At 68.6% G+C, this 54,698-nt stretch carries 55 protein-coding genes and 2 tRNA genes (2 of these 57 only partly in view); 35 read left to right on the top strand and 22 right to left on the bottom strand.

What is annotated here, in order from left to right:
• A protein-coding gene (speB, locus tag MWU52_RS02845) for an agmatinase (RefSeq protein WP_246949215.1) crosses the window boundary here: on the top strand, positions 1-21 show its 3' end. The gene continues 960 nt to the left of window position 1, outside the view; only the last 21 of its 981 coding nucleotides appear in the window; its start codon lies off the left edge, out of view; its stop codon occupies positions 19-21.
• On the opposite strand, the gene MWU52_RS02850 is transcribed toward speB, so the two are convergent.
• Together MWU52_RS02850 and MWU52_RS02855 are read right to left on the bottom strand one after the other, a co-directional pair.
• A complete protein-coding gene (locus tag MWU52_RS02850; RefSeq protein WP_246949217.1) occupies positions 18-425 on the bottom strand; it encodes a response regulator in 408 nt (135 codons plus the stop codon). The genes speB and MWU52_RS02850 overlap by 4 nt on opposite strands.
• A gap of 3 nt (positions 426-428) precedes the next feature.
• Entirely contained in the window at positions 429-1,844 is a 1,416-nt protein-coding gene (locus MWU52_RS02855) for a histidine kinase dimerization/phosphoacceptor domain -containing protein (protein WP_246949218.1), read from the bottom strand.
• 189 nt (positions 1,845-2,033) lie between these two features.
• On the opposite strand from MWU52_RS02855, the gene MWU52_RS02860 reads away from it, so the two are divergent.
• The 4 genes from MWU52_RS02860 to MWU52_RS02875 all read left to right on the top strand — a co-directional run bounded on the left by MWU52_RS02860 (position 2,034) and on the right by MWU52_RS02875 (position 6,568).
• Positions 2,034-3,020: a PAS domain-containing sensor histidine kinase gene (locus MWU52_RS02860; RefSeq protein WP_246949220.1), complete on the top strand. Its 987-nt coding sequence runs from the start codon at positions 2,034-2,036 to the stop codon at positions 3,018-3,020.
• A 150-nt stretch (positions 3,021-3,170) separates the two neighbouring features.
• Entirely contained in the window at positions 3,171-4,166 is a 996-nt protein-coding gene (locus tag MWU52_RS02865) for an HWE histidine kinase domain-containing protein (RefSeq protein WP_246949222.1), read from the top strand.
• 64 nt (positions 4,167-4,230) lie between these two features.
• Entirely contained in the window at positions 4,231-5,187 is a 957-nt protein-coding gene (gene lipA, locus MWU52_RS02870; protein WP_246949225.1) for a lipoyl synthase, read from the top strand.
• A 292-nt stretch (positions 5,188-5,479) separates the two neighbouring features.
• Positions 5,480-6,568, top strand: coding sequence for a trypsin-like peptidase domain-containing protein (locus MWU52_RS02875; RefSeq protein ID WP_246949228.1), 1,089 nt, complete (start codon positions 5,480-5,482; stop codon positions 6,566-6,568).
• Here MWU52_RS02875 and MWU52_RS02880 read toward each other — a convergent pair.
• Positions 6,565-7,140, bottom strand: coding sequence for a nucleotidyltransferase family protein (locus MWU52_RS02880; RefSeq protein ID WP_246949230.1), 576 nt, complete (start codon positions 7,138-7,140; stop codon positions 6,565-6,567). The genes MWU52_RS02875 and MWU52_RS02880 overlap by 4 nt on opposite strands.
• Before the next feature lie 154 nt (positions 7,141-7,294).
• Here MWU52_RS02880 and MWU52_RS02885 point away from each other — a divergent pair, with 154 nt between their 5' ends.
• Both MWU52_RS02885 and MWU52_RS02890 read left to right on the top strand, forming a co-directional pair.
• Positions 7,295-7,591 (top strand): c-type cytochrome, encoded by a 297-nt coding sequence (locus MWU52_RS02885; RefSeq protein WP_246949232.1) that lies wholly within the window; start codon positions 7,295-7,297, stop codon positions 7,589-7,591.
• Positions 7,592-7,776: 185 nt separating this feature from the next.
• Entirely contained in the window at positions 7,777-9,069 is a 1,293-nt protein-coding gene (locus MWU52_RS02890) for a PQQ-dependent sugar dehydrogenase (RefSeq protein ID WP_246949235.1), read from the top strand.
• Between the two features lie 35 nt (positions 9,070-9,104).
• Here MWU52_RS02890 and MWU52_RS02895 read toward each other — a convergent pair whose 3' ends face one another.
• Both MWU52_RS02895 and MWU52_RS02900 read right to left on the bottom strand, forming a co-directional pair.
• Entirely contained in the window at positions 9,105-9,551 is a 447-nt protein-coding gene (locus tag MWU52_RS02895; RefSeq protein WP_246949238.1) for a hypothetical protein, read from the bottom strand.
• A gap of 40 nt (positions 9,552-9,591) precedes the next feature.
• Positions 9,592-9,681, bottom strand: a tRNA-Ser gene (locus MWU52_RS02900).
• A 94-nt stretch (positions 9,682-9,775) separates the two neighbouring features.
• Here MWU52_RS02900 and MWU52_RS02905 point away from each other — a divergent pair.
• The 6 genes from MWU52_RS02905 to MWU52_RS02930 all read left to right on the top strand — a co-directional run bounded on the left by MWU52_RS02905 (position 9,776) and on the right by MWU52_RS02930 (position 16,162).
• The gene (locus MWU52_RS02905; protein ID WP_246949241.1) at positions 9,776-10,774 is read left to right on the top strand and encodes an ArsJ-associated glyceraldehyde-3-phosphate dehydrogenase; all 999 of its coding nucleotides are present in this window, start codon (positions 9,776-9,778) and stop codon (positions 10,772-10,774) included.
• Positions 10,771-11,970 (top strand): organoarsenical effux MFS transporter ArsJ, encoded by a 1,200-nt coding sequence (gene arsJ, locus MWU52_RS02910; RefSeq protein ID WP_246949242.1) that lies wholly within the window; start codon positions 10,771-10,773, stop codon positions 11,968-11,970. The genes MWU52_RS02905 and arsJ overlap by 4 nt, the downstream gene beginning before the upstream one ends.
• Positions 11,971-12,080: 110 nt before the next feature.
• Positions 12,081-12,683 (top strand): CDP-alcohol phosphatidyltransferase family protein, encoded by a 603-nt coding sequence (locus MWU52_RS02915; RefSeq protein ID WP_246949245.1) that lies wholly within the window; start codon positions 12,081-12,083, stop codon positions 12,681-12,683.
• Positions 12,684-12,690: 7 nt separating this feature from the next.
• On the top strand, positions 12,691-13,881 hold the full coding sequence (locus tag MWU52_RS02920; RefSeq protein ID WP_246949246.1) for an ABC transporter substrate-binding protein: 1,191 nt from the start codon (positions 12,691-12,693) through the stop codon (positions 13,879-13,881).
• Positions 13,882-15,540, top strand: coding sequence for an ABC transporter permease subunit (locus tag MWU52_RS02925; protein WP_246949250.1), 1,659 nt, complete (start codon positions 13,882-13,884; stop codon positions 15,538-15,540).
• Positions 15,533-16,162 (top strand): ATP-binding cassette domain-containing protein, encoded by a 630-nt coding sequence (locus tag MWU52_RS02930; RefSeq protein ID WP_246949253.1) that lies wholly within the window; start codon positions 15,533-15,535, stop codon positions 16,160-16,162. Before MWU52_RS02925 ends, MWU52_RS02930 begins: the two co-directional genes overlap by 8 nt.
• Here MWU52_RS02930 and MWU52_RS02935 read toward each other — a convergent pair.
• From MWU52_RS02935 to MWU52_RS02950, 4 genes are read right to left on the bottom strand one after another with little or no spacing between them, the layout of a single operon-like run.
• Entirely contained in the window at positions 16,159-18,171 is a 2,013-nt protein-coding gene (locus MWU52_RS02935) for an ASKHA domain-containing protein (protein WP_246949256.1), read from the bottom strand. The two genes, MWU52_RS02930 and MWU52_RS02935, sit on opposite strands and share 4 nt — an antisense overlap.
• Before the next feature lie 59 nt (positions 18,172-18,230).
• Positions 18,231-19,217 (bottom strand): methyltetrahydrofolate cobalamin methyltransferase, encoded by a 987-nt coding sequence (locus MWU52_RS02940; protein WP_246949260.1) that lies wholly within the window; start codon positions 19,215-19,217, stop codon positions 18,231-18,233.
• On the bottom strand, positions 19,214-20,119 hold the full coding sequence (locus tag MWU52_RS02945; protein ID WP_246949262.1) for a methylenetetrahydrofolate reductase: 906 nt from the start codon (positions 20,117-20,119) through the stop codon (positions 19,214-19,216). Before MWU52_RS02945 ends, MWU52_RS02940 begins: the two co-directional genes overlap by 4 nt.
• Positions 20,119-20,424: a virulence factor gene (locus MWU52_RS02950; protein WP_246949263.1), complete on the bottom strand. Its 306-nt coding sequence runs from the start codon at positions 20,422-20,424 to the stop codon at positions 20,119-20,121. The genes MWU52_RS02945 and MWU52_RS02950 overlap by 1 nt, the downstream gene beginning before the upstream one ends.
• A gap of 270 nt (positions 20,425-20,694) precedes the next feature.
• Here MWU52_RS02950 and MWU52_RS02955 point away from each other — a divergent pair, with 270 nt between their 5' ends.
• Together MWU52_RS02955 and MWU52_RS02960 are read left to right on the top strand one after the other, a co-directional pair.
• Positions 20,695-21,810, top strand: coding sequence for a Ppx/GppA phosphatase family protein (locus tag MWU52_RS02955; RefSeq protein WP_246952738.1), 1,116 nt, complete (start codon positions 20,695-20,697; stop codon positions 21,808-21,810).
• A 33-nt stretch (positions 21,811-21,843) separates the two neighbouring features.
• Positions 21,844-22,608, top strand: a complete 765-nt coding sequence (locus tag MWU52_RS02960) for an RlmE family RNA methyltransferase (protein ID WP_246949265.1) — start codon at positions 21,844-21,846, stop codon at positions 22,606-22,608.
• On the opposite strand, the gene MWU52_RS02965 is transcribed toward MWU52_RS02960, so the two are convergent.
• Genes MWU52_RS02965 through MWU52_RS02975 form a run of 3 tightly spaced genes read right to left on the bottom strand, consistent with a single transcriptional unit; the run spans position 22,558 to position 23,980 of the window.
• A complete protein-coding gene (locus MWU52_RS02965; protein WP_246949267.1) occupies positions 22,558-22,971 on the bottom strand; it encodes an MAPEG family protein in 414 nt (137 codons plus the stop codon). The genes MWU52_RS02960 and MWU52_RS02965 overlap by 51 nt on opposite strands.
• A complete protein-coding gene (locus MWU52_RS02970) occupies positions 22,968-23,708 on the bottom strand; it encodes a metalloregulator ArsR/SmtB family transcription factor (RefSeq protein WP_246949270.1) in 741 nt (246 codons plus the stop codon). The genes MWU52_RS02965 and MWU52_RS02970 overlap by 4 nt, the downstream gene beginning before the upstream one ends.
• A 59-nt stretch (positions 23,709-23,767) precedes the next feature.
• Entirely contained in the window at positions 23,768-23,980 is a 213-nt protein-coding gene (locus MWU52_RS02975) for a hypothetical protein (protein WP_246949273.1), read from the bottom strand.
• Positions 23,981-24,099: 119 nt separating this feature from the next.
• Between MWU52_RS02975 and MWU52_RS02980 the strand changes: the two genes are divergently transcribed.
• From MWU52_RS02980 to MWU52_RS02995, 4 genes are all read left to right on the top strand, one after another.
• Positions 24,100-24,846: an alpha/beta hydrolase gene (locus tag MWU52_RS02980; RefSeq protein ID WP_246949276.1), complete on the top strand. Its 747-nt coding sequence runs from the start codon at positions 24,100-24,102 to the stop codon at positions 24,844-24,846.
• Positions 24,847-24,893: 47 nt separating this feature from the next.
• Entirely contained in the window at positions 24,894-25,883 is a 990-nt protein-coding gene (locus MWU52_RS02985) for an alpha/beta hydrolase (protein ID WP_246949279.1), read from the top strand.
• A gap of 95 nt (positions 25,884-25,978) precedes the next feature.
• Positions 25,979-27,304, top strand: coding sequence for a histidinol dehydrogenase (gene hisD / locus MWU52_RS02990; RefSeq protein WP_246949282.1), 1,326 nt, complete (start codon positions 25,979-25,981; stop codon positions 27,302-27,304).
• Entirely contained in the window at positions 27,276-28,262 is a 987-nt protein-coding gene (locus MWU52_RS02995) for an ester cyclase (RefSeq protein ID WP_246949284.1), read from the top strand. Before hisD ends, MWU52_RS02995 begins: the two co-directional genes overlap by 29 nt.
• Here the strand turns inward: MWU52_RS02995 and MWU52_RS03000 are convergent.
• A complete protein-coding gene (locus MWU52_RS03000; RefSeq protein WP_246949285.1) occupies positions 28,259-28,861 on the bottom strand; it encodes an exopolysaccharide biosynthesis protein in 603 nt (200 codons plus the stop codon). The two genes, MWU52_RS02995 and MWU52_RS03000, sit on opposite strands and share 4 nt — an antisense overlap.
• Positions 28,862-28,990: 129 nt before the next feature.
• On the opposite strand from MWU52_RS03000, the gene MWU52_RS03005 reads away from it, so the two are divergent.
• The 6 genes from MWU52_RS03005 (at position 28,991) to MWU52_RS03030 (ending at position 34,767) form a co-directional block, all read left to right on the top strand.
• Positions 28,991-29,746, top strand: a complete 756-nt coding sequence (locus MWU52_RS03005) for an SDR family oxidoreductase (RefSeq protein WP_246949287.1) — start codon at positions 28,991-28,993, stop codon at positions 29,744-29,746.
• Positions 29,743-30,762 carry a LacI family DNA-binding transcriptional regulator gene (locus MWU52_RS03010; RefSeq protein WP_246949289.1) on the top strand — a complete coding sequence of 340 codons (1,020 nt, stop codon included), beginning with the start codon at positions 29,743-29,745 and terminating at the stop codon, positions 30,760-30,762. Before MWU52_RS03005 ends, MWU52_RS03010 begins: the two co-directional genes overlap by 4 nt.
• Complete coding sequence (locus MWU52_RS03015) at positions 30,759-31,748, top strand: ester cyclase (protein WP_246949291.1); 990 nt, start codon at positions 30,759-30,761, stop codon at positions 31,746-31,748. Before MWU52_RS03010 ends, MWU52_RS03015 begins: the two co-directional genes overlap by 4 nt.
• Positions 31,748-32,269 carry a DUF6653 family protein gene (locus MWU52_RS03020; RefSeq protein ID WP_246949292.1) on the top strand — a complete coding sequence of 174 codons (522 nt, stop codon included), beginning with the start codon at positions 31,748-31,750 and terminating at the stop codon, positions 32,267-32,269. The genes MWU52_RS03015 and MWU52_RS03020 overlap by 1 nt, the downstream gene beginning before the upstream one ends.
• Positions 32,266-33,228: a cupin domain-containing protein gene (locus MWU52_RS03025; RefSeq protein ID WP_246949293.1), complete on the top strand. Its 963-nt coding sequence runs from the start codon at positions 32,266-32,268 to the stop codon at positions 33,226-33,228. The genes MWU52_RS03020 and MWU52_RS03025 overlap by 4 nt, the downstream gene beginning before the upstream one ends.
• A gap of 408 nt (positions 33,229-33,636) precedes the next feature.
• The gene (locus MWU52_RS03030; RefSeq protein WP_246949296.1) at positions 33,637-34,767 is read left to right on the top strand and encodes a cobalamin-independent methionine synthase II family protein; all 1,131 of its coding nucleotides are present in this window, start codon (positions 33,637-33,639) and stop codon (positions 34,765-34,767) included.
• On the opposite strand, the gene MWU52_RS03035 is transcribed toward MWU52_RS03030, so the two are convergent.
• Entirely contained in the window at positions 34,764-35,216 is a 453-nt protein-coding gene (locus tag MWU52_RS03035; RefSeq protein ID WP_246949298.1) for a hypothetical protein, read from the bottom strand. The two genes, MWU52_RS03030 and MWU52_RS03035, sit on opposite strands and share 4 nt — an antisense overlap.
• 142 nt (positions 35,217-35,358) lie before the next feature.
• Between MWU52_RS03035 and MWU52_RS03040 the strand changes: the two genes are divergently transcribed.
• On the top strand, positions 35,359-35,772 hold the full coding sequence (locus tag MWU52_RS03040) for a SufE family protein (RefSeq protein ID WP_246949301.1): 414 nt from the start codon (positions 35,359-35,361) through the stop codon (positions 35,770-35,772).
• A gap of 155 nt (positions 35,773-35,927) precedes the next feature.
• On the opposite strand, the gene MWU52_RS03045 is transcribed toward MWU52_RS03040, so the two are convergent.
• Complete coding sequence (locus MWU52_RS03045; RefSeq protein ID WP_246949304.1) at positions 35,928-36,833, bottom strand: LysR family transcriptional regulator; 906 nt, start codon at positions 36,831-36,833, stop codon at positions 35,928-35,930.
• A gap of 128 nt (positions 36,834-36,961) precedes the next feature.
• Here MWU52_RS03045 and MWU52_RS03050 point away from each other — a divergent pair, with 128 nt between their 5' ends.
• Positions 36,962-40,363, top strand: a complete 3,402-nt coding sequence (locus MWU52_RS03050; protein ID WP_246949307.1) for an indolepyruvate ferredoxin oxidoreductase family protein — start codon at positions 36,962-36,964, stop codon at positions 40,361-40,363.
• A gap of 57 nt (positions 40,364-40,420) precedes the next feature.
• Here MWU52_RS03050 and MWU52_RS03055 read toward each other — a convergent pair whose 3' ends face one another.
• Positions 40,421-40,633, bottom strand: a complete 213-nt coding sequence (locus tag MWU52_RS03055) for a sulfurtransferase TusA family protein (protein WP_246949309.1) — start codon at positions 40,631-40,633, stop codon at positions 40,421-40,423.
• A 59-nt stretch (positions 40,634-40,692) separates the two neighbouring features.
• On the opposite strand from MWU52_RS03055, the gene MWU52_RS03060 reads away from it, so the two are divergent.
• Complete coding sequence (locus tag MWU52_RS03060) at positions 40,693-41,919, top strand: hypothetical protein (protein WP_246949312.1); 1,227 nt, start codon at positions 40,693-40,695, stop codon at positions 41,917-41,919.
• On the top strand, positions 41,916-43,280 hold the full coding sequence (locus tag MWU52_RS03065) for a cytochrome P450 (protein WP_246949314.1): 1,365 nt from the start codon (positions 41,916-41,918) through the stop codon (positions 43,278-43,280). The genes MWU52_RS03060 and MWU52_RS03065 overlap by 4 nt, the downstream gene beginning before the upstream one ends.
• Here MWU52_RS03065 and gpt read toward each other — a convergent pair.
• The 4 genes from gpt to fabI are packed head-to-tail and all read right to left on the bottom strand — an operon-like array spanning position 43,262 to position 45,812.
• Complete coding sequence (gene gpt / locus MWU52_RS03070) at positions 43,262-43,765, bottom strand: xanthine phosphoribosyltransferase (RefSeq protein ID WP_246949315.1); 504 nt, start codon at positions 43,763-43,765, stop codon at positions 43,262-43,264. The two genes, MWU52_RS03065 and gpt, sit on opposite strands and share 19 nt — an antisense overlap.
• A gap of 11 nt (positions 43,766-43,776) precedes the next feature.
• Positions 43,777-44,373 carry a LysE family transporter gene (locus tag MWU52_RS03075; RefSeq protein ID WP_246949317.1) on the bottom strand — a complete coding sequence of 199 codons (597 nt, stop codon included), beginning with the start codon at positions 44,371-44,373 and terminating at the stop codon, positions 43,777-43,779.
• 8 nt (positions 44,374-44,381) lie between these two features.
• Complete coding sequence (locus MWU52_RS03080; protein ID WP_246949319.1) at positions 44,382-44,990, bottom strand: LysE family translocator; 609 nt, start codon at positions 44,988-44,990, stop codon at positions 44,382-44,384.
• 3 nt (positions 44,991-44,993) lie between these two features.
• Positions 44,994-45,812 (bottom strand): enoyl-ACP reductase FabI, encoded by an 819-nt coding sequence (gene fabI / locus MWU52_RS03085; RefSeq protein WP_348645515.1) that lies wholly within the window; start codon positions 45,810-45,812, stop codon positions 44,994-44,996.
• Between the two features lie 75 nt (positions 45,813-45,887).
• On the opposite strand from fabI, the gene pdxH reads away from it, so the two are divergent.
• The 5 genes from pdxH to MWU52_RS03110 all read left to right on the top strand — a co-directional run bounded on the left by pdxH (position 45,888) and on the right by MWU52_RS03110 (position 51,937).
• A complete protein-coding gene (pdxH, locus tag MWU52_RS03090; RefSeq protein ID WP_246949322.1) occupies positions 45,888-46,505 on the top strand; it encodes a pyridoxamine 5'-phosphate oxidase in 618 nt (205 codons plus the stop codon).
• A 179-nt stretch (positions 46,506-46,684) separates the two neighbouring features.
• Entirely contained in the window at positions 46,685-47,197 is a 513-nt protein-coding gene (locus tag MWU52_RS03095) for a cold shock domain-containing protein (protein WP_246949324.1), read from the top strand.
• Positions 47,176-47,664 carry a DUF192 domain-containing protein gene (locus tag MWU52_RS03100; RefSeq protein ID WP_246949325.1) on the top strand — a complete coding sequence of 163 codons (489 nt, stop codon included), beginning with the start codon at positions 47,176-47,178 and terminating at the stop codon, positions 47,662-47,664. The genes MWU52_RS03095 and MWU52_RS03100 overlap by 22 nt, the downstream gene beginning before the upstream one ends.
• 40 nt (positions 47,665-47,704) lie before the next feature.
• Positions 47,705-47,781 (top strand) — tRNA-Pro (locus MWU52_RS03105).
• 478 nt (positions 47,782-48,259) lie between these two features.
• On the top strand, positions 48,260-51,937 hold the full coding sequence (locus MWU52_RS03110; protein WP_246949326.1) for a vitamin B12-dependent ribonucleotide reductase: 3,678 nt from the start codon (positions 48,260-48,262) through the stop codon (positions 51,935-51,937).
• A 286-nt stretch (positions 51,938-52,223) separates the two neighbouring features.
• Here the strand turns inward: MWU52_RS03110 and MWU52_RS03115 are convergent, their stop codons facing one another.
• Entirely contained in the window at positions 52,224-53,060 is an 837-nt protein-coding gene (locus MWU52_RS03115) for a DUF1206 domain-containing protein (RefSeq protein ID WP_246949328.1), read from the bottom strand.
• Between the two features lie 85 nt (positions 53,061-53,145).
• Positions 53,146-54,027: a tRNA (adenosine(37)-N6)-dimethylallyltransferase MiaA gene (gene miaA, locus MWU52_RS03120; RefSeq protein WP_246949330.1), complete on the bottom strand. Its 882-nt coding sequence runs from the start codon at positions 54,025-54,027 to the stop codon at positions 53,146-53,148.
• Between the two features lie 106 nt (positions 54,028-54,133).
• On the opposite strand from miaA, the gene pyrH reads away from it, so the two are divergent.
• Positions 54,134-54,698, top strand: the 5' portion of a protein-coding gene (gene pyrH, locus MWU52_RS03125) for a UMP kinase (RefSeq protein ID WP_246949332.1). It continues 188 nt past the right edge of the window; 565 of the gene's 753 nt are visible here — the first part of the coding sequence; its start codon is at positions 54,134-54,136; its stop codon lies off the right edge, out of view.

Here is a 54,698-nt window from a genome sequence, read left to right on the forward strand (position 1 = left end):
GGGCAGGGGGATCGGACCTAGTCGCCGCCCCGCAGGCGCAGCGCGGCGCAGCCCAACGCGTCGCGGATCTCCGACGGCAGGACCGGCTTGCCGACGAAGGCCACTGGGTCCAGCGCCGTCAGCACGTTGCGCGTCACCGTATCCAGGTTGCCGCTGACGAAGATGCAGGGCACGTCGAACTCCCGGCGCAGCATAAGACCGGCGTCGGCGCCCGTGTCGCCGTTGCGCAACCGGAAATCCATCAACGCGACGTCGGGCCGAAGGGCCATCGCCTGCGCGCGGCATTCGGCGATGTCGACGGCGATGCCCACGACCCGATGGCCTGCCCCCTCGACCTGCATTTCCAGATCCAGGGCGATCAGCCCCTCGTCCTCGACCACGAGCACGCGCAGCGGCCGGTCGTCCTCAAGTTTGCGTTCGCCCATTGATCACATTGCCAGCGGAACCGTCAGCCGGACCGAGTGACCGGGGCCGGAACCGCTTTCCTTCGTCGCGTCGAGTTGCCGGACCATCCCCGCGATGATGCGGGTGCCCATTCCCGCCTCAACGCCCGAGAGCGGCATTCCGATCCCGTCATCGCTGACCGCCAGCAGCAGCGCCCCGTCATCCTGCACGGCCGAGACGTCGACATGCCCGGTGTCCCGCCCACGGAACGCATGGATCAAGGCATTCGTGACGAGTTCGTAGATCAGGAGCGTCAAGCTGATCGCGCGATCGATATCGATGCATACCGGATCGGCCCTACATGTCAGGCGGATTCCGTCGGGGCCCTGCGCGGCCATCGTATCGCAGAGCTTGGGAATGAAGTCGCCGATCTCGACCGTCGAGACCTGGCCTGCCCGATAGATCAGTTCATGAACGGAGGCGACGGCCTGCACCCGGCCAGCCGCGCGCGCCAGACGATCGCGGGCCACGTCGGACCGGGCCGTGCGGGCGTCGATATTGAGGATCGAGGATACGACCTGAAGCGAGTTCTTGATGCGGTGGTTCACCTCCGCCAGCAGTATGTTCTGCTTTCCAAGCAGGGCGTCGCGGTCGGACACCGCCTTCGTCAGCGCCTCCTCGCGGTGGTGGGCCGGGGTGTTGTCGATCGTCGCGCCGACGAGCCAGCCGTGGTCCTGATCGTCCTGACGGGTGACCTCGCCGAGGTTGAGGACCCATCGGACTTCCCCGTCGCTACCGATGATCCGATGTTCGATTTCGAAGGTCGTGCCCGATGGGGCGCTGGCCAGTCTGTCCAGCTCGGCCACGACGCGATCCCGGTCGTCGGGGTGGTAGCGGTCGAAATAGACCCGGCTGTCCACTTCGCCATTATGCCGGTCCAACTCGAACAGACGAGCCAGTTCGGACGACGTGATCCCGCGTCCCGTCTTCGGCGAGAATTCCCACGTGGCGAAGGAATTCACCCTGTGGCTGGCCTTCTGCCGTATCCGGCGGTCGCGCTGCTTCAGGACCTGGTCTGTCGCGTTCCAGCCGTTGTGAACGATGCCGACGACCTTGCCGCCCTGCAGGATCGGAACGTTGGTGGCGCGCCACCACTGGTTCGTGAACGTTACTTCGGAACCACGCCGGATCGGTATGGGATGGCGGAAGACTGGCATCGTCTCGCGCACGCCGCTGCACACCACCCGGTCCAGCGATGCGCGCAACCTCTCGGGTGCGTCCGACGGATCGTCGGGGTCCACGGGGAAGGCGTCGAAGATGGAATGCCCGATCACATCCTCCGCCTTCGCCCCCGTCATTTCCAGGTAGTCGTCGCTGGCGGTCTGGATGATGAAATCGAGATCCAGCCTGACGAAGGCCAGCGGCACCGCGGACAGAAGGTCCTGTTCTTCGAACGTCATCACCGGATGCTCCACGAAGCCCTTGCGCACATACCTAGCTTTGTGCCGGCGGACGGCAAAGATGCGTTTGGGGGTGGAAGGATGGTTGATCCGCCACAGGGCGCGCCGCGCGCCTTTCACAAGTGACACAAAACAGGCGAAATGTTATGTGTCCTCAGGGGGTCGCCTCGGGGGGCGTGGGGTCTGGCAATGAAGGATGTCGATTTTCGTGCGGCTTTTCTCAGGAGCCCCGCGCCGCTTCTTATTGTCGATGGCGAATTGCGAATCGTCGAGGCGAGCGATGTCTTTCGCCGCGAGGTCGGCCTTTCGACCGACGATGCGATCCTTGGCCGCAGTCTCTTCGATGTCGTGACGGTGCCGTTCGATGCCCAGGGCGAGATCGCGGCGTTGGTCTACGAGGCCATCGCCGGGCAGCGCGCCACGCGCGAGCCGGTCGTTCTGCCGCCCGGCGACGATGGGCCGTTTTCCGACAGGACCTGGCGCATGATCGCGCATGCCGTCGACGGCGCGCATCGCCCGCATCGCCGCATCCTCATCCGGATGGAGGACATCACGGACCGTATGCGCGCCGAGAGCCTGCGCGAGACGATGCTGGGCGAGATGACGCACCGCGTGAACAACCTGTTCGGCCTGCTGTCGGTCCTTGCCCGACGTTCCGCTGCCGACGAGACCGACGTGCAGGTGTTCCTCGAGAAGTTCCAGGGCCGGCTGATGGCGCTCGCCTCCGCCACCAAGCAGCTGCTCGAGAACGAACGCGGCGGCGTCCTGCTGGGCGATCTGGTCGAACGCGGCCTCGCGCCGTTCGCGCCGCGGGACGCCGGCCGGCTTCGCATCGCGGGCCCGGCACTGCACCTGAGGGCCGGGGCGGCACAGGCCATTGCGATGGGTCTGCACGAGCTTGCGACGAATGCCACCAAGCATGGGGCGTTGCGTGGACCCGACGGCCATGTCGAGGTCGTGTGGGAGAGGGACACGAAGGCGGGCGCGATCCTGCAGTGGCGCGAAGGCGGCGTCATGCCCGCATCCATTCAAGGGGCGAGGCCCGGCTTCGGCTCCACCGTCCTTCAGAAGATCGTGCCGGCCCAGGTCGGTGGCGAGATGCGGCGGGAGCCCACGTCCGACGGCCTGGTCTATCGGTTGTCGCTCGGCCACGACGCCCTGATCGCCGAGGCGTGAGCCGGCCGGCGCCGTCATGCGACGCCCCAAGCGCCGTCCGCCGTCGACGGCCCCCCGAATGGCGCGGCACCTGGTGCATCGCCGTATCGAACCCTGATACCCTCCGCCGTGGATTGCGCCGGGCCGCGGCATTCGCCAAGTTCGCGCGATATGAATGATACTCACGATACCGGCAGGTCCGCGCCGGAGGACGTCTTCGAGGCGGTCGCCATCCCCCTTGTGATTCTCGATCGCGAACACCGCATTGTGGACATGAACACCCGGTTCCGGACCATGCTCTCAGTACCCCCCGAAGTCATCGGCCGGCGCATGCTGGACGTGTTCGCCGAGACGGACGAAAGGCGTGCGCGGTTCGAGCGGGCCTACGATCGCGCGCTCCGGGGTGAGACGGTGGTGCTGGATCGGGAATACTACCGTGTGCAGCCCGGCGATGGAGACGACGAGGGGTGGGAGGATCGGTGGTGGACGGTTGGCGTCTCGCCCCTGGATCGCCGGGACGGCCGGCATATCGTCCTCGTGATCGAGGATCGCACGTCGGAAGTGCTGGCGGAGCGCATGAACGAGACGATCGCGTCCGAGCTGCAACATCGGATGGCGAACCTCGCCAGCCTGATCGGCGTCATCGCGCAACAATCGGCCCGCGGCGCCACCGATGTCGACGCCTTCGGCGAAGCCCTGATCGCCCGGATCGAGGCGCTGACGCATGCAACCCGCATCCTCAGTGGGGAACAATGGACGGGGGCGCCCGTTGCGGAACTGGTCAGCGGCGCGCTGAAGCCGTTCGAGTCCGTCCTGGGCAATCGCGTCTCGATCGGCGGGGCCGCGGTCGCGCTAACGGCGCCGGCCGCGCAGGCGCTGACGATGGGCCTGCACGAACTGGCGACGAACGCCGTCAAGCACGGGGCGCTGTCCCGCTCGGCCGGACGGCTGGCCATCGCATGGGCCCCGGCCGAAAATGGCGGTCTGGACTTGGAGTGGCGGGAGACCGGGACCGGCCCGACAGCCAATCCCGAACATGCCGGGTTCGGCACGACGATGCTGACGCGGCTGTTGCCGACGCAGCTGCAGGGTGAGGCGGAGCGGACCTTCACGCGGGACGGGATGGAGTACCGGCTGCGCATCGGGCCGGCGATGCGCGCGACCTGAGGGGCGGGTCTCGACAGGCCCGGCGCGGCGCCCTATCTAGCCTTGACCGGAGAGGAGACGCCGAATGCCGCGCGACCTGAAGATTCCCGCCGAGCGTCACCCCGAAAAGGCACGTCGCCCCGACAACCCGCAGCCCCGAAAGCCGGACTGGATCCGCGTCAAGGCGCCGGTGGGCGAGGGCTACAAGGCGACGGCCCGGATCATGCGGGAGCACAAGCTGGTCACCGTCTGCGAGGAGGCCGGTTGCCCCAACGTGGGCGAGTGCTGGTCGCAGGGTCACGCCACGATGATGATCATGGGCGAGGTCTGCACGCGGGCCTGCACGTTCTGCAACATCGCCACCGGCAAGCCGCCCGAGGCGCTGGACGTGTTCGAGCCGGGCCGCGTGGCCGACGCCGTCCAGAAGCTGGGCCTGAACCACGTGGTCGTCACGTCCGTCGATCGCGACGATGTCGAGGATGGCGGCGCCGCGCATTTCGCCCAGACGATCCGCGCGATCCGCAAGCGGTCGCCGGGCACCACGATCGAGATCCTGACCCCCGATTTCATTCGCTGCGGCCCCGAGGCGCTGGAGGAGGTGGTGGCCGCGAAGCCGGACGTCTTCAACCACAACCTGGAAACGGTCCCCGGCCTTTACCCCGAGGTTCGGCCGGGCGCGCGCTACTTTCATTCGCTGCGTCTGTTGCAGCGCGTGAAGGAACTGGACCCATCGATGTTCACGAAGTCGGGGATCATGGTGGGGCTCGGCGAGGATCGGCAGGCCGTGCTGCAGGTCATGGACGACATGCGCGCCGCGGACATCGATTTCCTGACCATCGGCCAGTACCTGCAGCCGACGCCGAAGCACCACCGCGTCGACCGCTTCGTCACCCCCGAGGAGTTCGCGGGCTACGAGAAGGCCGCCTGGGGCAAGGGCTTCCTGATGGTCTCGGCCACGCCGCTGACGCGGTCGTCCTATCACGCGGGCGATGACTTCGCCCGGTTGCGCGCCGAGCGGGAGCGGCGGCTGGCCGACGCCTGACGCGTCCGGTCCCGATGCGCCGACGGTCGTGGCCGGGTTTCGTCCCCGATTTCGGCCGCCGACCGAACGGAATGGACCGCTCGAACGCGGCTATGGATTCCGGTCCCGTTCAGATCGGACGAATTTTGCGCGTGCCCGCTCAGGGTGTCGGGACAACGTCTAGAAAACCATGGGTCGTCCGCGAGCATCCTGCCGGCCCGGAAGCGGCCCTCGTTCTCCCTGATGGATGCGCGCTCACGGATGCCGCGACCCAGCCGTTTCCAAGCTGCCTTCGACACCCTAGATCGGCCCCATGACCCGTTCGTTTCCGATCCTGCTGGTCTTGCTTCTCGGCGTCCTGCTCGGCGCGTTCGCCACGCCGCGCCTGCAATCGCTGCTGGCCCCGCCGGTGACCGTGACGCCACGTGGCGATCTGGCCGCCGACGAGGCCGCGACAATCGCGCTGTTCGAGGCGGCGCAAGGCTCCGTCGTCTCGATCGCTACCACGGCGCGGGCCCGCGACATGTTCCGGCGCGGGGTCGAGGTGCCGCGGGGGTCCGGCTCCGGTTTCGTTTGGGGCGATGGTGGTCATGTCGTCACCAACGCCCACGTGATCGAGGGCGCGACCGGCGCGACGGTGCGCCTGCCCGGCGGGCGGGCGTTGCAGGCACGGCTCGTCGGCGTGGCGCCGCGGCACGACTTGGCCGTGCTGAGGGTGAACGGCATGCGCGGCATGCGCGCGCTTCCGTTGGGAACCAGCGGCGACTTGCAGGTGGGGCAAAAGGTCTTCGCCATCGGCAACCCGTTCGGGCTCGACTTTTCGCTGACGACCGGCATCGTCAGCGCACTGGACCGGGAGCTGCCGGGCGCGAGGGGCGTGACCATCCGTGGCTTGATCCAGACCGACGCAGCGATCAATCCGGGCAATTCGGGCGGCCCGCTCCTGGACAGCGCGGGGCGTCTGATCGGGGTCAACACGGCGATCTATTCGCCGTCGGGCGCCAGCGCGGGCGTGGGTTTCGCAGTCCCGGCGGATACGGTGGCGCGTGTCGTGCCGCAGCTGATCGCGCGGGGCCGCTACCGGCCGCCCAGCCTGGGCATTCAGGGCGATCCCCGCGCCGACGCCTTGCTGCGCGCGAATGGGGCGGACCCGGGCGTGTTGGTCCTGGACGTGATCGCCGGCGGTCCGGCCGAGGCCGCCGGCATCGCGCCCGCGCGGTTGACCCCGGCGGGCCTGATCCCCGGCGACGTGATCGAGGCGATCGACGGTGCCGAGGTAGCCAGCCTGGACGACCTGCTAGCCGAACTCGACCGCAAGGCGGTGGGCGACACGGTCCGCCTGCGCCTGCGCAATGGCGACGACCGGCGCGAGGTGGAGGTGGCTCTGGGCCCCGGCGACTAGCGCCGGGCCCGCCAGGCGGCCCAGTCCTCCGGCGTGTCGAGGTCGGTCGTTGCGGCCCGGCCGGGCAGGGCCAGCGTCGCGACCCGGTGGCGTGCCAGGATCGGTTTCGCGCCGGTATCGCCCGACAGGTCGGAAAGTGCGCCGAAATGCGTGCGGTCGAATACGACCGGCTGCCCCGGTCGGCCATCCGCGTCCGTCGCACGCAGGATCGTGGCATCGCTGTTCCGCCAGGCCGTAGCCAAGGCGTCGAACGCGGCCGCGTCGATCTCTGGCATGTCGGCCAGATGGATCAGGACGGCTTCCGCCCGGCAGGCCGCGACCCCGGCGCGGATCGAGGCCGACATCGCGCCGGCGTCCAACTCGACCAGGCGCGCCGGCGTATCGCCCAGCCAGGCGCGGCGGGGCGAGTTCCGGGGCAGCGTCACGATCACCTCGTCCGAGACGGCGCAGGCGGCCCGAACGGCGCGCAGCAGAAGCGGCGTGCCGTCCACCTCCTGCAGAAGCTTGTCGTCGCCGCGCATCCGCGACGAGGCGCCGGCGGCGAGGATCAGAATGGCGGGTGTGGGGCGCATTCGTGGTTCCGTATCGTGCAGCCCCTTGTCGCGGACGGCGCGCCCAAGGTGGGCGAACGCGGCTCGGCGGGCAAGCATCCGCCTTGAACGGCGCGCCGAAATGCCCGAGGGTCGTCGGGACGGATGGGGGAATATGACAGTGCCGATCGACAGGATGACCGCGATCATCGTTCTGGGTCTGGGCGCGCCGGCGCTGGCCGCCGATGGCGTGGCGGGCGAGGCGCTCTATCAGGATGTCTGCCGCAACTGCCACGGCCCCAAGGCGCAGGGCATGGCCAGCTTCCCCAAGCTGTCCGACAAGGATGCCGACTATGTCGCGATGCGGCTGGAGCAGTACCGCGCCGGCGAGACCGTGGGCCCGAACACCGCCCTGATGGCCCCCCATGCACAGGATCTGACCGACGTGGAGATCGCCGATCTGGCGTCCTACGTCACGACCGCATTCGACTGAACCCGCGAGGACGGCGACGCCGCGACCATTCGCCCAAAGGCGGGCACCGTCCGCCGGATGGGGGCGAAACCTGTTGTCGGATCAAAGAATCTTGACCTAAGGTAAAGGACCCCGGGCCGCGGTTCGGGGCAGCGGGCGCGCCGGTCTCACGCGCCGGTCCCCGCATCGATTCCAGGGAGGATACCATGCCGAACCGAAACCGTATCAGAGCCACGGACTGGCTCATCCCCGTGATGGCCGGAAGCCTTGCCTTCGCGCTGCCTGCGCATGCGCAATCGGGGCCGAACACCACCAGCCTGCAACACACCGTCGTGCTGTCCGATCTGGAAAGCCCCTGGGACATGGCGTTCCTAGACGACGGGACGATGTTCTTCACCGAGAAGTGCAAGGGCCTGTCGGTCCTGATGCCGTCGGGCGATCTGAACGCGCTGCTGGGGATGAGTGAGAGCGAAGGCTATGCCTCGACCGCCGACGACCTGTTCTGCGAGGGCCAGGCCGGCATGATGGGCGTGGCCGTCGACCCCGACTTCGCCGAGAACCGCCGCATCTACGTCTATTCGACCTCCAACATGTCGGATCCGCATACCAACCGGCTGATGCGGCTGGTCGTGAACGATGATTTCTCCGACGTGTCGGATCGCACCGACATCGTCGACGACGTCCCCTACAAGATGGAGGCGAGCGACCATCCCTTCGGCGGCCCCGGTGCGCATAACGGTGGCCGCGTGCGGTTCGATGCCGACGGCGCGCTGTGGCTGACCACTGGCGACAACCACAACGAGGAGGTGCCGCAAAGCCCCACGATGATGGGCTCCAAGGTGCTGCGGATGGACACGGATGGAAACGCCCATGCCGAAAACACACCGCCCGAAGGGTTCGACCCCCGGACCTATACCTACGGGCATCGGAACGTGCAGGGCATCGCCTTCCACCCCGAAACCGGAACGCCGATCACGGCCGAACACGGGCCCTGGCACTCCGACGAGATCACCGTCCTGCAGAACGGCGGCAACGCCGGTTGGGACCCGCGCGACAACATGGCCGGCCGGGGCGACTGCCCGGACGGCTATTGCGGCTACATGCCCAACCAGGCCGAGGGGATGAACCGGTTCGAGCGGGCGTCCTTCATGCCGATGACGGATTTCGAGACCTATCCCGACGCGATGCCGCCCATCTGGGACAACAACGGCTGGTCGCAGGGCACGTCCTCGGCCGCGTTCCTGGAAGGCGAGCAATGGGGCGACTGGGACGGCACGATGGCCGTCGGCATCATGGGCATCGGCTTCGGTGGCACGCCCATCGGACAGCGCATCGACGTGATCGAGCTGTCGGATGACGGGATGGAGGTCGTCGACGTGACCGAGATGACCCTGCCGATGGAGGCCGGACGCTTCCGTTCGCTGGTCCTGGGGCCGGATGGCAGCCTCTATGCCGCGGTGGACGAGGGGACGATCCACAAGCTCACCCCCGGCGGCTGAGCCGAGCTGGGCCGTGCCGCGCGACGGCGCGGCCCTCACTCGCCCCGGATCAGGGCCTCGGGCAGCGCATAGCGTTGGTCGTCGACCCGGATCAGGTGCATGCCGTCCACGACCTTCCAATCCGTATCGGTCCCGTTGCCGGACATCGTCGCATCCGCCCGCAGGAACTCACTCCGCGCGAATTGCAGAAACCGCGCGAACCCGTTCGGGAACGTGACCCGCGCGGTGGCCGATCCGTCCGAACCCCGGGCGACGGCCACGTCGCATTCCATCATCGCCTCGCCGGCTTCCTGCGCGCATGGGATGCGGGCGTGGATATCGAAATCGCCGCGGCGGGCCCGGCGGAAACTGTCACCGGCCTCGTCCTGAACCGGGATCGGCCGTGCCAGGGGCAGTGTCGCCAGATCGCGTGCCGGCACCATCGCAGGGGCCGCGGCCGGCAGGGCGAGAAGAAAGGTGACGAAAGGCAGGGTCTGGCGCATGACCGGTCCTCCTCCTCGGGGTGGGGCGCGGGGGCCCTGGTGGCAGAGGCGGTGGGATTCGAACCCACGAGACGCTCTCGCGCCTGCCGGTTTTCAAGACCGGTGCCTTCGACCGCTCGGCCACACCTCCGACGACGGTGTCGCTACACCGGGGGGGCGCGATTGGGAAGTGTCATGGATCTGTTACCTTGCCGGCCTAGCGGCGCGGTGCGGCATGACGGGGGATGGATGCGATGAAGGTGCTTCTCAACGGGCTGGGCCGGATCGGCAAGCTGGTTTTGCGCGACCTGATCGACACGCCCGGCGGGGTCGAGGTCGTCGCCGTGAACGACGCCGCCGGCGATGCCGAACAGCATGCCCTGCTGATGGAGTTCGACAGCGTCCACGGCCGCTGGATCCGCCCCTGCCGGGCCGAAGGCGACCGCCTGCACCTCGGCGACGCCTCCGTCCCGCTGACCGGGCACCGCCGGATCGAGGATCTGCCGCTCGGGGGCATCGACGCCGTGCTGGACTGCACCGGCGCCTTCAAGACCGACGCCGCGGTGGAACCCTATTGGGCCGCAGGCGTGGACCGCGTGCTGGTTTCGGCCCCGATCAAGGGCGACGCTGCGTTGAACCTCGTCTACGGGGTGAACCACGACCGCTACGACGGCACGCAGCGCCTCGTCACGGCGGCCAGCTGCACGACCAACTGTCTGGCGCCCATCGTCCACGTGCTGCGCGATATCGGAATCCGGCACGGCAGCTTCACCACGATCCATGACGTCACCAACACCCAGACCATGGTCGACCGGCCGCACAAGGATCCGCGGCGCGCGCGCTCGGCGCTCAACAACCTGATCCCGACCACGACCGGGTCGGCCCGTGCGATCATGGCGATCTTCCCCGAGATGGAGGGGCGGCTGACGGGCCATGCCGTCCGCGTGCCGCTGCTGAACGCGTCGCTGACGGATTGCGCGTTCGAGATGGCGCACGAGGTTACGGCCGAGGGCATCAACAACGCGTTTCGCCGGGCAGAGGCGGGGGCCCTCGCCGGCATCCTCGGGGTCGAGGATCGCTCCCTGGTGTCGTCGGACTTCCTCAACGAGCGGCGCTCGGTCGTGATCGACGCGCCGTCGACGGTGGTGGTGCAGGGAACGCATCTGAAGCTCTATGCCTGGTACGACAACGAATACGGTTATGCCGTCCGCCTGGCCGACATCGCGCGGATGATGGCCGGATGACATCGCTCCGGGGCTATGCGGCCGTCACCGCGGCCTATTGGGCGTTCATGCTGACCGACGGCGCGTTGCGGATGCTGGTGCTGCTGCATTTCCACCGGCTGGGCTTCTCGCCGCTGCAACTCGCCTGGCTCTTCGTCCTCTACGAGGTGGCGGGCATCGTCACCAACCTGACCGCCGGATGGCTGGCCGCGCGCTTCGGCCTGGCCTCGACGCTGATCGCCGGGCTGGCACTGCAGATCGTGGCGCTGGCGGCCCTGACCGCGCTCGACCCGGGCTGGACGATCGCGGTTTCGGTCTGGTTCGTGATGCTGGTGCAGGGCGCATCGGGGGTGGCCAAGGACCTGACCAAGACTGCGTCGAAATCGGCGGTGAAGCTGCTGGCGCCGGCGGGGCAGGGGCTGTTCCGGTGGGTCGCGGTCCTGACCGGGTCGAAGAACGCGATCAAGGGTGCGGGCTTCTTCGTCGGCGCCGGCCTTCTGGCGGGCGTGGGGTTCGTGCCGGCCCTTTGGCTGATGGCGGCGACCCTGTCGCTGGTCCTGCTGGCCATCGCGATCTTCCTGCCCGCGGGCCTTTCGATCCGCGACAAGGGCGCCCGCTTCGCCCACGTCTTCAGCACGGACGCCCGCATCAATCGCCTGTCGCTGGCCCGGATGTTCCTCTTCGGCGCGCGCGACGTATGGTTCGTCGTGGCCCTGCCGATCTGGCTGGCGGCGACCTTGGCGCAGGGCATGTCAGACGACCGCGCGTTCTTCCTGACCGGGGGTTTCATGGCGCTCTGGATCGTGGGCTACGGCGCGGTGCAGGCGGCCGCGCCGCGGATCATGGGGCAGGGCGATGCAGGGCGGGCCGGTATCTGGGCGCTGGCGCTGGCGGTCGTGCCCTTCGCGCTCGCGCCGGTCGCGCTCGGCTGGTCGGGCTCGATGGCGGTCGTGCTGGTGGGGCTGCTGGCGTTCGGGGCGCTCTTCGCGATGAACTCGGCGTTGCACTCCTTTCTGATCCTCGACTTCGCGGGCGCTGCGCGGGTGACGATGGATGTCGGCTTCTACTACATGGCGAATGCCGCCGGGCGTCTGCTGGGCACGGTCCTGTCGGGACTGACCTATCAGCTGGGCGGGCTTTCGCTCTCGCTGGCGGCGTCGGCCGTGATGCTGCTCGCCTCGTCCCGGATCGTCGGGCGTATTCCTGCCCGTGCGTGACGCAGCGTTCACTTGACGGGTCCGCCCCCTCGGCTCACATCTTCGTGGGTTGTCGCCCATGCCCCCGCCGGGCATGCGATAGGTCAGTCCGTCCCGCAGCCCGAGGGTTCATGTTCGACGCCAGGATCCGTCCCCTGATCGACCCGCCGCTTGATCGTGCCGGCCGCCATCTGGCCCGGTGGGGCGCCACGGCCGACGCGATCACGTTGACGGGTCTGGCGCTGGGCCTGATCTCGGCCGTCTGCATCGCGCTCGGGGCGTTCGGCTGGGCGCTCCTGCCGCTTCTGGTGTCGCGGGTGCTCGACGGGCTGGACGGGGCGGTCGCGCGGGCGACGCATCCGACGGATTTCGGCGGCTATCTCGATATATGGGCCGACTTCGTCTTTTACGGCGCGGTGCCCTTCGCCTTCGCCGTGGCGGATCCGGCGAACGCGCTGCCGGCGGCGTTCCTTCTGCTGTCGTTCTACGTCAACGGAACCAGCTTTCTGGGCTTCGCGGTGCAGGCCGAAAAGCGGGGCCTGACGACACGGGCCCAAGGCCGCAAGTCGCTCTACTATTCCGTCGGACTGCTGGAGGGGGCCGAGACGATCGCCTTCTTCGTGCTGCTGTGCCTGCTGCCGAACCAATTCGCGCCGCTGGCCTGGGCGTTCGGTGGCCTGTGCCTGCTGACCGCGACCGCACGCGTCATGAACGCCCGCCACATCCTGAGTTGAGAGAGACATGAGACTGATCCTTGCCCTGACCGCGTTGCTGACCCTGCCGGCGCAGGCCGATATCGACCCCGCCGACTGGGATGCCGTGACCCGCGCGGCCGAGGGGCAGACGGTCTATTGGCATGCCTGGGGCGGGTCGTCGGCCACCAACGACTTCATTTCCTGGATCGGCGACCGCGCGGCCGAGGAAGGCGTGACGCTGGAACACGTCAAGCTCGCCGATACGGCCGATGCGGTGGGCGCCGTGCTGACCGAACGCCAGGCCGGGCGCGACAGCGGCGGCTCGGTCGACCTCATCTGGATCAATGGCGCGAACTTCGCCTCGATGAAGGCGAACGACCTCCTCTTCGGGCCCTTCGCCGAGCAGCTTCCGAACTGGCGCTATGTCGATGTCGACGGCAAGACCGTCACGACCGACTTCACCGTCCCGACCGAGGGCTACGAGAGTCCCTGGGCCATGGCGCAGCTCGTCTTCGTCCACGATACGGCACGGGTCGAGGATCCGCCGAAATCGGCCGAGGCCCTGCTGGACTGGGCCGGGCGGAACCCCGGGCGCTTTACCTATCCGCAGCCGCCGGACTTCCTGGGCACGACCTTCCTCAAGCAGATGCTGATCGAGACGGTCGAGGAGGCATCTGTCCTGCAGGCGCCGGTGGGCGACGACTATGCCGAGGTGTCGGCGCCGCTCTGGGATTTCCTCGACCGGCTGACGCCGCTTTTGTGGCGCGAGGGGCGCGCCTATCCCGAGACCGGTCCGCGGATGCTCCAACTCATCAACGACGGCGAGACCGACCTCGCCTTCAGCTTCTCGCCCGGCGAGGCGACCGCGGCGATCGCCAATTACGAACTGCCCGAGACGGTGCGGACCTATGTGCTCGATGGCGGCACGCTGGGCAATGCCAGCTTCGTCGCGATCCCCTATAACGCCAACGCCAAGGAGGGCGCGATGGTCGTGGCGAACATCCTGCTGTCGCCCGAAGCGCAGCTTCGCGCGCAGACGCCCGACATTCTGGGCTATGGCACCGTCCTCGACATGGACAAGCTGCCCGGGGCCGACCGTGCCGCCTTCGATGCGCTCGACCTCGGGATCGCGACGCTGACGCCGGCCGAACTCGGCCCCGCCCTGCCGGAGCCGCATCCCAGCTGGGCCACCCGCCTGGCCGAGGATTGGGTCGCGCGCTACGGCGTCGCCCAATAGGTGCTGCGCCCGCTTCCGCTCCTGACGACGCTCGTTCTGGCCGGCCCGGTGGCCTTCGGGTTACTGGGCACGGTCCTTCCCGCCTTCGGATACCTCGTTCCCGGGGCCGATGCGCCGATGCAGGCGGCACTCGGCTGGCGGGGGCTGCCGCGCGCGCTGGGGGTGGCGATCCTGTCGGGCGTGCTGTCCACGCTGGGCGCGCTTTCGGTCGCGGCGCTGATCCTCGCGGGCTGGCACGGCACGCGCGCCTTTCGCTGGCTGGAACGCGCGCTCTCGCCGCTCCTCGCGGTGCCGCACGCGGCAGCGGCCCTCGGGCTCGCGTTCCTGATCGCGCCATCAGGCTGGATCGCGCGCATCCCGGCGGTGGCCCTCGGGTGGGAACGGGCGCCGGACCTGCTGATTCTGAACGATCCGTGGGGCCTGTCGCTGACCGCCGGTCTGATCGCGAAGGAACTGCCGTTCCTGTTGCTGATGATGCTGGCCGCCCTGCCGCAGGCGAATGCGGGCCCCCGGCTGCGCGTGGCGCGGTCGCTGGGCCAGGGGCGCGTCGCGGGGTGGTTCAAGGCGGTGTTCCCCGGCGTCTACGCACAGGTGCGGCTGCCGGTCCTGGTGGTGCTGGTCTACGGCATGACCAATGTCGACGTGGCCGTCATCCTCGGGCCGTCGACGCCTTCGACCCTGGCGGTGCAGGTGACCCGCTGGATGATGGACCCGGACCTGAGTTCGCGCGCCGTCGCCGCGGCCGGTGGCGTGATCCTGTTCGCGGCGACGCTTGCCGTCCTGGCCCTGTGGTTCGCGGGCGAGAGGCTGGCCGCGCGGCTGGGCCGGCGCTGGGTCGTCTCCGGCGGCGGGGCGCCCGAACGGGTGGCACGCGGGGCGGGCCTCGCATTGGCGGCGGGGTCGGCGGCGATGGTGCTGGCCGGCTTGGCGGCGCTTGCCGTCTGGTCGGTTGCGGCGCGCTGGTCCTTTCCCGACCTGGCACCCGAGGCGCTGACCTTGCGCAGCTGGGCGCGCTTCGGCCCGTCCATGGTCGATGTGGCGCTCGACACCGTCGCGCTGGCCGGCGCGGCGACGCTCGCGTCGCTCGTCCTCGTGGTCGGGTGCTTGGAGGCGGAGCATCGCTTCGGGCTCACGCTCGGCCAGCGGGCGCTCTGGCTCCTTTACCTGCCGCTTCTGGTTCCGCAGGTCGCCTTCCTGCCCGGGTTGCAACTCCTGCCGCTGTCGCTGGGCTTCGGGCCCTCCTGGGGGCTGGTTCTGGCCGGACATGTCGTGTTCGTCCTGCCCTATGTCTTCCTGTCCCTTTCCGGCCCGTTCCGGGCCTGGGACATCCGGTTGGCGCGGGTGGCGTCGGGCCTCGGCGCATCGCGCAACCGCACGCTCTGGACGCTGCGCCTGCCGATGCTCGCCGGGCCGCTGCTGACGGCCGCGGCGATCGGCATCGCGGTGTCGGTGGGTCAATACCTGCCGACGCTGCTGCTGGGCGGCGGGCGGATCGCGACCCTCGTGACCGAGGCGGTGGCCCTGTCCTCCGGCGGGGACCGGCGCGCGATCGGGGTCTGGGGCCTGGGCCAGACCGGCGCGGCGCTGCTGCCCTTCGCGCTGGCGCTGATCGTGCCGGCCATCCTGTTCCGCAACCGCCGGGGTCTGCGCCATGGCTGACGGCCTGCGGATCGAGGATGTCGCGGTGATGCACGGGTCCGACACGTTGCTGCGGCTGGATGCCCATGTCGCGCCCGGCCGGGTGTTGACGCTGATGGGGCCGTCGGGCTCGGGCAAGTCCACGTTGCTCAGCGTCGTCATCGGCGACCTCGCGCCGGCCTTTTGCGCGACGGGCCGCGTGATCCTGGACGGCCGCGACCTGACCGGCGTTGCGCCCGAAGCCCGGCGCGTCGGTCTGCTGTACCAGGATCCGCTGCTGTTTCCGCATCTCGACGTGGCCGCGAACCTGGCCTTCGGGCTGCCGCGCGGGGGCGGGCGGGCCGAACGTTGCGCGACTGTCGCCGCCGCGCTGTCCGAGATCGGGCTGGCCGGGTTCGGCCCCCGCGATCCCGCCACGCTGTCGGGCGGGCAGGCGGCCCGTGTGGCGCTGATGCGCACGCTCCTGTCGCGCCCGCGCGCCTTGTTGCTGGACGAGCCGTTCTCCAAGTTGGACGCGGATCGGCGCGGGCAGATGCGCGACCTCGTCTTCGCCCGTGCACGCGGGGCTGGCGTGCCCGTGCTGATGGTGACCCATGACGCCGCAGACGCCGAGGCCGCACAGGGCGAAGTCGTGACGCTCTAGCGCCGCCGCCGCTGGCGCGCGCGCCCCTCGGATGCGGTGTTGAAGCTGACATCGGGCAGGGCGGGCAGGTGCGGGAAGGGCGCCGTCGCGTGCGGGATCGCGTTGGCAGCCACGAAATGCTCCTGAAAGCGGGGCGCGATCGCCGTCTCGACCTTCTCGACGCGACGCACCAGGTCCTCGACATGGCCGCGGGCGGACCGGTTGCACAGCGCCATCCGCGCGCCATGCCCGGCGGCGTTGCCCGCGCTCGTCACCGCGTCGAGCGGGGTATCGGGGAACATCCCCAGCACCATCGCGTGTCGGGGCGAGATATGGGCCCCGAACGCCCCCGCCAGCCGCACCCGCGCCACGGTATCCACGCCCGCCTCGTCCATCAGCAGGCGCGCGCCGGCATAGAGCGCGGATTTCGCCAGCTGGATCGCGCGGATGTCGCCTTGCGTGACCAGGACACGCCGTTCGCCCTCGTCCCGCGATCCGTCCCACAAGAGGTAGGCATGCGTGCGTCCCATGCTCTCGCAGCGCGGCGTGCCGACCTGGTCGGCCGATCCGATCAGGCCCGATGCGTCCAGGATGCCGGCCATCCGCATCTCGGCCACCGCCTCGATGATGCCGGACCCGCAGATGCCGGTGATGCCCGTCTCGGCTGTCGCGGGGCCGAAACGCGGATCGTCGGACCAGTATTCGCACCCGACGACGCGGATACGCGGCTCCTTGGTGACGGGATCGATCTCGACGCGTTCTATCGCGCCTGGCGCGGCGCGCTGTCCGGCGCTGATCTGCGCGCCCTCGAACGCCGGACCCGTGGGCGAGGAGCAGGCCAGGATCCGTTCGCGATTGCCCAGCAGGATCTCGGCATTGGTGCCGACATCGACGATCAGCGTCAGCTCGTCCTGGCGGTCCGGGGCCTCCGACAAGGCGACGGCGGCGGCGTCGGCGCCGACATGGCCCGCGATGCAGGGCAGGAGATAGGCGCGCGCGCCCGGCGCGACGGAGGTCAGACCGATCTCGGCCGCCGCCAGCCGCATCGCGTCGGACGTGGCCAGCGCGAAGGGCGACTGGCCAAGCTCCACCGGGTCGATGCCCAGAAGCAGGTGATGCATGACCGGGTTGCAGACCACGACCGCCTCGACCACGTCGCCCGGTGGGATGCCTGCCTGGCCGGCCAGGTCGACCGCCAGCGCGTCGATCGTCTCGCGCACGGCGCGGGTCATCTCGACATCGCCGTCAGGGTTCATCATGGCATAGCTGACCCGGCTCATCAGATCCTCGCCGAACCGGATCTGGGGGTTCATCACCCCGCCCGAGGCCCGCACCTCGCCCGTCGACAGGTCACACAGATGCGCCGCGATCGTGGTCGAGCCGAGGTCGATGGCAAGGCCCAGCAGAGGTGCCGTACGCAGGCCGGGAAACAGGTCCACGATCCGGCCCTCGTCATGGTTGACGGCGACGGTGACCTGCCAGTCGCCCTTGCGCAGCACAGGCTGCAGCCGCCGCAAGAGGGCCGGGGACATGCGCAGGTCGTGCAGATCCCACTGCGCCGCGAGCGCCGCCTTCACCCGCTCCAGATCGCCGGACGGGGCGTCCATGTCCGGCGCTTCCACCGTAACCATGTGCAGGCGCGTGGCCGGGTCCATCACGATGGGCGCCCCGCCGGCCTCCTTGCGGACGACTTGGCGGTGGACCTGGCTTTCGGGCGGGACGTCGATGACCACGTCGCCCTGCACCTGAGCCTGGCATCCGAGGCGCCGCCCCGGCTTCAGTCCGCGTTTCTCGTCGTAGCGGCGTTCGACGGCGTTGAACTCCGACAGCGCGTCATCCGCGATCGTGACGCCCAGCTTCGGGAAGGCCCCGCGCCCGGGCTGGACCTGGCAGCGTGAACAGATGCCCCGCCCGCCGCAGACGCTGTCCAGGTCGACGCCCAGGGACCGCGCGGCCTGAAGGACGGGCGTGCCCGTCGCGAACCGGCCGCGTTTGCCCGAAGGCATGAAGATCACCTGATGGTCGGTCATGCCCGGCCCATCTTCGCGCGGGTCCGCCCCCGGTTCTCGGCTGCCTCGCCCACGGCCGTTCAGGCGCGGCGGCGGCCGCCGCGGCGTCCGCCCGACCTCGCCCCCGACGCCGCGGCCGCACGCGCCGCTTCGGCGAAGGGCGCGCCCTCCCTTACGGCATCCAGAACGCGGGTGAAGCCGATCCATTTTCCGCCGTTCGGGTCCTGGTTCATCAGAAGGTTGGCGGCGTTGATCGCCTCCATCTCCTGCGCGCGGACGGGGTTCATGATCGCGCTCGTCATGCCGGCGCCGATGGCCATCGGCAGGAAAGCCGCGTTCACACCATGCCGGTTGGGCAACCCGAAACTGATGTTGGACGCGCCGCAGGTCGTGTTCACGCCCAGCTCCTCGCGCAGGCGGCGGACGAGGGTGAAGACCTGGTGCCCCGCCGTCGCCATCGCGCCGATCGGCATGACCAGCGGGTCGACCACGATGTCATGCGCGGGGATGCCGAAATCGGCCGCACGCTCGACGATCTTCTTCGCTACGGCGAAGCGCACGTCGGGGTCTTCGGAAATGCCGGTGTCGTCGTTGGAGATGGCGACGACAGGCACGTTGTATTTCTTGACCAGCGGCAGGACCAGGTCCAGCCGCTCCTCCTCGCCGGTGACGGAATTCAGGAGCGGGCGCCCTTCGGCCGCCTGCAACCCGTTCTCGAGCGCGCCGGGGACGGAGCTGTCGATGCAGAGCGGCACATCCACCAGCGCCTGCACCCGCTCGATCAGCTGCTTCATCAGGGCCGGCTCGACGAAGTTGTTGTCGGCGTAGCGCGGATCCTCCGCCATCTTGTTGGTGAAGACCGCACCGGAATTGACGTCGAGGACCATGGCCCCGCAGGCGACCTGCTCCAGCGCGTCACGCTCCACGGTCGAGAAATCGTCCATCTCCAGCTCGGCCGCCAGCTTCTTGCGGCCGGTCGGGTTGATGCGCTCGCCGATGACGCAGAACGGCTCGTCGAAGCCGATCACGACGGTCTTCGTCTTCGATTCCAGTACGGTACGCGTCATTCTTCATCCTTCGAATGCTCGGAGAGCCAGGTGGCGGAGGTCTTGATCCCGCCCAATGGGAAGATGTGGACCGACTCGATATTGAAATCGGGGTTGGCCGCCTTGTGCCATGCCAGCTCCGACACGAATTCGGTCGGCGCGTAGGGCAGCAGCAGCTTGGTCACATCCATGGCCCGCTTCTGCAACACGCCCAGCGAAGGGCCGACGCCGCAGGCGATGGCGAACTTGATCAGCGTCTGCAGCTTGGCCGGACCGGCCACGCCGATATGCACCGGCAGATCGATGCCCGCGGCCTTGATCGCGTTGGCCCATTCGATGACCGGTCCCGCCTCGAAGCAGAACTGGGTCGCGATGGCCATGCGGGCATCCGTTCTCTCCGAGAATTTCTGTTTCCAGGCAAGCGCATCCGAGACGTTCTTCATGCCGCCGTCGCGGTCGATGTCGCGGTTCCCCTCGGGGTGGCCGGCGACGTGCAGGCGGTCGAATCCGGTAAACGCGCCGGTCTCCAGCAACTGCATCGAGGTCTCGAAATCACCCGCCGGGGTGGGCACGCCGCCGGCCAGGATCAGGCCCTGCCGCACGTCCGCCTCGCCGCGATAGCGCGCGACCCAGTCCAGCAGGGTGGCCCGGTCGGCGATGATGCGCGCGGGGAAATGGGGCATCGGCTCCATCCCCTCGGCGCGCAGGCGGGCGGCGGTCGCGACCATGTCGGCAATGGGGGTGCCGTCGATATGGGCGACGTAGACCCGCGTGCCGGCGGGCAGGATGGCGGCGAAATCCTCCACCTTCTCGGCGGTGCGGGGCATCACCTCGACGGAGCAGCCATGCAGGAAATCCGCGAGGGCCTCGTCCTTCGGCTCGGGGGCGGGCGCGGCGGCGCGGCGGAAGCCCAGGATCGACATCAGCTTTCGCCCTCCCTGCCGCCAGCCATCGCCACGTCGCGCAGACGGTCTTCGGTCCATTCGGCCTCCAGGCGTTCGGCACGGGTGCGGGCCGCGTCGTCGTCGGCGCCGGGCATTTCCCCCTCGGGGACCTTGCGCCAATCGGCAAGGTAGGCGTCCGTCTCGGACGCGCCCGAGCGCATGGCGGCGCGGTCGATGGCCTGCTCGAACCGCTCGCTCAGCTGGACCTTCGCGGCGCGGCGGCCGGTGCCCGCGATGACCTGCGCGGGAATGTCCCGCCAATAGACGACCGTGACCTGTGCCATGATGCCTCCCTTGTCCTTCCTGCGGATATAGGAGCGGTGCCCCGGTCGCCGTCGCCCGATCCCGACTTGGTTCCGCCCGATGGCGACACCGACCGGGATAGGCCCGCGACGCGCCGGGCGCGAGGGGGCGAAAGGATCGAATCCTTCAACACCGACATGAAGAATCCTTGTGCGCGAGGGTGTGCCGGGCATACCATGATCGCAACCTGACATACGGAGGCGGCGATGCCACCGGAAGATCCGGCCAAGCGGCCGGGGTCCTACGCCGGCATGCCGCGTGCCGCCGGACCCCTGTCCCGGCCGAACCAGACCGTCGAACCGGCGACCGACCGGCCCGACCCCGCGGAGCTCTATGCCGCGCTCGATCTCGGCACCAATTCGTGCCGGATGCTCATCGCGCAGCCCAAGGGCAGCCAACTCCACGTCGTCGACAGCTTCTCCAAATCCGTCCAGCTCGGCAACGGGCTGGAATCGTCGGGACGCCTGTCGCGGTCGTCCATGGCGCGCACCATCGGCGCGCTCAAGATCTGTCGTCGCAAGCTGGAAACGCATGACGTCCGCCGCATGCGCCTCGTCGCGACCGAGGCGTGCCGCAGGGCCACCAATGCCGACGAGTTCATCGACCTCGTCCACCGCGAGACGGACCTGCCGCTGCAGATCATCCAGCCCGAGGAGGAAGCGCGGCTCGCCGTCGTTTCCTGCGCGCCGCTGGTCTCGGCCAAGACGGAGCAGTTGCTCGTCGTCGACATCGGCGGCGGTTCGACCGAGCTGGTCTGGATCGACCTGACCCGCGTGCCGCGCCACGACCGCGCGCGGGCGATCATGCGCCTGCATGCCGGCTTCAAGGGCAGCGCGGACGATCCGTTCCCTCGCGCCAAGGTCGTCGACTGGATCAGCATCCCGCTGGGCGTCGCCACGCTCAAGGATCAGTTCCGCGACGTGACCGACGACGCCGCGCGCTTCGCGCTGATGTCCTGGCATTTCGAGGAGTGCCTGGCCGAGTTCAGCCCCTATGCCGATGCCGAGGGCGACGCCGATCCGGGCTTTCAGATCGTGGGGACCAGCGGCACCGTCACCACGGTCGCCGCCACGCATCTGAACCTGCGCCGCTACGACCGCAACAAGGTCGATGGCCTGCGGATGACCACGCAGCAGATCGACAAGGTGATCCGCGGCTACCTGGCACTCGGACCCGACGGACGGCGCAACGACCCCCGTATCGGCCGCGACCGGCACAGCCTGATCATGTCGGGCGCGGCCATCCTGCAGGCGCTTCTGCGGGTCTGGCCCACGGACCGGCTGTCGGTGGCCGATCGGGGCCTTCGCGAGGGGCTGCTCTACGCCCAGATGTCGGCGGACGGCGTGCTGGACGACGGTCCCTTCTAGGCATCCGCGCCGAAACGGCTTATCTGCGCCGGAATGGTCAAGAAACCCACCAAGAACACGTCCGGCCGGGGGCGCCGCGACCTGACCGTCAAGGTCAAGACGGCGCGCGGGCGGCGGCTGTCGTCGAAGCTGTGGCTGGAGCGGCAGCTCAACGATCCCTACGTCGCCCGCGCCCGGGCCGAGGGGTATCGCGGCCGCGCGGCCTTCAAGATCATGGAACTGGACGACAAATACGGCTTCCTCGTCCCCGGCGCGCGCGTCGTCGACCTCGGCTGCGCGCCGGGCGGCTGGCTGCAGGTGGCGGTGCCGCGCCTCAACGCGGACGGATCCAACCCGAAGAAGAAACAGGGCCGCATCATCGGCGTGGACCTGCAGGAGGTGGAGCCCGTGCCGGGTGCCGAGATCCACGTCCTCGACTTTCTGTCCGAAGGGGCGGACGATGCCATCAAGCGTTGGCTGGGCGGCCCGGCGGACGTGGTCATGTCCGACATGGCGGCGTCGTCCTCGGGGCACAAGCAGACCGACCATCTGCGGATCATCGCGCTTTGCGAGGCGGCGGCGGAGCTGGCCTTCGACGTCTTGGCGCCGGGCGGCACCTTCGTCGCCAAGGTGCTGGCCGGCGGGGCCGAGGGGGACCTGCAGAAACGGCTGAAGCAACGGTTCGAGAAGGTTGCGAACGTCAAGCCCGGCGCGAGCCGGGCCGACAGTTCCGAGAAGTTCGTCGTGGCGCAGGGCTTCCGCGGCCGGTCAAGTGAGGATGATGGCGCCCGCGACGACCAGGATGCAGACCCAGCCTGACGTGAACAGGATGGGGCGCAGCGGCATCCGCGCCGTGCCGGTGATCATGCCCGCCGCATGGGCGAGGCGCAGCGCGAAGAAGAGGCCGGTCGCCCAGACCGTTGCGGCATTCGACACGCCCGCCGCATGGGCGATCAGGACCAGGGCCAGCATCGGCAGGAACTGCTCCAGCAGGTTTAGATGCGCGCGGAAGGCGCGGCGCACCCAGGGCCGCTGGAGGTTCGGGTCCATCGGCGTGACGAAGGGATCCGTCCCCTCGGGCCAGGTGCCCTGCGGCGCCGTGCCGACGCCGACGATGAACGGGATCCAGAGCGATCCGGCCAGGATCGCCGTCCATGTCATCCACCAGAGTTCGGGCGTCATGCCTCGACCGCCGCGAACTTGGCCGGCTCGCCGTTCTCCAGCCAGGTCTTCAGCCCCGAGGTGATACGCTCCCAGCCGTCGGCATAGCCTTCGCCGCCGGGCGGGATGTCGTAGTGCTCCAGCGTCAGCCGGCACTGATCGGCGCCGGGCTCGATGATCCAGACGAATTGCGATTTCGGCACGTCGGGGGCCCAGCGCGGCTCGAACACCGACTCGATCCGTGTCTTGGGGTCCAGCTTGGTTTCGCGGCAGATCAGCATCTCCTTCCCGTCGGGTGCGACATAGGTCAGTGCGTCGCCGTCCCGGCTGACCTCGCTGGCGTGGAAGTGATAGTTCGCCATCTGGTCCGCGTCGGTCAGCGCATCCCAGAGCGCGTCCTGGGTGCAGCGGATATAGGTGCGCAATACGTAGTCGGGTTTCGTGGTCATGGTGCCCTCCAATCGAGCCTTGAGATCGAGCACCCCCCTGACGGCGGGCGCCACCTTGTAGGGTTCGATCCAGCGTCCGATGGCTTCCGCCAGGGGTACCGCGTTCAGGTAGTGATGCGTGAAGCGCCCGCACTTCACGCGTGTCACCAGCCCGGCCTCTTCCAGCACCTTCAGGTGCTTGGCGACCCCGAAGCGCGACAGCGGCAGCGCCGCCTCCAACTGGGACAGCGTCTGCCCGTCCCGCCCGCGCAGCGCGTCGAGCAGATCGCGCCGCGACGGGTCGGCGAGGGCCTTGAAGACCGAATCCATGACATCAGTTAGGTGACTATATGGTCACGTGTCAATAGATGTGACCATATGGTCACCTGTCAGTCGTCCGGCGCCTCGTTGCCGCGGATCCGCTTGTCCCGCTCCTCGTCGATGGCGAAATCGTCCGCGCCCTCGGCCGGCTTGTCGTATTTCGTCCGGCCGCCCTCCGGCTTCTCGACCGCCTCGCTTTCGCCGTAGGGGTTCTTCTTGGGCGCGCCGGGGGCGTGTGGACGTTCGGGGATGGGCTGCTGGGGGGCGTCGCGTTCGGCCATCGTCTCTCTCCATCGGTTGCGGAGTTGAAACGCGGCGCGGGGCGGATCGGTTCGCGACCGTTTGCGCATGCGTGGTCGCGGGCCTACCAAAGGGGCAGGTTTCGCAGCGGAGGTCCGTCATGTCGCAGTCCATCAACCGTGCCGGGCACCGTCTGGCCTACCACGTGACCGAGGGGCGCGGCCCCGGGGTGGTCTTCCTCGGAGGGTTCAATTCCGACATGAACGGCACCAAGGCGCTCGCGCTCGAAGCCTGGGCGCAGGGCGAGGGACGCGCGTTTCTCCGCCTCGACTATTCCGGGCACGGCGAGTCGGGCGGCACGTTCGAGGCCGGCTCGATCGGCGACTGGTACGAGGACGCGCTGGCCATGATCGCCCACGCGACCGAAGGCCCGCAGGTGCTGGTCGGCTCCAGCATGGGCGGCTGGATCGCATTGCTGATCGCGCGCCATCACCCCGCGCGCGTCGCGGGCCTCGTCACCATCGCGGCCGCCCCCGATTTCACCGAGGACGGATATTGGGCCGGCTTCACCGACGCCCAGCGCGTGACCCTGTTCGAGAAGGGGCGCGTCGCCGTCCCCTCCGACTATGGCGAGCCCTATGTCGTCACCCGCCACCTGATCGAGGAGGGACGGACGCGCCTGGTCCTGCGCGACCCGCTGTCGCTGCCGTTTCCGGTGCGCATGTTGCAAGGCACCGAGGATGCGGCCGTCCCGACGGCCACCGCGCTGCGCCTGCTGGAACACGCGGACGGGCCGGACATGCGCCTGACGCTGGTGAAGGGCGCGGATCATCGCTTCTCGGAGGATGAGAACCTCGCCATGATCCGGCACAGCGTGACCGAGGTGTTGGACCGCGCCCGCGGTTGACGCGGGCCGCCCGCCGGGGCCTGATCGTGGACAGGGGGGGTGGCGTCATGCGGCGGATCGGAACTTGGGCGGGCCGTCTGCTGGCGCTGGTCCTGCTGGCGCTGGCGGCGCTGTGGCTGTTCGGCCCGCGCGAGGCGGTGGACACCGACGTGGCCTTCGATGCGTCCAGCATGCCCGACGACCTGGACGGCTGGCTCGCCGATCGGGAGGGGCAGGTGCCCGACCTGGACCCGGAGGCGCGCAAGCGGATCCTCTGGGCGGGTGCGCCGGGCGATGTCACCGATCTGGCGATCGTCTACCTTCACGGCTTTTCCGCCACGTCGTGGGAATTGCGGCCCGTCCCCAACATGCTGGGCGAGCGGTTGGGCGCGAACGTCTATCTGACGCGGCTGACGGGCCATGGACGGACCGGCGCCGCGCTGGCCCGGGCGGATGCCGGTGACTGGGTCGAGGATCTGGCCCAAGCGATGGCCATCGGTCGCGCCATCGGGCGCCGCGTCGTCGTCATCGGCACCTCGACCGGGGGCACGCTCGCGGGGGTACTGGCGACCGATCCGGACCTTGTCGATGCGGCGGACGGGCTGGCGGGCGTGGTCTTCGTCTCGCCGAACTTCCGCGTCGCGAACCCGGCCGCCCGGCTGCTGTCCTGGCCCCTGGCGCGCCACTGGCTCCCCCTCGTCGCCGGGCGGACGCGCAGCTTCACGCCGATGAACGCGCGCCACGCCCGCCACTGGACGACGGAATATCCGACGCGCGCCCTGCTGCCGATGCAGGCGCTGATCGACCATGCGGACGGCCTAGACTGGTCCGCCGCGCGCAGTCCGGCGCTGTTCCTGTTCGCGCCAGAAGACACCGTCGTCGACCACGCCGCGACCGAACGCGTCGCCGCCGGTTGGGGCCCGCCTGCCGCCGTCCGGCGGGTCGCCGTGCCGCCGGGCGACGACCCCGACGCGCATGTGATCGCCGGCGACATCCTCAGCCCGGGTGGTACGCAGACCCTGACGCCCATCATCGCCGAATGGATCGCCGATCTCTGATCGTCACTTGCATAGGTATGCAAAATCCGCTTGGAGGGGGAGGGCGACCCGGCATGGCCTCCGGGTCGACGGCATGCGTTCCGGGGAGGATGGAAATGGCGGATCACCTCAAGACGGCGAAATCGGACAGCGAGCGGGCGGAGGACGACGCGAAGGTCCGCGCCAGCGTCGAGCAGATCCTTCAAGATATCGAGGCCCGCGGCGATGCCGCCGTGCGCGAGCTGTCGCAGAAGTTCGATGACTACGCGCCCGACAGCTTCCGCCTGAGCCGGGACGAGATCGATGCCCTGATGGCCGAGCTGTCCGAACGCGAACTGGCCGACATCCGCTTCGCGCAGGAACAGGTGCGCAACTTCGCCCAGGCGCAGCGCGACTCGATGCTGGATATCGAGGTCGAGACGATGCCCGGCGTGATCCTGGGGCACCGCAACATCCCCGTGCGGTCCGTGGGCTGCTACGTCCCCGGCGGCAAGTTTCCCATGGTCGCCAGCGCCCACATGTCGGTCGCGACCGCCGCCGTCGCCGGTGTCCCGCGCATCGTCGCCTGCACGCCGCCCTTCAAGGGCCGGCCGAACCCGGCCGTGATCGCGGCCATGCATCTGGGCGGCGCGCACGAGATCCATGTCCTTGGCGGCATCCAGGCGGTCGGCGCCATGGCCATCGGCACCGAGAGCATGGATCCCGTTCACATGCTGGTGGGTCCCGGCAACGCCTTCGTGGCTGAAGCCAAGCGGCAGCTTTACGGCCGCGTCGGCATCGACCTCTTCGCTGGACCGACAGAGACGATGGTCATCGCCGACGACACCGTGGACGGCGAAATCTGCGCCACCGACCTGCTGGGTCAGGCGGAACACGGCTACAACTCGCCCGCGGTGATGCTGACCACCTCGCGCAGGCTGGCCGAGGACACGCTTGCCGAGATCGAGCGCATCCTGAAGATTCTGCCCACCGCCGACACCGCCCGCGTCTCGTGGGAGGAGTACGGCGAGGTGATCGTCTGCGACGATCATGACGAGATGCTGCGGCTGGCCAACGATATCGCCTCCGAACACGTGCAGGTCATGACCGATCGCGATGACTGGTACCTCGAGAACATGCACAGCTATGGCGCGCTGTTCCTCGGGCCGCGCACCAACGTGGCCAATGGCGACAAGGTCATCGGCACGAATCACACGCTGCCCACCAAGAAGGCGGGCCGCTATACGGGCGGACTCTGGGTCGGCAAGTTCCTCAAGACGCATAGCTACCAGAAGGTCACGACCGATGCGGCGGCCACCCTGATCGGGGAATACGGCTCGCGGCTGTGCATGCTCGAAGGGTTTGTGGGCCATGCCGAACAATGCAATGTCCGCGTGCGCCGTTACGGCGGGGTGAACGTGCCTTACGGCGAAGGTGCGCCGCACCGCGACGCCGCCGAATAACGCCTGGACCCGCGACATGCTGGAGCGATTGGCCGATTGCGACGCCGCCACGATGCGTCAGGTGGTCGAGGGCGCTATCGCCGCCCACGCGCCCGTCCACCTTTGCCACCCGTTCGGTGACGTCACAGGGGGTGCGGGTTTCATCGGCGCCGCGCTAGATCCGCTGTGGCGGGCCTGGCCGGACGTCGAACGGCGGATCGACATCTCGATCAGGGGAACCGACGCACATGGCGAGGTTTGGCTGGGGCAGGCGGGACACTACGCCGGGCGCTTCGCCGCCCCGTTCCTCGACATTCCGCCCACCGGCCGCCTGGCCTTCCTGCGCTATCACGAATTCTACCGGATCGAGGACGGACACGCGGTCGAGGTGCAGGCCATCTGGGACCTGCCCGACCTGATGCTGCAGGCCGGCGCGTGGCCGATGGGGCCGGCGCTCGGGCGGACCGGCCTCGTCCCCGCGCCGATGACGCAGGACGGGCTGGACCCGCAGGGCGACGGGGCGCATGCCTTGCGCGTCGTCGGCGACATGCTGGACCGCCTGCATCTCAGTCCGCAGGGCGAGGCGGCGATGGACCTGCCCCGCGCCTGGCACCCGCGTTGCAGTTGGTATGGCCCCGGCGGCATCGGCACCGCGCGCGGCATCCGCGGCTTCCGCGACCATCACCAGATCCCGTTTCTCGACGCCATGCCCGACCGGCGCGGCCATGTCGACAAGGGACATTTCTTCGGCGCGGGCGATTACGTCGCCTTCACCGCCTGGCCGGGGATGAGCATGACCGTCTCGGGCGGTGGGTGGCTGGGCATCGCGGGCGCGGGTCAGCGCATAACCATGCGGTCGCTGGATTTCTGGCGCGTCGAGGGCGACCTGATCCGCGAGAACTGGGTCTGCGTCGACCTTCTGCATGTCTGGGACCAGCTGGGCGTCGACGTCCTGTCCCGGATGCGGCAGCTTGGCTAACCGGCGAAGAGCAGGAAAGACCAGTCGGACGGCCAGACCATCCATACCCCGATCAGCGCAGCGATCCAGGCCGCCCAGGCCAGGGCCATGACCCGACCGTCCCGCAGCAGAAGACCCAGCCCGAACAGCACGATCGTCGATGTCGGGATGGATGAGGCGAAGGGGACGACCTCCAATGGCGGGATCGTCAGGCAGAGCAGCAGGATCGCTGCCGCCGCGATACGCGGTGCGGGCGGATCGGTCAGCACCGTCAGATGCCGGCCCAGATGCCGGTCCGCCCAATCCGCCGCTGGGCGCAACTTCTCGACAGCCTTGCGCAGACGTTCCGATTTGACGTTCCGGTTCTCCAGGAAACCGGGCAGCCACATGTCCTCGCGGCCCATGACGATCTGGACCGCGAAGATCGCGACGATCAGACCGATCAGTGTTGGCACGCCGGGGATCCCGCCGATCGGCGTCAGCTCCAGCGACGCGGGGATCGCCAGCAGGGCACCGGTGCCGCGATGCCCGATCTCGTCGTTGACGTGGCCCACGGTCACGCGGTCGCGATTTTCGGCGGCGTGGTCCAGCGCGTCCAGGATGTCGTTCGTGTCGGTCATCACGTCCATTGCCCGTTGCCCGTCTCGGCGGGCAAACGCGGCGCCGGCGCGGAGGGTTCATGCAAATGCACTTGCCCTCGGTGGGCAATCGGTGTCTGCATACCTATGCATTCCATTCGGAGAACGCGCATGACGCTCCCCCGCACGCCATCGTTCCGCCTTGACGGCCGGAGGGCCTTCGTACCTGGCGGATCGCGCGGGATCGGCCTCGGATGCGCGGCCGCGCTGGCCGAGGCGGGCGCGCATGTGGTCGTCGCCGCGCGTGGCCGCCCGGGCGTGGACGAAGCCGTGGCCGCTCTGCGCGACGCGGGCCATTGGGCCGAGGGCGTGGCCCTCGACGTGGGCGATCTGGACGCGCTCGATGCGTTGCTGGCCGATCAGGCGCCTTTCGACATCCTGTGCAACTCCGCCGGGATCGCCCGGCACGGACCTGCCGCCGACACGCAATCCGGCGATTTCGACGATGTCGTCGCGCTGAACCTGCGCGCGGCCTATTTCATGGCCCAGAAGGTTGCGGCGGGCATGGGCAAGGGCGGGTCGATCATCCAGATCAGCAGCCAGATGGGCCATGTCGGCGGCATCGACCGGGCCGTCTATTGTGCGACGAAGTGGGGCGTCGAGGGGATGACCAAGGCCATGGCCATCGAATGGGGCCCGCGCGACATCCGCGTCAACACGATCTGCCCCACCTTCATCCGAACGCCGCTGACGGAATCGACCTTCGCCGACCCGGAACGGCGCGCCTGGATCGACCGCATGATCAAGTTGCCCCGCGTGGGCGAGGTCGAGGACGTCATGGGCGCGGTCCTGTTTCTGGCCTCGGACGCCTCGGCAATGGTCACGGGGACGTCGCTGCTGGTCGACGGGGGCTGGACGGCCGGATGACGAAGAAGGTCACCAGCCTGGACGTCGCCCGCCATGCCGGCGTCAGCCAGTCGGCGGTCAGCCGTGTGTTCACCATCGGCGGGTCGGTCAGCCCCGAAATGGCGGAACGCGTCCGTGCCTCGGCCGAGGTGCTGGGCTATCGCCCGAACGCCCTGGCGCGCGGACTCATCACCGGGCGGACGCGGATCATCGGGCTGGTGGTGGCCTATCTGGACAACCCGTTCTACCCGGATGCGATCGAAAAGCTGAACGCCGCCTTCCAGGAGGAGGGCTATCACCTGCTGATCTTCACGACTGGCAAGCACGGCGTCGATACCGACCGCGTCATCGGCGAGTTGCTGGACTATCAGGTCGACGGGATCGTCGCCGCATCCGTCAACATGTCGAGTGAGCTGACGCGGCGCTGCGCGGCGGCCGGGATCCCGGTTGTGCTGTTCAATCGCGGCCTGCCGGGATCAGGCCTGTCGGCGGTGACGTCGGACAACCTGGCCGGCGGGCGCAAGGCGGCCGAGTTCCTGCTGGCCGGCGGGCATGAACGCATCGCCCACATCTCGGGCTTCCCCGACGCCTCGACCAGCCGCGACCGTCTGGCCGGGTTCCGCGCCGCGCTGGACGCCGCCGGTCAGCCGCTGCACGCGCTGGGCGAAGGTCGCTTCTCGCGCGAAACGGCCTGCGAGGCCGCGCGCGCGATGATGGACCGCCCCGACCCGCCCGACGCGATCTTCGTGGCCAACGACCATATGGCGCTGGCGGTGATGGACATGCTGCGCTTCGACCTGGGCCTGTCGATCCCGGGCGACGTGGGCATCCTGGGTTACGACGACGTGCCGATGGCGGCCTGGGCCTCCTACGACCTAACGACCCTGCGCCAACCCACCCGCCGCATGGTCGAGGCCGCCGTGGCCGAGATGATGGCCCTGATCGAAACCCCCGCCCGCGGCGCCCGCAGCATAGAGATCGACGGCCCGCTGGTGGTCCGCCGCACCGTGAGACGACCCGAAGGATACGAGACATGACGATCGGCGACCGCTGGAAGGACCTGCCCGACTACATCATCGGCATCACCCGCGAGATCTGGGAGGACCGCGGCATCGCCACGCTCCACGACTACTACGCGCCCGACATCGTCGTCCGCTCCCCCGGCTCGGTGGTGATCGGCAACGCCAACGTCATCGCCGCGACCATGGCCACGCTGGCCGAGTTCCCCGATCGCACGCTGCTGGGTGAGGACGTGATCTGGTCGGGCGACGATCCGCAGGCGGGCATGCTGTCGTCGCACCGGTTGCTGTCGCAGGCCACGCATACGGGCGATGGCGTCTATGGCAAGGCGACGGGCAAGCGGCTCACCTATCGAATCCTGGCCGATTGCCATGTGCGCGGCACGCAGATCGACGACGAATGGCTGATCCGTGACCAGGGGGCGATCGTGCGGCAGATGGGCTGGACGCCCGAGGCCTACGCCGCCGACCTGATCGAACGCGAGGGTGGCCGCGACGCCTGCGTCAAGCCGCTCACCCCCGAGACCGACCGGCCCGGCCCCTATGCCGGATCCGGGAACGACGACCCCTGGGGCGCCCGCCTGGCCGAGACCGTCAGTCGGATCATGGCCGCCGATATGCGCGCCATCCCGCAATGCTACGACCGCGCCTGCCAGCTGGAATATCCCGGCGGCGTGCGCGGCCACGGCACCGGCGATGCCGACGGGTTCTGGATGCGCCTGCGCGCCGCCTTCCCGAACGCCGCTTTCCACATCGAACACACGATCGGCCGCGACGACCCGATGATGCCGCCCCGCGCCGCGATCCGCTGGTCGCTCTGGGGCCGGCACGAGGGCTGGGGCGGCTTCGGCACGCCCAGCGGCGCCATGGTCTACGTGCTGGGCTGCACCCACGCCGAATTCGGACCCTGGGGCCCGGATGGCTGGTCCATCCGCCGGGAATGGACGCTCTATGACGAAACCGCGATCTGGAAGCAGATCCATCTCGGGGCCGGGGCTGTCTGATGGAAATCTTCGCCGCCGCCGAGCGGCTGATGACGATGGACGACCGCGCCTGGGCGCGTCACGCCAACCCCTGGAGCGTCTGGAGCCGTGCGACGACCCTGCCGCTCATCGCGCTCGCCGTGTGGAGCCGGGTCTGGATCGGCTGGTGGGCACTTATTCCCGTTGCGCTGGCGCTTGGCTGGACCTGGCTCAATCCGCGCCTCTTTCCGCCCCCCCGCGATCGGGACACCTGGCCCGGCCGCGGCACGCTGGGCGAGCGCGTCTGGCTGCGGCGCGGACAGATCGATCTGCCGTCTCATCATGTCCGTGCCGCCTGGGTGCTGACCGCGACGTCGGCGTTTGGCGCGGTGCCGCTTGTCTGGGGCCTCGTCGTGCTGGACGCGGGCTGGACCATCTGCGGCATCGCGCTCGTCGCCGGACCCAAGCTCTGGTTCGTCGATCGCATGGTATGGCTGCACCAGGACATGACCGGCATCGCACCCGGAACCCCGATACTCGATCCGAAAGGAGCCCTTCCATGACGACCCTAGCGCCGCAGATCGTCCGCTACGGCGAACTCAAGCCCTGCAAGACCGCCTTCATCGACGCCCACACGCCGGGCAGCGACCGGAAGGAAAACTTCACCATCATTGGCGGCGGCGTCAGCGAATCCGCCGATCAGCACGTCCACATCAACACCCCCCACGGGTTCAACATCGGCGCGGCAGGCCAGCCGCCGAAATGCCGCAACTCGCTGCATTCGCACCGCACGGCCGAGGTGTTCTTCGTCCTCTCGGGCCGCTGGCGTTTCTTCTGGGGCCGTCGGGGCACCGCGGGCGAGGTCGTGCTGGAGGAGGGCGACATCATCAACATCCCCACCGGCATCTTCCGCGGGTTCGAGAATATCGGCACCGATTACGGGATGATCATGGCGATCCTGGGCGGGGACGATGCCGGCGGCGGCGTCATCTGGGCCCCCCAGGTGATCGAGGACGCGGCCGATCATGGCCTGGTGCTGGGCGAGAACGGCAAGCTCTACGACAGCAAGAAGGGCGAGACGCTGCCCGCCGGCGTCGGCCCCATGAAGCTGCTGACCGACGATGAGCTGGTCGGCTATCCCGAACTCACGCCGATGCAGGTCGTCGGCTGGGGCGTGCGCCGCTATTGGGACATGGTCGCGCTGACCTCGGGCGGGGTGTCCTGCAAGGTCATCGGAGAGACCGGCATCATCCGCGACCGCCCGGGGTTCGAGGTCGATCTGGTCACCCGCGCCTCGGCCACCGACACGCCGCACAGCCACGACCGCCCATCGGTCCTGATGCCCATGCGTGGCCATTGGCGCGTGACCTGGCCCGACGGCTCGGACACGCTGGCCCCCGGCGACACCATGTCGGTGCCCGCGGGGCTGCCCCATGCCGCCGTGCCCAGCATGACGGGCGAGGCCAGCCTCTATCACGTGGTGGGCACCAACGACCCCGCCGGGCCCAGCCTGATGGGGTGAGGCGCGTCCTGCCCGATCCGCGCCGCGACTGGCTGACGTTCCTGGCCTGTGCCGGGGTCGTTCTCGCCCCTGTTTCTGCCACCGCGCCATCCGGCGGCTTTCGCCGAAAGCCCGTGGCGGTCGGAGTTGGCGTTCGCCTCGCGCACGGCGGATGCCAAACGGTTCGTCGGTAACTTCGCTTCGACGACGCTGAGGGTGAGCGGCTATTGCGACTCTGCCGGGTCGGACGCGCGGACGCCGTCGGACGGAGAGGGCATTTCGACCGACGCCGACTACTCGACGGTCGAGGCCTTGATCGGTCTGCGCCTCACATTCCAGGACAGGCGGGGCGTCCTTCGCCGGGCAGTGAAACTTGCCCTCCGACGCGCCACGTGGCACCCCCTTCACGACCACGTGAGGAGATCCGCAATGCCCATCCGCGTTACCCATGTCGGCTCCCTCCCGCGGACGCAGGAGACGGTCGACATGATCTTCGCCCGCGAGAACGGGCAGGATTACGACCAAGCCGCCTTCGACGCGCAGATGGCCCGCGCCTGTTCCGAGACGGTGGGCAAGCAGGTGGAGGCGGGGATCGGCATCGTCTCGGACGGCGAGACGTCCAAGATCAGCTACGCGACGTACGTCAAGGACCGTTATACCGGCTTCTCGGGCGACAGTCCCCGGAACGCGCCCGCCGACCTCAAGCAATTCCCCAGCTTTCTCAGGCGTCTGGCCGACGATGGCGGCACGCCGCAATATGCACGGCCCATGTGCACGGGCGAGGTGCGCTCGAAAGGTCAGGACGAGTTGCGAAAGGACATCGCCAACCTCCAGGACGCCATGGTCCGCCACGGCGCGGCCGAGGGGTTCATGAACGCGGCCTCGCCGGGCGTCATCTCGCTGTTCCTGCAGAACGACTTCTATCCGAACCGCGAAGCGTATCTGGCCGCGCTCTCGGACGCGATGCGGGACGAGTACCGGACCATCGTCGGGTCGGGCCTCTATCTGCAACTCGATTGCCCCGACCTGGCCCTGTCGCGCCACATGCTCTTTGCGGACCTGTCGGATGCGGAGTTCCTGAAGATCGCGCAGATGCATGTCGAGGCGCTGAACGCCGCCCTCGACGGGCTGGATCCCTCCCGCGTCCGCGTCCACATCTGCTGGGGCAATTACGAGGGGCCGCATGTCTGCGACATCGACATGGATACGGTCTTCTCGACCTTTCTGGGCGTGAACGCCGCGCAGCTGCTGTTCGAGACGTCGAACCCCCGGCACGCCCACGAATGGCAGGTCTTCCGCGATCGCGCCGCCGAGATCCCCGAGGACAAGATCCTGGTGCCCGGCGTCATCGATTCGACCACCAACTTCGTCGAACATCCCGAAGTCGTGGCCGAACGTCTGGGCCGGTTCGCGGGCATCGTCGGGGCGGACCGCGTCATCGCCTCGTCGGATTGCGGCTTCGGCACCTTCGCGGGCTTCGGCGCCGTCGACCCGGAAATCGCCTATGCCAAGCTGGCCACCCTGGCGCGGGGGACGGAGCTGGCGAACGCGCGCGTCTAGTTCCGCGACACGCTGCGGCGGTTCTGCAGCCCCTGCACCGCGATGGTGCGGATGCCGGCGAGGTCCTGTGTGCTGAACACGCGCCCGGCCAGCACCTCACGCGAGGGCTGGGTGCCCACCGGCTCGGACGCAAGCGGCGGCAGGATGTTGAAATCCAGCAGCAGGACGGACGGATCGTCGGTCGGCACGCGCACCAGCTCCGCCTCCCAGTAGCCTTGCGTGGGCGGCAGCCCGACGGTCGACACGATGGCCCCGCCCGTGGTCGGCGCCACCGAGAGCGAGACGACCTGGTCGACGACCGGACGCGCGTCTTCCGTCCGTGCCTCGGCGATCCGTTCTTCACGGTCGGACCCGAACCAATTCAACGGGTTCAGCCGCGTCTGGCCCGCGCCGCAGCCGGCAAGCGCCGTGACGACCAGCGCGATCGTGATCCTGCTCGTGAAACCCATGCGATCCCCCAAATGTCCCTGCCGCTCGGGCTAGCCCATCCGGCGTGGTTTGGGAAGCGCGCGCGCCCGGCGATCGTTGCCCGGACTGGACCTTTGGCGCCGGCACCCTTACCTCCGTCCTCGGACTGTCAGGGGTTGGGACATGGCGCAGGAACGGTTCGAGGAACTGGTCGAGACCTTCGAGTTCCTTGACGACTGGGAAGACCGCTATCGCCACGTGATCGAGATGGGCAAGGCGTTCCCGGCACTCGACGAGGCGCTGAAGGTGCCCGCGACCAAGGTCGACGGCTGTGCCAGCCAGGTCTGGCTGCATCCTCGGATCGAGGGCGGCCTTTTCGACTTCGCCGGGGAAAGCGACGCGATGATCGTGCGCGGCCTGATCGCCGTCCTGCACGACCTCTATGCCGGCTTGCCCGTGGCCGAGGTGCCGCGTGTCGACGCCGGCGCAGAGCTGGGCCGGCTGGGCCTCGACGAACATCTGTCGTCGCAGCGGTCCAACGGCCTGCGCGCGATGGTGAAGCGCATCCAGCAGGTCGCCGCCCGCGCGGCCGCATAAAAAAAGGCCGAGCATCAAGCTCGGCCATAGTCCAACAGGGAGGTGAGGGCGCACCTGGGCGCGTCCCTCATCTGCCTAGATATTGCGCGATCTGCATTCCGGCAAGGCAACGACTGAACCGTTCGGTGCAAAGCCGGATTGCGCCCACTGCATGGCTAACGCGCGGCGAGACCCTGCTTGGCCTTGCGATAGGCCACCACCTCGTCGACCACGAAGTCACGGAACGCCTCCACCCGCTTGGAGCCGCGCAGCTCTTCGGGGAAGGCGAGGAACACCGGCACCTCGTTCGACTCGACATTGGGCAACACGCGGACGAGCTGCGGGAAATCCTGGATCAGATAGTCGGGCAGGACTCCGATCCCGAGGTCGCTCAGCACCCCCTGCAGGACACCAAAATAGTTGTTTACCGTCAGCGTCCGGCCGATCTCGTAGGACATCAGCTCGCGCACCAGGGTTGCCCCCGCGCTGACTTGCGTGGCGCCCAGGGCCTGGCACAGCAGGCGGTGGCCCGCCAGGTCGTGCATCGACGACGGCGTGCCGTTCTGCGCCAGGTAGGCCGGCGTCGCGAACAGCTGCATGCGTATTTCCATCAGGCGCTTGCGCACCAGGTCGGCCTGGCTCGGCTCCTTCATGCGGATGGCGACGTCGGCTTCGCGCATGGGCAGGTCGAGGACCCGCTCCTCCAGCATCAGATCCAGGTTCAGATCGGGGAACCGGGCATAGAATTTGGGAAGCCGCGGGGCCAGCCAGATGGAACCGAATCCGATCGTGGTGGTGACGCGCAGGTTGCCGAACACCTCCTCCTCGGTGTCGCGGATGCGCGCGGCGGCGGCGTCGAGGCGCTTGGTCATGTGCTGCGTCGCGTCGAAAAGCAGCTCGCCCTGTTCCGTCAGGATCAGCCCCCGCGCATGGCGGTGGAACAGCGTCGTCTCCAGCGATTCCTCCAGCGCGCGGATCTGGCGGCTGACCGCCGACTGGGACAGGTGCAGCACGTCGCCGGCGTGGGTCAGCGATCCCGCATCCGCGACGGCGTGAAATATTCTTAGCTTGTCCCAGTCCATGTGTTCACTTTCGGCCAAAAGGGCCTCCCCGCGCGCTATATAGGGGATCGAGGTGGAAATGTCCGGTGAAGATTTCCCCTTTATGGGTCAGCCTTTTTGACCTATATTCGCGACAGGAGGAGAGTTTCATGCGCCACGATGTTTCGCTGTCCGATCGCTATGACCTGCAGAAGAAGGACGTCCTGCTGAACGGCACCCAGGCGCTGGTCCGGCTGATGCTGATGCAGAAGGAGCGGGACCGGCGTGCGGGTCTAAACACGGCAGGTTACTGCACCGGGTATCGCGGCTCGCCCCTAGGGGGCGTCGACCTGAACATGGCGAAGTCCCGCAAGGTGCTGGAGGCCAACGACATCACCTTCCGGCCCGGCCAGAACGAGGATCTGGCCGCCACCGCCCTCTGGGGCAGCCAGCAGGCCGAACTGCGGGGCGAGGGCAAATATGACGGCGTGTTCGGTCTCTGGTACGGCAAGGGCCCTGGCGTGGACCGGTCGGGCGACGTGATGCGGCACGCGAACATGGCGGGCACGTCGCGCCATGGTGGCGTGCTGATGGCGATGGGCGACGACCATACCGGCGAATCCTCCACCACCTGCCACCAGTCGGACTGGGCGCTGGTCGACGTGCACATGCCCGTACTGTCGCCCGCCGGCGTGCAGGAGATCCTGGATTTCGGCGTCTATGGCTGGGCGCTGTCGCGTTATGCCGGCGTGTGGGTCGGGTTGAAGACGATGAAGGACACCGTCGAGGTGACGTCCGTCGTGGACGGCCGCCCCGACCGGCAATCCTTCGTGACCCCCGATTTCGAGTTGCCGCCCGACGGGCTGAACATCCGCCTCAACGACCATTGGATTCCGCAGGAGGAGCGGCTTCTGGGCTACAAGCGTTGGGCGGCCGAGGCGTTCAGCCACGCCAACCGGATGGACAGGCGGATGCACGGCAAGGCGGGCGCCAAGATCGGGTTCGTCGCGGCGGGCAAGAACTGGCTCGACCTCGTGCATGCGATGAACCTGCTGGGTCTCGACGACGCCGAATGCCAGCGGCTCGGCCTCACCACCTACAAGGTCGGTCAGACCTGGCCCATGGACATGAAGGGCCTGCACGACTGGGCCGAAGGCCTCGATCTGATCGTCTGCGTCGAGGAGAAGCGCAAGCTGATCGAGGTGCAGGTGAAGGAGGCGATCTTCGACGACCGCCGCGGCCGCCGCGTCTATGGCTACAAGGACGGCAAGGGCAACCGGCTGTTCCCCCAGGCCTACGCGCTGGACCCGACCGACATCGCCGAGAAGCTGGGCCGCGTCCTGAAGGAGGAGGGGCGCGGCACCGACCGGATGGAAGCCGGCCTTGCCCGCATCACCGAAGCGAAACGCGCCGACAACGCCCCCGACATCGCCAAGCGCACGCCGTGGTACTGCTCGGGCTGTCCGCACAACACCTCGACCAAGGTGCCCGAAGGGTCACGCGCGGGGGCCGGCATCGGCTGTCACGTCATGGCCCTCTGGATGGACCGGAACACCGAAGGCTACACCCATATGGGCGCCGAAGGGGTCAACTGGGTGGGCGAGTCGCTGTTCTCGACCCGCAAGCATGTGTTCCAGAACCTGGGCGAGGGCACGTACAACCATTCCGGCATTCTTGCGATCCGGGCCGCACTCGCCGCCGGGACGACGATCACCTACAAGATCCTCTACAACGATGCGGTCGCGATGACGGGCGGTCAGCACAACGAGGGCGACCTGCAGCCCGAACAGATCGCGCGCGAGTTGGTCGCCATGGGCGTCAGGACGATCGCCGTCGTCTATGACGAGAAGGAGGGCGTCGATCGTGCCAAGTTTCCCCAGGGCCTCGACTGGTACGAGCGCGAGGAGATGGAGGCCGTCCAGAAGCGGATGACCGAGGTCGAGGGCGTCAGCGCCATCCTCTACATCCAGACCTGCGCCGCCGAGAAGCGCCGGCGCCGCAAGCGCGGCCTCTTCCCCGACCCGGACCGCCGCATCTTCATCAACACCGATGTCTGCGAAGGCTGCGGCGATTGCGGGGTGCAGTCGAACTGCGTCAGCCTCGTCCCGGTTGAGACGGCGTTCGGCACCAAGCGCGCCGTCGACCAGTCGTCCTGCAACAAGGATTATTCCTGCGTGAAGGGGTTCTGCCCCAGCTTCGTGTCCGTCGAGGGCGCGCAGCTCAAGAAGAAGGCCACCGCCGACGTGGACATCGGCGATCTGCCCGACATCCGGCCGCCCGCGATCGACGGCACCTGGAACACGGTCATCACCGGGGTCGGCGGCACCGGGGTCGTCACCATCGGCGCGGTCATGGCAATGGCGGCCCATCTCGACGGCAAGGGCGCCGGCCTGATGGAAATGGCGGGCCTGGCGCAAAAGGGCGGCGCCGTCGCGCTGCATTGCCGGCTGGCCAACGCGCCCGCCGACATCAGCGCGATCCGCGTGGCCCTGGGCGAGGCGGACGCCCTGATCGGCGGCGACCTTGTCGTCAGCGCCGACAACAAGACGCTGGCGCTGACGTCCACGGGACGCACCGGTGCCGTCGTCAACAGCCACGAGATCGTCACCGGCGATTTCACCGGCAACGCCGATTTCAAGCTGCCCGCCGACCGGCTGGGCCTTTCGCTTCAGGCGCGGCTGCGCGACCGGCTGACCATGTTCGACGCGAGCGCCCTGGCCGAGCGGTTGCTGGGTGACACGATCTTCTCCAACATGATGATCCTGGGCGCGGCCTGGCAGAAGGGCCTCATCCCCCTCTGCCGCGATGCGATCCACGAGGCGGTGCGCCTGAACGGTGCCGCGGTCGAGAAGAACCAACGCGCGTTCGAGCTCGGCCGCTGGGCCATCGTCTACCCGGGCGAGGCCGAGGCGATGCTGGCCGACAATGTCGTCCCGCTGCCCCAGACGCCGGACCAGAAGATCGCGACGCGGGTCGACCATCTGAAGGCGTATCAATCCGCGCGACTGGCCACGCGCTACACCCGCAGGCTCGACGGGATCGACGATCCGAAGCTGCGCGAAGCGGTTGCCAAGGGCTATCACAAGCTGCTGTCCTACAAGGACGAATACGAGGTCGCGCGCCTGCTGAAGGACACCCGTGCCAAGGTCCGCGACGCCTTCGATGGCGACTTGAAGCTGACCTATCATCTGGCCCCGCCCGTGATCTCCTCCGAAGGGTCCGACGGCCGCCCGAAGAAGCGCGCCTTCGGCCAGTGGATCGAGCGGTTCTATCCGCTGCTCGCCCGCGGCAAGGTCCTGCGCGGCACCCCGTTCGACCCGTTCGGACGCACCCCCGAGCGCCGGATGGAGCGCGCCCTGATCGCGCAGTACGAGGCCGACATGGACGAGGTGCTGCCCAAGCTGTCGGACGGGACGCGCGACGCTATTGTGGCCCTGGCCGAATTGCCCCTGACCATCCGCGGCTTCGGCCCGGTGAAGGAGGCGAACGAGCGGCGCGCGGCCAAACGGCGGGAGGAACTGCTGGCGGTCATCCGCGCGGGCGGCCCCGATCACCGACAGGCGGCCGAATGACCGGTCGGGCCAGCGCGCCGCGTCCGCCCGGCCCGCCCGCGCCGCCGCCCCGCGCGTCTAGCCCTTCCGGATCCTGAAGGCATGCCCCTCGACCCCGAGGAACTCGTGCCCGGCCTCGGCGCAGAAATGCGGAACGTCCACATGGGCGGCCGGATCGTCCGCCAAGAGCGTCGCGGTCGCGCCCCGGGGCAGATCGCGGATCCGCTTCTTCAGCCGCAGCACGGGCAGGGGGCACAGAAGTCCGAGGGCGTCCACTTCGAGATCGGTCATCCCGCACTCCATAATTTCGCCCGACGTGTCTGGCACCCTGCCGCGTCGGGAGGCAAGCCATGACCCGCGTGAAGCGCCGCCGCGTTCTCTATATTCCGGGATACGACCCGTTCCACCCGCGCCGCTACCGCGAGCTCTATCGCCGCGAGGGGGCGGAACAGGCGCGGCTCTCGGGCTACGCCTTGAAGCAGGCGCGCGGCGACGGCCCGTATTCCTGGGACGTCCACGCGCAGATCGACGGCTGCGCGGTCGACACGCGGATCGAGGTGCTGGTCTGGTCGGACATCGTCTCGGCCAGCATGTCGGCCTCGATCCCCGCGACCTATTGGCAGATGCTGCGGACGGCCTGGATCTACATCTCGTCCGGCGCTCTCTTCCGGTTGATGCGGCTGCGAAAGGGACCCGTCATCGCGGCGCTCTATCCCATCGTCTTCCTGATCGCCCAATTGCTGCTGGCCATCGTCGCCGGCTGGTCCGTCGCGTCGCTGGGCCGTGCGGCGTTCGATCTGCTGTCGTTCGGGCAGGGGGCGGCCGACCCGGTGTCCTGGGGGCTGGGCCTGGTGTCCGGCTGGGCACTTCTGCGCTGGTTCCGGGCGCAGGACAACAAGGTCTTCGCCCACTACCTGATGCATGACTACGCCTTCTCCGCCCGATGGCGCGGGGCCTACCCGGATGCGCTGGAAACCCGGATGCGGGCCTTCGCCGATACCGTGGCCGAGGCGATCCGGTCCGACGCCGACGAGGTTCTGGTGATTGGCCATTCCTCGGGCGCGCATATCGCGATCTCGGTCCTGGCGGACATGCTGCGCGCGGGCCGGGTGCCGCCGGGGCGGTGTTCGTTGCTGACGCTGGGCCATGTCGTTCCCATGGTCAGCTTCCTGAGCGATGCCGGACGGTTACGCGGTGATCTTCACCTTATGGGCGGGCAGGAGTCTGTGCCTTGGGTCGACGTGTCCGCCCCGGGCGACGGCTGCGCCTTCGCGCTTTGCGATCCGGTGGCCGTCTCGGGTGTCGCACCGGCGGAACGGCGCGGTCCGCTGATCCTGTCGGCGGCCTTCACCCGAACCCTGTCGCCCGAACGCCGGGCCGCGTTGCGACGGCGTTACTTCCGGCTGCATTTCCAGTATCTCTGCGCCTTCGACGCCCTGCCGGGGCGGGTCGACGACTACGACTATTTCCGCATCACCGCCGGCCCGATGACGCTGGCCGATCGTTTCGCAACCCGGGGCGACAGCCCGTCGACCCTGCGCGATCCGGTCAACCGCTTCACCGGAATGGCCGCGTGATCCCGCCCAAGCCCGCGTCGCGCGAGGAACGGGTGGGATTGCTGGGCTATGCCCGTCGGTTCCGGGCGGACATCCTGTCGGCGCAGCCCGCACGCCTCTACCGCGCGTGGATGGCCGATTTCCGGACGCCCTTCTTCCGCAGCTTCATGATGAACGACCCCGACCTGGTCGACCTCGTCCTGCGCCGCCGCCCGGCCGACTTTCCGAAGTCCGACCGCATCCGCGAGGGTCTGGCCCCGCTGTTGGGCCGTTCGGTCTTCGTCACCAATGGCGCCGAGTGGGAGCGGCAGCGCCGCATCATCGACCCGGCGTTCGGGCGCGGACGGCTGCGCGACGCATTCCCCGGCATGCTGGACGCCGCCGCCGCGTCGGTCGCGCGCCTGGATGACGGCACGCACGAAATGGAAGAGGTCGCGAGCTTCGCCGCCGCCGACGTGATCTTCCGCACCCTCTTCTCGGTCCCGATCGAGGATCGGCTGGCCGCCCGGGTCTTTCGCGCCTTCCGCGACTATCAGCGTACCCAGCCGCTCCTGAATGTCGCGGCGCTGGTGCCGTTGCCGCGCTGGGTTCCGCGCCTTCATCGTCCGCGCACGCTGGCCGCCGCGCGCGCCATCCGCGCGGCCATCGCGGCCCTCGTCGCCCGACGCGCCGAGGAGATCGCGCAGGGCACGGCGCCCGACGACCTTGCGACGAAGATCATGACCTATCCCGATCCGGAAACGGGCCACCTGTTCACCCCCGAGGAAATGGTCGACCAGGTCGCCATCTTCTTCCTCGCCGGGCACGAGACTTCCGCCTCGGCGCTTGCCTGGGCGCTCTATCTTCTGGCCACGCATCCCAAAGTGCAGGACCGCGTCGCCGCCGAGGCCCGGCGCGATTGGCAAGCGTTCACCTTCGCGGACCTGTCGACGCTCCCCTTCACCCGCGATGTCTTTCGCGAGACGCTGCGCCTCTATCCGCCCGTGCCGATGATGGTGCGCGAGACGACGCGCCCCGAGACGTTCCGCGGTCGCGCCGCGCGGGCCGGGGCGCAATGCGTGCTGTCGCCCTGGCATCTGCACCGGCACGAACGGCTGTGGCAGGACCCCGACGGCTTCGACCCCGATCGCTGGTCGCGGGCGGAGACGCAGGACAGCATGCGCCGGGCCTATATCCCGTTCAGTGCCGGGCCGCGCGTCTGCACGGGCGCCGGCTTCGCCATGGCCGAAGGTGTCCTGCTGCTGGCGCGGCTGATCGACGCGTTCGCGTTCCGGCCCGTCGGTCCGCCGCCCGTTCCCGTCGCCCATCTGACGGTGCGCGCCCGCGACGGCATCGCCCTGCAGGCAAGGCGGCGTCCGCGCGGTCAGTCGGTGCCGCGATAGGGCTGCACGTATTGCAGCGCCATGTCCCAGGGAAAGAAGATCCAGGTGTCCTGGCTGACGCCGGTGATGAAGGTGTCGACCATCGGCTCGCCCTTGGGCTTGGCATAGACGGTGGCGAAATGCGCCCTGGGATAAAGGCCGCGCACGACCTCCAGCGTCTTGCCGCTGTCGACCAGGTCGTCGATCACCAGCACGCCTTCGCCGTCGCCGACCATCGCGTCGTCGGGCTTGGAGAGGACCTGCGCCTCGCCCTGGGTCTGGTGGTCGTAGGACTTGACCCCGATCGTGTCGACCAGCCGGATGTCCAGTTCGCGCGCGACGATCATCGCGGGCGCCATGCCGCCGCGGGTGATGGCCACGATGGCGCGCCAGCCACCGTCGTCGGGCCCGCGCCCGTCCAGCCGCCATGCCAGCGCACGGCTGTCGCGGTGGATCTGATCCCAGCTGATGTGAAAGCCTTTTTCGTGGGGCAGGGGGTCGGACATTGGGGGGCTCCTCAGGGAATGGCGATGCGGATGCCGAGTGCGGCGACGACGGCGCCGAAGGCCCGGTCGAGCCACGCCTTGGCGCGGCCATAGGCGGCCCGCGGCACCGGACGGGAGAAGACGAGCGCCAGCGTCGCGTACCAGCCGAACTCGATCACGAAGATCAGCGCCAGGATCAGGGCGCCGTCGGCCAGCGTCGGGTCGCCGGGCAGGAGGCCGGTGAAGACGGCGGCGAAATAGGCGAGCGCCTTGGGATTGGCGAGGTTGGTCCAGATGCCCAGCCGAACGGTGCGCGCAAGACCCGCCCGGACGGCACGGGCGGCGGGCATCGGCGCGTCGGCCCCGCGCCAGAGCGACAGGCCGATCCAGACCAGGAAGACCGCCCCGACCAGCCGCAGCGCGGTCTGCAGGTAGGGCGCAACCTCGAACAGCAGGCTGAGGCCGGTCAGCGCCGCCAGGGCCCAGACGAGAATCCCCAGCGCCAGCCCCGCGGCCAGCGCCACGCCGTTGCGAATGCCCGAGGCGGCGGCGGTCTTGATGCACAGCACGCCCGCGGGGCCGGGGCTCATGGCGATCAGCGCCTGAAGGCCCGCGAGGGTGAGCAGCATGCCCAGCGTCACGACGTCACCAGAAGGCGCAGGCCGAGGCCGCCCAGGACGACCCCCATCACCCGCATCAGCACCGGTTTGAACGCCAGGTAGCGGGTCCGCACCGCGTCACGCGACATCAGGATCGCCAGCCCGGCATAGACCACCGTCTCCAGCAGGATGTGGTTCACCGTGATCAGCGCCATCGCGCCCGCCGACAGGCCGGGCGGGAAGATCACCAGCAGGACGCCGGCCGAGAACAGGATCGATTTCGGATTGCCGAGGTTCAGCGCGAACCCCCGCAGGAAGGCCCGCCGCCGCGACACCGGCGGCGCGGCCTCGATCGGGGTGCGCGCGCCGCGCCAAGTCTGCACCGCGAAGAACAGCACGACCAGCGCGCCCACGATCTTGAGCGCGGTGTAGGCCAGCGGAAAATACGCGAACAGCGCGTCAAGCCCCAATAGCGCGGCCAGCGTCCAGAGCCCTGCCATCACCGCGAGGCCCAGCCCCGTCAGCATGCCCTCGCGCCGACCGCCGCGCAGGCTAGCTTGCATGCACAGCAGGAATGCCGGACCGGGCGCGGCGACGGCGACGAACAGCGCGGCGTTGAACGCCAGCAGATGCCCGCCCGTCAGCACGCGTCAGTGGTCCTTCTTGTCGAGCGTCATATCAGGGGCGTCGACGTTCTTCATGCCGACCACGTGGTAGCCCGCGTCGACATGGTGGATCGTGCCGGTCACCGCCGAGGACAGGTCCGACAGAAGATACATGGCGGAGCGTCCCACCTCCTCCTGCGTGACCGTGCGGCGGAGGGGGGAGTTGTATTCGTTCCATTTCAGGATGTAGCGGAAATCGCCGATCCCACTGGCGGCAAGGGTCTTGATCGTCCCCGCGCTGATCGCGTTGACGCGGATGCCGTCGCGGCCCAGATCCTCGGCCAGGTACTGCACCGAACATTCCAGCGCGGCCTTCGCCAGGCCCATGACATTGTAATGCGGCATGACCTTCTCGGCCCCGTAATAGGACAGCGTGAGCGCCGAGCCGCCGTTCTTCATCATCTTCTCGGCGCGCTGCATCACGGCGGTGAAGGAATAGACCGAGATGTTCATCGTCATCAGGAAGTTGTCCAGCGACGTGTCGAGATAGCGGCCACGAAGCTCGCTCTTGTCCGAGAAGCCGATGGCGTGGACGATGAAGTCCAGGTTGTCCCAGATCTCGCCCAGCGCGCCGAACATCGCGTCGATCGAGGCGCCGTCGCCCACGTCGCAGGGCAGCACGATGTCGCTGCCGACCTGCGCGGCCAGCGGGGCCACGCGCTTCTTCAGCGCCTCGCCCTGATAGCTGAACGCCAGTTCCGCCCCCTGTTCGGCGCAGGCCTTCGCGATGCCCCAGGCAATCGACTTGTCATTCGCGAGCCCCATGATGAGCCCACGCTTGCCTGCCATGATCCCCGCCATGATCCCCTCCGACTTGTCTTGGTCCCGGCAATAGGCGAAAGGCGATAAGGCGGCAAGGTTCACGGGCGCGGGGGCGGCATGACGGCGGAACGGGACGGGATCTTCGCGGGCGACGACCCGGTCGCCATCGCCGCGCGCTGGCTGTCGGAGGCCGAGGCAAGCGAGCCGAACGACCCGAACGCCATCGCGCTGGCCACGGTCGACGCGGATGGCCTGCCCGACGTCCGCATGGTCCTTCTGAAGGAGATCGAGGTCGCCCGGGGCGCGTTCGTCTTCTACACCAATTTCGACAGCCGGAAGGGCCAGGAACTGGCCACCAATCCGCGCGCGGCCTTCGTGCTGCATTGGAAGTCGCTGCGCCGTCAGGTGCGGGTGCGCGGCCCGGTGGAGCGGGTCGAGGACGCGCAGGCCGATGCCTACTACCGTTCCCGCTCGTTGCAGTCGCGGCTGGGGGCTTGGGCGTCGGAACAGTCGCGACCGCTGGCGAGCCGCGCCGCGCTGATGGCGAAGGTCGCGAAGGTCACCGCGACGAAGGGCCCCGATCCAGCCCGGCCGACGTTCTGGGGCGGCTTCCGTATCCGGCCGGTCGAGATCGAGCTCTGGGCGGATGGCGCGTTTCGCCTGCACGACCGATTCCGCTTCACCCGCACGGCCCCCGGTCAAGCGGAATGGGACGTCGCGCGCCTCAACCCCTGAGTCCGCGCGTCTCGGATCGGCCGGGTCCCGCCCTTGACGCGAGGGCATTGTGGCGTCCCGCCCGGTGGCCGCTTTAGACGAGTTGTTCGTCGGTCCTGCATTGGGCAAGACTGCTTTTGCATTTTTCGGATAAGGGTCCTGGGCGCCGCCGCGGCGCCCCTCGGGGGAAGGGGTTCGGCTTGACGGAGACGACGGAGAACGGTCCGGTCGATGGCACGGTGAAGTGGTTCGACATGGCGCGAGGTTTCGGCTTCGTCGTGGCCGGCGGCGTGGAACGGGACGTCCTGCTGCATATCAACGTGCTGCGGAATTTCGGGCAGTCTTCGATCGCCGAACGCAGCCGCGTGCGCCTGACCTACCAATCCAGCGAGCGCGGCCTGCAGGCGACCGAGATCCTGTCGATCGAAGCCCCCGCCCCCGAGGCGCACCCGGCCATCCCGGAATACCTGCGCGAGGTGCCCGACGATCTGCCGTTCCTGCCCGCGCGGGTGAAGTGGTTCAACAAGGCCAAGGGGTTCGGCTTCGCCAACGCCTTCGGCGCCGGGGACGACATCTTCGTGCATGTGGAGGTGCTGCGCCGGTTCGGGCTTGCGGATCTCGCCCCCGGCGAGGCAATCTGCCTGCGCGCGGTGCAAGGGGACCGCGGACGGCTAGCGGTCGAGGTGCGCCGATGGGAATTCTGTTCCGATTGATCGGCCGCGTTCCGGCCGCCCTGGCCGGGGTGATGCTGTTCTGTGGCGCGGCCCTGGCGGATTGCGCGCCCGGCCTTGTCGACATACGCGGCGATTTCGGTACGGTCCGCTTTCGCGTGGAACTGGCCCGCACCCCCGAGGAACAGGCCCGGGGCCTGATGTTCCGCGAGGAGATGCCGCGCCTGTCGGGCATGCTGTTCGTCTACGACCGGCCGCGCGACGTGGCCTTCTGGATGCGCAACACGCTGATCCCGCTGGACATGATATTTCTCGATGCCGCCGGGCGCATCGCCCGAATCCACGAGAACGCCGTTCCGCTGGACGAGACGCCGATCCGCGCCGGCGCGCCGACGCTGGCCGTGCTGGAGATCAACGGCGGGATGGCCGCGACGCTGGGCCTCGATGCGGGCGACGAGTTGCGCAGCCCCGCCATGCCGCAGGACGCCGCCGCCTGGCCCTGCGACTGAGGCTTCCCCTCGGCGCGATCCCCTGCTAGGCCGCGCCCGTCGGGGCGTGGCGCAGTCTGGTAGCGCACCTGTTTTGGGTACAGGGGGTCGTGAGTTCGAATCTCGCCGCCCCGACCACGGCGCGGGATGGCGGGCCCCAAGGGCACGCGCCATCCCGACCCCCGACGGGGCCCCCGAACATCCTGTGGATCGGTCTGTATGAACCGGTGCGTTGCACGCGCGCCACGGTCGCGCGACCCGCCTGCGGGACGACAGATTCGGGGCCGAAACGCCTGCATCGCTTGGCCTGCCGACTGCCGCGGGGTCAGCGCGCCGCGGGGCGGAAAACCGTCAAGGAATTTCTTTCGTCCTTATCCCCGATATCCACATTGCCGACTCGGGAAATGTCCGCCAATTGTAGGAACGCGCAAGAGAGCCACCACATCTAGTGGCCCGGCGCGTTGGGAAGGGGCAGTTGCCTTGGGCTGACCGGAACGGACCGATCGGGTTCGATGTTCTGCCACCCGGGGCCAGGACGCCCGGATTACGGTGGCGGGAGGCGGTCGGTGCGGCCCCTTCCATGGCAATGCTATAGAGAAGTGGGGAACGGACAATCATGCGGCTTGAGCGTAGATTCACGGAGGCGGGGCAGGATGCCTACGCGGCACTGACCTTCACGACGACGACGTCCGAAATCCGCAATCCCGACGGGACGACGGTGTTCAAGCTGGACGCGGTCGAGGTGCCCGAGGGCTGGAGCCAGGTCGCCTCCGACGTGATCGCGCAGAAATACTTCCGCAAGGCCGGCGTGGCCGCCCGCCTCAAGCGCGTCCGCGAGAAGGACGTGCCCGAGTTCCTGTGGCGCTCCATTCCCGACGAGGCGGCACTCGCCGAGTTGCCCGAGGCCGAGCGGTTCGGCGGCGAGACCTCGTCCCGGCAGGTCTTCGACCGCCTGGCGGGCGCCTGGGCCTATTGGGGCTGGAAGGGCGGCTATTTCACGACCGAGGACGATGCGCGCACGTATTTCGACGAGATGCGCGTGATGCTGGCCCGCCAGATGGCCGCGCCGAATTCGCCGCAATGGTTCAACACCGGCCTGCACTGGGCCTACGGGATCGACGGTCCGGCGCAGGGGCACCACTACGTCGACCCCAAGACCGGCAAGCTGGTACGCTCCAAGTCCAGCTACGAGCATCCGCAGCCGCATGCCTGCTTCATCCAGTCCGTCGCCGACGACCTGGTGAACGATGGCGGCATCATGGATCTGTGGGTCCGCGAGGCACGGCTGTTCAAGTACGGTTCGGGCACGGGCACGAATTTCAGTCACCTGCGCGGCGCGGGCGAGGCGCTGTCGGGCGGAGGCAAGTCGTCGGGCCTGATGGGCTTCCTCAAGATCGGCGACCGCGCGGCGGGCGCGATCAAGTCGGGCGGCACGACGCGGCGGGCGGCCAAGATGGTCATCGTCGACATGGACCACCCCGATATCGAGGCCTTCATCGACTGGAAGGTCGTCGAAGAGCAGAAGGTCGCGGCCATCGTCGCGGGATCCAAGGCCACGCAGGGCAAGCTGAACGAGGTGATGGCCGCCGTGAAAGCATGGGACGGGTCGATGGAAGATGCCTGCGACCCGGCCAAGAACGAGACGCTCAAGGCCGCGATCCGCGCCGCCAAGAAGGCGATGGTGCCCGAGGCCTACGTGATGCGCGTGCTGCAATACGCAGCACAGGGTTACACCGAGGTCGATTTCCCGACCTATGACACCGATTGGGACAGCGAGGCCTACAACACCGTCGCGGGCCAGAACTCCAACAACTCGGTGCGGGTGACGAACGCCTTCCTCCACGCCGTCGAAAAGGACGCCGATTGGGAGCTGACGAACCGCACCAACGGCCGCGTCGCCAAGACGGTCAAGGCGCGTGACCTGTGGGAGAAGGTCGGCCATGCCGCCTGGGCCTGCGCCGATCCGGGGATCCAGTTCCACGACACGGTGAACGACTGGCATACCTGCCCCGAGGACGGGGCGATCCGCGGGTCGAACCCGTGTTCAGAATACATGTTCCTCGACGATACGGCCTGCAACCTCGCGTCGCTGAACCTGCTGAAGTTCATGACGGCCGATGGCGGCTTCGACCATGACGGCTATGTCCACGCCTGCCGGTTCTGGACCGTCACGCTGGAGATCAGCGTCGCGATGGCGCAGTTCCCGTCGAAGGAGATCGCACAGCGCAGCTACGACTTCCGCACGCTGGGGCTCGGCTATGCCAATATCGGCGGCCTGCTGATGAACATGGGGCTGGGCTACGACAGCCGCGAGGGCCGCGCGCTGTGTGGCGCGCTGACGGCGGTGATGACGGGCGCGTCCTATGCCACTTCGGCCGAGATGGCGGGCGAGCTGGGGCCGTTCCCGGGCTATGCCCGGAACGCCGATCACATGCAGCGCGTGATGCGCAACCACCGCAACGCGGCCAAGGGCGCGACTGAAGGCTACGAGACGTTGGCAGTGAAGCCCGTCGCGCTGGACATCGACGGCTGCCCCGACACCCGGCTGACCGAACTGGCGGCCGAGATCTGGGACGACGTGGTCGCGCGGGGGGGCCAACACGGGTTCCGCAACGCGCAGTCCACCGTGATCGCGCCGACCGGCACGATCGGTCTGGTGATGGATTGCGACACGACCGGGATCGAGCCGGACTTCGCGCTGGTGAAGTTCAAGAAGCTGGCCGGCGGCGGCTACTTCAAGATCATCAACCAATCGGTGCCCGCCGCCCTGCGCAAGCTGGGCTATGGCGAGGCGCAGATCGCCGAGATCATCGCCTATGCGGTGGGTCATGGCAGCCTGGGTCAGGCGCCGGGGATCAACCACACCTCGCTGATCGGGCACGGCTTCACCAAGACCGAGCTGGACAAGATCGAGGCGGCGCTGCCTTCGGCCTTCGACATCCGTTTCGTGTTCAACCAGTGGACCCTGGGCGAGGCGTTCTGCATGCAGACGCTGGGCATCCCGGCGGTTAAGCTGAACGATCCGACCTTCGACCTGCTGCGGCATCTTGGGTTCTCGAAGAGGGAGATCGAGGCGGCGAACGACCATGTCTGCGGGACCATGACGCTGGAGGGCGCGCCGGGTCTGCGCGATGAACATCTGAATGTGTTCGACTGCGCCAATCCCTGCGGCAAGAAGGGCAAGCGGTTCCTGTCGGTCGACAGCCACATCCACATGATGGCCGCGGCGCAGAGCTTCATCTCGGGCGCGATTTCCAAGACGATCAACATGCCGAACTCGGCCACGATCGAGGACTGCAAGGCCGCCTACGAACTGTCGTGGTCGCTGGGCGTCAAGGCCAACGCGCTGTACCGCGACGGATCGAAGCTGTCGCAGCCGCTGGCCGCCGCTTTGGTTGAGGATGACGACGAGGCCGCCGACGTGTTGGAGACCGGCACCCCGGCCGCCCGCGCGCAGGTCCTGGCCGAAAAGGTGATCGAGAAGGTCATCGTCAAGGAGCTGATCCGCAGCCACCGCGAGAAGATGCCCGAGCGGCGCAAGGGCTATACCCAGAAGGCGGTCGTCGGCGGGCACAAGGTCTATCTGCGCACCGGCGAATACAAGGACGGCAGTCTGGGCGAGATCTTCATCGACATGCACAAGGAAGGCGCCGGCTTCCGTGCGATGATGAACAACTTCGCCATCGCCGTCAGCGTCGGCCTGCAATACGGCGTGCCGCTGGAGGAGTTCGTGGACGCGTTCACCTTCACCAAGTTCGAGCCGGCGGGGATGGTGCAGGGCAACGACTCGATCAAGAACGCGACCAGCGTTCTGGACTACATCTTCCGCGAACTCGCCGTCAGCTACCTGGATCGCGAGGATCTGGCCCATGTGAAGCCGCAGGGCGAGACCTTCGACTCGATCGGCGAAAGCGAAGGCGAGGGTGGCGACGGGACTGCCGACGCCTCCGACCGCTCGGCCGCGTCCAAGTCGCTCGCGGTGATCAAGTCGGTCACGTCCTCGGGCTATCTGCGCAAGCGGCTGCCGCACGACCTGGTGGCGCTGCGCGGTGGTGTCGACCAGGTGGCCGCCGAGTTGGCCGCCCGCCCGACCGGGTTCTCGGACGGGGGCCAGATGGCCATCGCGCAGACCACGACCTCGACCACGGCCGTCGCCTCGATGACCGCGCGGACCAAGGCCAAGATGCAGGGATACGAGGGCGAGGCCTGCGGCGAGTGCGGCAACTACACGCTGGTCCGCAACGGGACCTGCATGAAGTGCAACACATGTGGCGGGACGTCGGGCTGTAGCTGACGTCGCGACCGGGCAGGCGAAAGGGAAGGGGGCCCACCGGTCCCCCTTCTTGCTGTCCGATCTCGGTCATCTGGCGGCGGATCATCTGTCCGCCAAGGTGGAAACCGACGTCGGCCCCGGGTGGGGCGGACGGGTCGTGGCGCGGGCGCTACCCCGCGATCCGTGCCGCGAGGGTGCCATGCCCCGCGGGTGGTGCCGGCGGGCCGGATTGGACCCGTCGTGTTCCGTTTGTCGACGGCCCCGGTTCTGAGACGGAGCGGTTAACGGATCGTTGACGCGGGGCCGGTCAGGCCGCCTTGGCCTTCATCTTGGCGGCCAGGGTCGTCAGGTCGTCGCCGGCGACCTTGGGGATCACGCGGTAGACCGCGTTCACGAAGCAGAAGAACGCGAAGCCCAGCAGGCCGAGGCACAGGACGATCACCAGGAAATTGCCGAAGGGTTGCGAGGCCAGCCAGTCGAAGGCCTTGCCCATCCCGCCCGCCTCCTGGCTGGAGCCGCGAAAGCCCGCCACGGTCAGAAAACCACCGATAACGACGATGATGACCCCTTGCGCCATTACGCCGAAGCGCAGCGCCCAGTCGTAGTTCGACGTGAAGTGATTGGCGCGCAGCTTCTCGCGATACTTCGCCTTCCACCCCTTGATCAGGTAATAGATGCCCGCCGCGATGGTGATCAGCCCGCCCACGGTCACGATGATCGCGCCGCCCGGCCAGTCCAGGACGTCACCCACCAGGTTCGAGACGCCCCCTTCGCCGCCGCTGCCGCCACCGCCGCCCAGTGCCAGCGAAATCGCGAGCGCGGCGATGGCGCCGTGAATGAGGCCGGTCACGATCATGCCGGCGCGCGAGATCATGCCCTTCGCATCGTCGCCATATTCCTCCAGGTCCTCGATTGCGTCGATACCGCGCCAGACGGCATAGGCGAAAAGGCCCAGGGCAATCAGCCACAGGACGGCGATGCCCCATCCGCTGTCAGATAGGGTTTCCAGCGCCGATCCGGTACCCTGCGCCTCGCCCCCGCGCCAAATGGCCCAGAGCGACAGGCCGGCGATCGACAGATAAGTCAGGCCGCGCCCGGCATAGCCGGCGCGCATGACGGGAATGGTCCAGCTGAGATCGGCCATGGTGTCCTCGGGTGCGGTTGGTGTCGCCTCCCAACGCGGAACGGGGCGTCGCGGGTTCCGTTCGTGGCCGCGCACCGTTCTTAGGTCAGAGGTTGGTCGCGTCGACCCGCTGCCAGGCCTTCATGCGGGCTTGGAACCAGGTGCGCTGACGCTTGGCGTAGCGCCGCGTGGCGATCACGGCCCGGTCGCGGGCGGCGGCCAGGTCGATCTCACCGCGCAGATGGGCGACCAGTTCGGCCGCGCCGATCGCCTGCGCCGCGTTGGCGGCGGGGTCCCATTTGGGCAGCACGGCGCGGACCTCGTCCAGCGCGCCCTGTGCGATCATCGCGTCGAAGCGTCGCTCCAGCCGGGGTGTCAGCCAGTCGCGCGGTGCGTCCAGGACCAGCGTGGTGGCCTTCGCCGGGTCGAGCAGGGGCGAGGGCGTGTCCGCCTGCCAGTCGCGGATCGACCGGCCCGTGGCGCGGGCCACCTCCCACGCGCGCAGGACGCGCATCGGGTTCGCCAAGTCGATATCGGTGCGCACGTCCTCCGACAAGTCCCGGCCCATCGCGTCGAGTCCCACCCTTTCCAGCCGCGCGGCGGCGGCGGTGCGGATCTCGGGCGGGATCGGGGGGATGTCGGCCAACCCTTCGGTCAGCGCGCGGAAGTAGAGACCCGTGCCACCGACGATGATCGGGCGGAGGCCCTGCAGAAAGGGCGCGATCTGGCGCAACCAGTCGCCGGTCGTGTACCGCTCCGACCAGCCGACATGGCCGTAGAGGGCATGCGGCGCGGCCGACTCCTCCTCGGGCGAAGGGCGTGCGGTCAGGATACGCCAGTCGGCGAAAACCTGCAGCGCGTCGGCGTTGACGATGCGCCCCCCCTTGGCGCGCGCGATGGCGAGGGCGAGCGAGGACTTGCCCGATGCCGTCGGCCCGGCGATCAGGATCGGACGTTCCCGATCTATCTTTCCGATCAATTCCAGCATGATGCGGCGCGTTCTTCATGTGACGTCACGGCGCCGCCCATGCGGTTGCCGACGAACGGGTAATCCGGCATATGTCGGGCCGCAACCGAAGCAAGGGGATGACGCCATGGATGACCAGGCCGCGCAAGCAACTGGAACAGGCGTCGGAGAGCCTGCCTTGCGCCGCGTGATGCTCAAGATCTCGGGCGAGGCGCTGATGGGCGACCAAGGCTATGGCCTGCATCCGCCCACCGTCGAACGCATCGCGCGCGAGGTCCAGTCCGTCCACGAGATGGGGGTCGAGATCTGCATGGTCATCGGCGGCGGCAACATCTTCCGCGGCTTGCAGGGCTCGGCACAGGGGATGGAGCGGACGACCGCGGATTACATGGGCATGCTGGCCACGGTGATGAACGCGCTGGCCATGCAGGGCGCGCTGGAGAGCCTAGGCATCCACACCCGTGTCATCAGCGCGATCCCGATGGATCAGGTCTGCGAGCCCTATATCCGCCGCCGCGCCGTGCGCCACCTGGAGAAGAAGCGCGTCGTCATCTTCGCCGCCGGCACCGGAAACCCGTATTTCACCACCGACACGGCCGCGACCCTGCGTGCCTCCGAGATGTCTTGCGGCGCCATCTTCAAGGGCACCAAGGTCGACGGCGTCTACGACCGCGATCCGGTGAAGTTCGCGG

This window comes from Jannaschia sp. S6380 (genome assembly GCF_023015695.1).
In the GTDB taxonomy this organism is placed as follows: Bacteria; Pseudomonadota; Alphaproteobacteria; order Rhodobacterales; family Rhodobacteraceae; genus Jannaschia.

What these genes read in the sequence shown, in the direction of transcription:
- MWU52_RS03040 (WP_246949301.1), top strand. Translation starts at nt 35,359, where the DNA reads ATGGCGCAGGAACGGTTCGAGGAACTGGTCGAGACCTTCGAGTTCCTT.
- MWU52_RS03020 (WP_246949292.1), top strand. Translation starts at nt 31,748, where the DNA reads ATGGAAATCTTCGCCGCCGCCGAGCGGCTGATGACGATGGACGACCGC.
- MWU52_RS02970 (WP_246949270.1), bottom strand. Translation starts at nt 23,708, where the DNA reads ATGGATTCGGTCTTCAAGGCCCTCGCCGACCCGTCGCGGCGCGATCTG.
- MWU52_RS02930 (WP_246949253.1), top strand. Translation starts at nt 15,533, where the DNA reads ATGGCTGACGGCCTGCGGATCGAGGATGTCGCGGTGATGCACGGGTCC.
- arsJ (WP_246949242.1), top strand. Translation starts at nt 10,771, where the DNA reads ATGACATCGCTCCGGGGCTATGCGGCCGTCACCGCGGCCTATTGGGCG.
- MWU52_RS03115 (WP_246949328.1), bottom strand. Translation starts at nt 53,060, where the DNA reads ATGGCCGATCTCAGCTGGACCATTCCCGTCATGCGCGCCGGCTATGCC.
- MWU52_RS02875 (WP_246949228.1), top strand. Translation starts at nt 5,480, where the DNA reads ATGACCCGTTCGTTTCCGATCCTGCTGGTCTTGCTTCTCGGCGTCCTG.
- MWU52_RS02895 (WP_246949238.1), bottom strand. Translation starts at nt 9,551, where the DNA reads ATGCGCCAGACCCTGCCTTTCGTCACCTTTCTTCTCGCCCTGCCGGCC.
- MWU52_RS02920 (WP_246949246.1), top strand. Translation starts at nt 12,691, where the DNA reads ATGAGACTGATCCTTGCCCTGACCGCGTTGCTGACCCTGCCGGCGCAG.
- MWU52_RS02890 (WP_246949235.1), top strand. Translation starts at nt 7,777, where the DNA reads ATGCCGAACCGAAACCGTATCAGAGCCACGGACTGGCTCATCCCCGTG.
- MWU52_RS03025 (WP_246949293.1), top strand. Translation starts at nt 32,266, where the DNA reads ATGACGACCCTAGCGCCGCAGATCGTCCGCTACGGCGAACTCAAGCCC.
- MWU52_RS02985 (WP_246949279.1), top strand. Translation starts at nt 24,894, where the DNA reads ATGCGGCGGATCGGAACTTGGGCGGGCCGTCTGCTGGCGCTGGTCCTG.
- miaA (WP_246949330.1), bottom strand. Translation starts at nt 54,027, where the DNA reads ATGCTGGAATTGATCGGAAAGATAGATCGGGAACGTCCGATCCTGATC.
- hisD (WP_246949282.1), top strand. Translation starts at nt 25,979, where the DNA reads ATGGCGGATCACCTCAAGACGGCGAAATCGGACAGCGAGCGGGCGGAG.
- MWU52_RS02850 (WP_246949217.1), bottom strand. Translation starts at nt 425, where the DNA reads ATGGGCGAACGCAAACTTGAGGACGACCGGCCGCTGCGCGTGCTCGTG.
- MWU52_RS02865 (WP_246949222.1), top strand. Translation starts at nt 3,171, where the DNA reads ATGAATGATACTCACGATACCGGCAGGTCCGCGCCGGAGGACGTCTTC.
- MWU52_RS02885 (WP_246949232.1), top strand. Translation starts at nt 7,295, where the DNA reads ATGACCGCGATCATCGTTCTGGGTCTGGGCGCGCCGGCGCTGGCCGCC.
- MWU52_RS02935 (WP_246949256.1), bottom strand. Translation starts at nt 18,171, where the DNA reads ATGACCGACCATCAGGTGATCTTCATGCCTTCGGGCAAACGCGGCCGG.
- MWU52_RS03110 (WP_246949326.1), top strand. Translation starts at nt 48,260, where the DNA reads ATGCGGCTTGAGCGTAGATTCACGGAGGCGGGGCAGGATGCCTACGCG.
- MWU52_RS02965 (WP_246949267.1), bottom strand. Translation starts at nt 22,971, where the DNA reads ATGACGCCCGAACTCTGGTGGATGACATGGACGGCGATCCTGGCCGGA.
- MWU52_RS03030 (WP_246949296.1), top strand. Translation starts at nt 33,637, where the DNA reads ATGCCCATCCGCGTTACCCATGTCGGCTCCCTCCCGCGGACGCAGGAG.
- MWU52_RS02905 (WP_246949241.1), top strand. Translation starts at nt 9,776, where the DNA reads ATGGATGCGATGAAGGTGCTTCTCAACGGGCTGGGCCGGATCGGCAAG.
- MWU52_RS03035 (WP_246949298.1), bottom strand. Translation starts at nt 35,216, where the DNA reads ATGGGTTTCACGAGCAGGATCACGATCGCGCTGGTCGTCACGGCGCTT.
- MWU52_RS03050 (WP_246949307.1), top strand. Translation starts at nt 36,962, where the DNA reads ATGCGCCACGATGTTTCGCTGTCCGATCGCTATGACCTGCAGAAGAAG.
- MWU52_RS03045 (WP_246949304.1), bottom strand. Translation starts at nt 36,833, where the DNA reads ATGGACTGGGACAAGCTAAGAATATTTCACGCCGTCGCGGATGCGGGA.
- MWU52_RS02975 (WP_246949273.1), bottom strand. Translation starts at nt 23,980, where the DNA reads ATGGCCGAACGCGACGCCCCCCAGCAGCCCATCCCCGAACGTCCACAC.
- MWU52_RS02855 (WP_246949218.1), bottom strand. Translation starts at nt 1,844, where the DNA reads ATGACGTTCGAAGAACAGGACCTTCTGTCCGCGGTGCCGCTGGCCTTC.
- MWU52_RS02960 (WP_246949265.1), top strand. Translation starts at nt 21,844, where the DNA reads ATGGTCAAGAAACCCACCAAGAACACGTCCGGCCGGGGGCGCCGCGAC.
- MWU52_RS02950 (WP_246949263.1), bottom strand. Translation starts at nt 20,424, where the DNA reads ATGGCACAGGTCACGGTCGTCTATTGGCGGGACATTCCCGCGCAGGTC.
- MWU52_RS02860 (WP_246949220.1), top strand. Translation starts at nt 2,034, where the DNA reads ATGAAGGATGTCGATTTTCGTGCGGCTTTTCTCAGGAGCCCCGCGCCG.
- MWU52_RS02955 (WP_246952738.1), top strand. Translation starts at nt 20,695, where the DNA reads ATGCCGCGTGCCGCCGGACCCCTGTCCCGGCCGAACCAGACCGTCGAA.
- MWU52_RS02980 (WP_246949276.1), top strand. Translation starts at nt 24,100, where the DNA reads ATGTCGCAGTCCATCAACCGTGCCGGGCACCGTCTGGCCTACCACGTG.
- gpt (WP_246949315.1), bottom strand. Translation starts at nt 43,765, where the DNA reads ATGTCCGACCCCCTGCCCCACGAAAAAGGCTTTCACATCAGCTGGGAT.
- MWU52_RS02915 (WP_246949245.1), top strand. Translation starts at nt 12,081, where the DNA reads ATGTTCGACGCCAGGATCCGTCCCCTGATCGACCCGCCGCTTGATCGT.
- MWU52_RS03000 (WP_246949285.1), bottom strand. Translation starts at nt 28,861, where the DNA reads ATGACCGACACGAACGACATCCTGGACGCGCTGGACCACGCCGCCGAA.
- MWU52_RS02940 (WP_246949260.1), bottom strand. Translation starts at nt 19,217, where the DNA reads ATGACGCGTACCGTACTGGAATCGAAGACGAAGACCGTCGTGATCGGC.
- MWU52_RS03005 (WP_246949287.1), top strand. Translation starts at nt 28,991, where the DNA reads ATGACGCTCCCCCGCACGCCATCGTTCCGCCTTGACGGCCGGAGGGCC.
- MWU52_RS03055 (WP_246949309.1), bottom strand. Translation starts at nt 40,633, where the DNA reads ATGACCGATCTCGAAGTGGACGCCCTCGGACTTCTGTGCCCCCTGCCC.
- pdxH (WP_246949322.1), top strand. Translation starts at nt 45,888, where the DNA reads ATGACGGCGGAACGGGACGGGATCTTCGCGGGCGACGACCCGGTCGCC.
- MWU52_RS03060 (WP_246949312.1), top strand. Translation starts at nt 40,693, where the DNA reads ATGACCCGCGTGAAGCGCCGCCGCGTTCTCTATATTCCGGGATACGAC.
- MWU52_RS03010 (WP_246949289.1), top strand. Translation starts at nt 29,743, where the DNA reads ATGACGAAGAAGGTCACCAGCCTGGACGTCGCCCGCCATGCCGGCGTC.
- MWU52_RS03015 (WP_246949291.1), top strand. Translation starts at nt 30,759, where the DNA reads ATGACGATCGGCGACCGCTGGAAGGACCTGCCCGACTACATCATCGGC.
- MWU52_RS02880 (WP_246949230.1), bottom strand. Translation starts at nt 7,140, where the DNA reads ATGCGCCCCACACCCGCCATTCTGATCCTCGCCGCCGGCGCCTCGTCG.
- MWU52_RS03075 (WP_246949317.1), bottom strand. Translation starts at nt 44,373, where the DNA reads ATGCTGCTCACCCTCGCGGGCCTTCAGGCGCTGATCGCCATGAGCCCC.
- MWU52_RS02945 (WP_246949262.1), bottom strand. Translation starts at nt 20,119, where the DNA reads ATGTCGATCCTGGGCTTCCGCCGCGCCGCCGCGCCCGCCCCCGAGCCG.
- lipA (WP_246949225.1), top strand. Translation starts at nt 4,231, where the DNA reads ATGCCGCGCGACCTGAAGATTCCCGCCGAGCGTCACCCCGAAAAGGCA.
- MWU52_RS03100 (WP_246949325.1), top strand. Translation starts at nt 47,176, where the DNA reads ATGGGAATTCTGTTCCGATTGATCGGCCGCGTTCCGGCCGCCCTGGCC.